General features: G+C 64.8%; 51 protein-coding genes (2 of these 51 cut by a window edge). 22 read left to right on the top strand and 29 right to left on the bottom strand.

Annotation, left to right across the window (positions count from 1 at the left end; all coding sequences use genetic code 11):
• Window positions 1-392, top strand: the 3' portion of a protein-coding gene (locus tag IVB31_RS10010; protein ID WP_247321361.1) for a TetR/AcrR family transcriptional regulator. It extends 145 nt beyond the left edge of the window; 392 of the gene's 537 nt are visible here — the last part of the coding sequence; the start codon falls outside the window, past its left edge; it ends in the stop codon at window positions 390-392.
• A 70-nt stretch (window positions 393-462) separates the two neighbouring features.
• Window positions 463-1,341 carry an EamA family transporter gene (locus IVB31_RS10015; RefSeq protein ID WP_247321363.1) on the top strand — a complete coding sequence of 293 codons (879 nt, stop codon included), beginning with the start codon at window positions 463-465 and terminating at the stop codon, window positions 1,339-1,341.
• Window positions 1,342-1,424: 83 nt separating this feature from the next.
• Here IVB31_RS10015 and IVB31_RS10020 read toward each other — a convergent pair whose 3' ends face one another.
• A complete protein-coding gene (locus tag IVB31_RS10020) occupies window positions 1,425-2,762 on the bottom strand; it encodes a S41 family peptidase (protein WP_247321364.1) in 1,338 nt (445 codons plus the stop codon).
• A gap of 324 nt (window positions 2,763-3,086) precedes the next feature.
• Here IVB31_RS10020 and IVB31_RS10025 point away from each other — a divergent pair, with 324 nt between their 5' ends.
• The 8 genes from IVB31_RS10025 to IVB31_RS10060 all read left to right on the top strand — a co-directional run bounded on the left by IVB31_RS10025 (window position 3,087) and on the right by IVB31_RS10060 (window position 9,794).
• The gene (locus IVB31_RS10025) at window positions 3,087-4,220 is read left to right on the top strand and encodes an alpha-hydroxy acid oxidase (RefSeq protein WP_247321366.1); all 1,134 of its coding nucleotides are present in this window, start codon (window positions 3,087-3,089) and stop codon (window positions 4,218-4,220) included.
• 27 nt (window positions 4,221-4,247) lie between these two features.
• Window positions 4,248-4,874 (top strand): HAD family phosphatase, encoded by a 627-nt coding sequence (locus IVB31_RS10030; protein ID WP_247321368.1) that lies wholly within the window; start codon window positions 4,248-4,250, stop codon window positions 4,872-4,874.
• 22 nt (window positions 4,875-4,896) lie between these two features.
• A complete protein-coding gene (locus IVB31_RS10035; RefSeq protein ID WP_247321370.1) occupies window positions 4,897-5,241 on the top strand; it encodes a hypothetical protein in 345 nt (114 codons plus the stop codon).
• Between the two features lie 225 nt (window positions 5,242-5,466).
• Window positions 5,467-6,678 carry a gephyrin-like molybdotransferase Glp gene (gene glp, locus IVB31_RS10040; protein ID WP_247321372.1) on the top strand — a complete coding sequence of 404 codons (1,212 nt, stop codon included), beginning with the start codon at window positions 5,467-5,469 and terminating at the stop codon, window positions 6,676-6,678.
• A gap of 176 nt (window positions 6,679-6,854) precedes the next feature.
• Complete coding sequence (gene lexA / locus IVB31_RS10045; protein WP_247321374.1) at window positions 6,855-7,556, top strand: transcriptional repressor LexA; 702 nt, start codon at window positions 6,855-6,857, stop codon at window positions 7,554-7,556.
• 244 nt (window positions 7,557-7,800) lie between these two features.
• Window positions 7,801-8,004: a hypothetical protein gene (locus IVB31_RS10050; protein WP_247321376.1), complete on the top strand. Its 204-nt coding sequence runs from the start codon at window positions 7,801-7,803 to the stop codon at window positions 8,002-8,004.
• 191 nt (window positions 8,005-8,195) lie between these two features.
• A complete protein-coding gene (locus tag IVB31_RS10055; protein WP_247321378.1) occupies window positions 8,196-8,627 on the top strand; it encodes a hypothetical protein in 432 nt (143 codons plus the stop codon).
• A gap of 225 nt (window positions 8,628-8,852) precedes the next feature.
• Complete coding sequence (locus tag IVB31_RS10060; protein WP_247321379.1) at window positions 8,853-9,794, top strand: GAF domain-containing protein; 942 nt, start codon at window positions 8,853-8,855, stop codon at window positions 9,792-9,794.
• A gap of 12 nt (window positions 9,795-9,806) precedes the next feature.
• Here IVB31_RS10060 and IVB31_RS10065 read toward each other — a convergent pair whose 3' ends face one another.
• The 4 genes from IVB31_RS10065 to IVB31_RS10080 form a co-directional block, all read right to left on the bottom strand.
• A complete protein-coding gene (locus IVB31_RS10065; RefSeq protein WP_247321381.1) occupies window positions 9,807-12,116 on the bottom strand; it encodes a ComEC/Rec2 family competence protein in 2,310 nt (769 codons plus the stop codon).
• Window positions 12,117-12,210: 94 nt separating this feature from the next.
• Window positions 12,211-12,444 (bottom strand): DUF2171 domain-containing protein, encoded by a 234-nt coding sequence (locus tag IVB31_RS10070; protein WP_092229500.1) that lies wholly within the window; start codon window positions 12,442-12,444, stop codon window positions 12,211-12,213.
• Between the two features lie 87 nt (window positions 12,445-12,531).
• Window positions 12,532-12,918, bottom strand: a complete 387-nt coding sequence (locus IVB31_RS10075; RefSeq protein ID WP_247321383.1) for a nuclear transport factor 2 family protein — start codon at window positions 12,916-12,918, stop codon at window positions 12,532-12,534.
• Between the two features lie 14 nt (window positions 12,919-12,932).
• On the bottom strand, window positions 12,933-14,609 hold the full coding sequence (locus IVB31_RS10080) for a glutamine--tRNA ligase/YqeY domain fusion protein (protein ID WP_247321385.1): 1,677 nt from the start codon (window positions 14,607-14,609) through the stop codon (window positions 12,933-12,935).
• A gap of 155 nt (window positions 14,610-14,764) precedes the next feature.
• Between IVB31_RS10080 and gltX the strand changes: the two genes are divergently transcribed.
• Both gltX and gltA read left to right on the top strand, forming a co-directional pair.
• Window positions 14,765-16,192, top strand: coding sequence for a glutamate--tRNA ligase (gltX, locus tag IVB31_RS10085; RefSeq protein WP_247321387.1), 1,428 nt, complete (start codon window positions 14,765-14,767; stop codon window positions 16,190-16,192).
• A gap of 177 nt (window positions 16,193-16,369) precedes the next feature.
• Window positions 16,370-17,674: a citrate synthase gene (gene gltA / locus IVB31_RS10090; RefSeq protein ID WP_247321389.1), complete on the top strand. Its 1,305-nt coding sequence runs from the start codon at window positions 16,370-16,372 to the stop codon at window positions 17,672-17,674.
• Between the two features lie 150 nt (window positions 17,675-17,824).
• Here gltA and IVB31_RS10095 read toward each other — a convergent pair whose 3' ends face one another.
• Complete coding sequence (locus IVB31_RS10095; protein WP_247321391.1) at window positions 17,825-18,505, bottom strand: glutathione S-transferase; 681 nt, start codon at window positions 18,503-18,505, stop codon at window positions 17,825-17,827.
• Window positions 18,506-18,697: 192 nt separating this feature from the next.
• Between IVB31_RS10095 and IVB31_RS10100 the strand changes: the two genes are divergently transcribed.
• Genes IVB31_RS10100 through IVB31_RS10125 form a run of 6 tightly spaced genes read left to right on the top strand, consistent with a single transcriptional unit; the run spans window position 18,698 to window position 24,877 of the window.
• The gene (locus IVB31_RS10100) at window positions 18,698-19,876 is read left to right on the top strand and encodes an ROK family transcriptional regulator (RefSeq protein ID WP_247322086.1); all 1,179 of its coding nucleotides are present in this window, start codon (window positions 18,698-18,700) and stop codon (window positions 19,874-19,876) included.
• A 60-nt stretch (window positions 19,877-19,936) separates the two neighbouring features.
• A complete protein-coding gene (locus IVB31_RS10105; RefSeq protein ID WP_247321393.1) occupies window positions 19,937-21,223 on the top strand; it encodes an ABC transporter substrate-binding protein in 1,287 nt (428 codons plus the stop codon).
• Window positions 21,220-22,143 carry a sugar ABC transporter permease gene (locus tag IVB31_RS10110; RefSeq protein WP_247321401.1) on the top strand — a complete coding sequence of 308 codons (924 nt, stop codon included), beginning with the start codon at window positions 21,220-21,222 and terminating at the stop codon, window positions 22,141-22,143. The genes IVB31_RS10105 and IVB31_RS10110 overlap by 4 nt, the downstream gene beginning before the upstream one ends.
• Window positions 22,136-22,993: a carbohydrate ABC transporter permease gene (locus IVB31_RS10115; protein WP_247321411.1), complete on the top strand. Its 858-nt coding sequence runs from the start codon at window positions 22,136-22,138 to the stop codon at window positions 22,991-22,993. Before IVB31_RS10110 ends, IVB31_RS10115 begins: the two co-directional genes overlap by 8 nt.
• Window positions 22,994-23,003: 10 nt before the next feature.
• Window positions 23,004-24,113, top strand: a complete 1,110-nt coding sequence (ugpC, locus tag IVB31_RS10120) for a sn-glycerol-3-phosphate ABC transporter ATP-binding protein UgpC (RefSeq protein WP_247321413.1) — start codon at window positions 23,004-23,006, stop codon at window positions 24,111-24,113.
• Window positions 24,110-24,877: an SDR family oxidoreductase gene (locus IVB31_RS10125; RefSeq protein WP_247321415.1), complete on the top strand. Its 768-nt coding sequence runs from the start codon at window positions 24,110-24,112 to the stop codon at window positions 24,875-24,877. The genes ugpC and IVB31_RS10125 overlap by 4 nt, the downstream gene beginning before the upstream one ends.
• 136 nt (window positions 24,878-25,013) lie before the next feature.
• Here the strand turns inward: IVB31_RS10125 and IVB31_RS10130 are convergent, their stop codons facing one another.
• The 21 genes from IVB31_RS10130 to IVB31_RS10230 all read right to left on the bottom strand — a co-directional run bounded on the left by IVB31_RS10130 (window position 25,014) and on the right by IVB31_RS10230 (window position 50,156).
• Window positions 25,014-25,403, bottom strand: coding sequence for a nuclear transport factor 2 family protein (locus IVB31_RS10130; protein ID WP_247321417.1), 390 nt, complete (start codon window positions 25,401-25,403; stop codon window positions 25,014-25,016).
• A 294-nt stretch (window positions 25,404-25,697) separates the two neighbouring features.
• Window positions 25,698-25,940: a hypothetical protein gene (locus IVB31_RS10135; protein WP_247321419.1), complete on the bottom strand. Its 243-nt coding sequence runs from the start codon at window positions 25,938-25,940 to the stop codon at window positions 25,698-25,700.
• 162 nt (window positions 25,941-26,102) lie between these two features.
• On the bottom strand, window positions 26,103-27,287 hold the full coding sequence (gene lpxB / locus IVB31_RS10140; RefSeq protein ID WP_247321421.1) for a lipid-A-disaccharide synthase: 1,185 nt from the start codon (window positions 27,285-27,287) through the stop codon (window positions 26,103-26,105).
• Window positions 27,284-28,153, bottom strand: coding sequence for a UDP-2,3-diacylglucosamine diphosphatase LpxI (gene lpxI / locus IVB31_RS10145; protein ID WP_247321423.1), 870 nt, complete (start codon window positions 28,151-28,153; stop codon window positions 27,284-27,286). The genes lpxB and lpxI overlap by 4 nt, the downstream gene beginning before the upstream one ends.
• An 8-nt stretch (window positions 28,154-28,161) precedes the next feature.
• Window positions 28,162-28,956, bottom strand: coding sequence for an acyl-ACP--UDP-N-acetylglucosamine O-acyltransferase (gene lpxA, locus IVB31_RS10150; protein WP_247321425.1), 795 nt, complete (start codon window positions 28,954-28,956; stop codon window positions 28,162-28,164).
• Between the two features lie 259 nt (window positions 28,957-29,215).
• A complete protein-coding gene (gene fabZ, locus IVB31_RS10155) occupies window positions 29,216-29,677 on the bottom strand; it encodes a 3-hydroxyacyl-ACP dehydratase FabZ (RefSeq protein ID WP_247321427.1) in 462 nt (153 codons plus the stop codon).
• The gene (gene lpxD, locus IVB31_RS10160) at window positions 29,674-30,741 is read right to left on the bottom strand and encodes a UDP-3-O-(3-hydroxymyristoyl)glucosamine N-acyltransferase (protein WP_247321429.1); all 1,068 of its coding nucleotides are present in this window, start codon (window positions 30,739-30,741) and stop codon (window positions 29,674-29,676) included. The genes fabZ and lpxD overlap by 4 nt, the downstream gene beginning before the upstream one ends.
• A gap of 137 nt (window positions 30,742-30,878) precedes the next feature.
• Window positions 30,879-33,419 (bottom strand): outer membrane protein assembly factor BamA, encoded by a 2,541-nt coding sequence (bamA, locus tag IVB31_RS10165; RefSeq protein ID WP_247321430.1) that lies wholly within the window; start codon window positions 33,417-33,419, stop codon window positions 30,879-30,881.
• A 189-nt stretch (window positions 33,420-33,608) separates the two neighbouring features.
• The gene (rseP, locus tag IVB31_RS10170; RefSeq protein ID WP_247321431.1) at window positions 33,609-34,760 is read right to left on the bottom strand and encodes an RIP metalloprotease RseP; all 1,152 of its coding nucleotides are present in this window, start codon (window positions 34,758-34,760) and stop codon (window positions 33,609-33,611) included.
• 44 nt (window positions 34,761-34,804) lie between these two features.
• Window positions 34,805-36,028: a 1-deoxy-D-xylulose-5-phosphate reductoisomerase gene (dxr, locus tag IVB31_RS10175; RefSeq protein ID WP_247321432.1), complete on the bottom strand. Its 1,224-nt coding sequence runs from the start codon at window positions 36,026-36,028 to the stop codon at window positions 34,805-34,807.
• 4 nt (window positions 36,029-36,032) lie between these two features.
• Window positions 36,033-36,875 carry a phosphatidate cytidylyltransferase gene (locus IVB31_RS10180; protein WP_247321433.1) on the bottom strand — a complete coding sequence of 281 codons (843 nt, stop codon included), beginning with the start codon at window positions 36,873-36,875 and terminating at the stop codon, window positions 36,033-36,035.
• Window positions 36,872-37,630 carry an isoprenyl transferase gene (locus IVB31_RS10185; protein WP_247321434.1) on the bottom strand — a complete coding sequence of 253 codons (759 nt, stop codon included), beginning with the start codon at window positions 37,628-37,630 and terminating at the stop codon, window positions 36,872-36,874. Before IVB31_RS10185 ends, IVB31_RS10180 begins: the two co-directional genes overlap by 4 nt.
• Before the next feature lie 9 nt (window positions 37,631-37,639).
• Window positions 37,640-38,203, bottom strand: a complete 564-nt coding sequence (gene frr / locus IVB31_RS10190) for a ribosome recycling factor (protein ID WP_247321435.1) — start codon at window positions 38,201-38,203, stop codon at window positions 37,640-37,642.
• A gap of 67 nt (window positions 38,204-38,270) precedes the next feature.
• Window positions 38,271-38,987, bottom strand: coding sequence for a UMP kinase (pyrH, locus tag IVB31_RS10195; RefSeq protein ID WP_247321436.1), 717 nt, complete (start codon window positions 38,985-38,987; stop codon window positions 38,271-38,273).
• Between the two features lie 60 nt (window positions 38,988-39,047).
• The gene (gene tsf, locus IVB31_RS10200; RefSeq protein WP_247321437.1) at window positions 39,048-39,971 is read right to left on the bottom strand and encodes a translation elongation factor Ts; all 924 of its coding nucleotides are present in this window, start codon (window positions 39,969-39,971) and stop codon (window positions 39,048-39,050) included.
• Window positions 39,972-40,102: 131 nt separating this feature from the next.
• Window positions 40,103-41,095: a 30S ribosomal protein S2 gene (locus IVB31_RS10205; protein WP_247321440.1), complete on the bottom strand. Its 993-nt coding sequence runs from the start codon at window positions 41,093-41,095 to the stop codon at window positions 40,103-40,105.
• A gap of 221 nt (window positions 41,096-41,316) precedes the next feature.
• Entirely contained in the window at window positions 41,317-43,827 is a 2,511-nt protein-coding gene (locus IVB31_RS10210; RefSeq protein ID WP_247321442.1) for a caspase family protein, read from the bottom strand.
• Window positions 43,828-44,047: 220 nt separating this feature from the next.
• On the bottom strand, window positions 44,048-44,788 hold the full coding sequence (locus tag IVB31_RS10215; protein ID WP_247321444.1) for a carbonic anhydrase: 741 nt from the start codon (window positions 44,786-44,788) through the stop codon (window positions 44,048-44,050).
• A 52-nt stretch (window positions 44,789-44,840) separates the two neighbouring features.
• Window positions 44,841-45,368, bottom strand: coding sequence for a DUF2846 domain-containing protein (locus IVB31_RS10220; RefSeq protein WP_247321446.1), 528 nt, complete (start codon window positions 45,366-45,368; stop codon window positions 44,841-44,843).
• Between the two features lie 91 nt (window positions 45,369-45,459).
• Complete coding sequence (dnaE, locus tag IVB31_RS10225; protein WP_247321449.1) at window positions 45,460-48,963, bottom strand: DNA polymerase III subunit alpha; 3,504 nt, start codon at window positions 48,961-48,963, stop codon at window positions 45,460-45,462.
• A 473-nt stretch (window positions 48,964-49,436) separates the two neighbouring features.
• Entirely contained in the window at window positions 49,437-50,156 is a 720-nt protein-coding gene (locus IVB31_RS10230; protein ID WP_247321451.1) for an outer membrane beta-barrel protein, read from the bottom strand.
• 252 nt (window positions 50,157-50,408) lie between these two features.
• On the opposite strand from IVB31_RS10230, the gene IVB31_RS10235 reads away from it, so the two are divergent.
• From IVB31_RS10235 to IVB31_RS10245, 3 genes are all read left to right on the top strand, one after another.
• Window positions 50,409-50,726 (top strand): DUF3551 domain-containing protein, encoded by a 318-nt coding sequence (locus tag IVB31_RS10235; RefSeq protein ID WP_247321453.1) that lies wholly within the window; start codon window positions 50,409-50,411, stop codon window positions 50,724-50,726.
• A 1-nt stretch (window position 50,727) separates the two neighbouring features.
• On the top strand, window positions 50,728-50,976 hold the full coding sequence (locus tag IVB31_RS10240) for a DUF3551 domain-containing protein (RefSeq protein WP_247321455.1): 249 nt from the start codon (window positions 50,728-50,730) through the stop codon (window positions 50,974-50,976).
• A gap of 144 nt (window positions 50,977-51,120) precedes the next feature.
• Window positions 51,121-52,440: an MFS transporter gene (locus tag IVB31_RS10245; RefSeq protein ID WP_247321457.1), complete on the top strand. Its 1,320-nt coding sequence runs from the start codon at window positions 51,121-51,123 to the stop codon at window positions 52,438-52,440.
• Between the two features lie 35 nt (window positions 52,441-52,475).
• On the opposite strand, the gene map is transcribed toward IVB31_RS10245, so the two are convergent.
• Window positions 52,476-53,234, bottom strand: coding sequence for a type I methionyl aminopeptidase (gene map, locus IVB31_RS10250; protein ID WP_247321459.1), 759 nt, complete (start codon window positions 53,232-53,234; stop codon window positions 52,476-52,478).
• A 106-nt stretch (window positions 53,235-53,340) separates the two neighbouring features.
• On the bottom strand, window positions 53,341-56,490 hold the full coding sequence (locus IVB31_RS10255; protein WP_247321461.1) for a GAF domain-containing protein: 3,150 nt from the start codon (window positions 56,488-56,490) through the stop codon (window positions 53,341-53,343).
• Window positions 56,491-56,871: 381 nt separating this feature from the next.
• Here IVB31_RS10255 and IVB31_RS10260 point away from each other — a divergent pair, with 381 nt between their 5' ends.
• Window positions 56,872-57,671, top strand: the 5' portion of a protein-coding gene (locus IVB31_RS10260; protein WP_247321463.1) for a hypothetical protein. The gene runs 517 nt beyond the window's last position; the window shows 800 of its 1,317 coding nt (coding positions 1-800); its start codon is at window positions 56,872-56,874; the stop codon falls past the right edge of the window.

Here is a 57,671-nt window from a genome sequence, read left to right on the forward strand (position 1 = left end):
ATGCCCTGACACGGATGGATGTCGAACTCGACCCCCGCAGGGAGCCGGTCGAGGCCTTGCGGGCCTACCTTGCCGGCTACGTTGACCGAACGAGCGGTGCCAACGGTCGGCGCGGATGCCTGCTGGTGGCCACAGCCATGGAACTGGCTGGCCGTGACGCTGAAGTTGATCGTCGCGTCGGCAGCTTTTTCAAAGCCATGGAGACCAGGGTGGCTGATGCACTGTCCCGCGCGAAGGCGGCGGGCAGGTTGGCCGATGGCGTTGAGCCTCCAAGTGTCGCCAAAATTCTTGTCTGTTTCGTCGAGGGGCTGCGCGTGGTTGGAAAAACGGCACCGGCGCGGGTCACGTCGCAAGCCACCGTTGACGCCCTCCTCGACCGCTTCATCAGGTAGGGAGGCCATCGCCGCCTGCGCTGCTGGCGCGCTCATATTTAGACCAAATGGTCTTGAAAGAAAGAATGCCATGTCCGCCATCCAGATCGTGTGTGCTGTGGCCGTCCCCTTGCTCTGGGGTTACCAGTTCGTGGCCATCAAGGTGGGCGTGACGGAATTTCCGCCTCTGTTCTTCCTCGCACTGCGCTTCCTGGCCATCGCGCTGCTGCTCGTTCCGTTCGTCAAACGGCCCACGCGTCAACAGTTCGGCCCGATCGCGGCCATTTCGGTTTTCCTCGGCGGGCTGAACTTCGGGCTGTTCTATGTTGGCCTTGGGCTCGGCTCGGGAAGCATGTCCGCCGTCGCATATCAACTCGCAACGCCCTTCACCGTCCTGTTGGCGTGGCCGCTGCTCGCGGAGAAGCCATCTCTCACCACGTCCGCCGGAGTGGCGCTTGCATTCGTCGGCGTGGTCGTGTTGGCAGCGGGGCCCGGCCTGTCGGCAAACACGCTTCCACTGCTGCTCGTCGTCGGGGCGGCCTTCGCATTTGCGGTGTCAAACGTCTTGACGAAACGCTACGGCCCTTTCGATCCCCTGATGTTGATGGGGTGGTCCTCGCTGCTCACGGTGCCGCAGGTCATGTTGATGTCGCTGCTCCTCGAACATGGACAAATCGCGAGCCTTGTCACGGCGGATGGACGTGGTTGGCTGGCGCTCGCCTACACGATTTTCATCGGAGGAATTGTCGGGTTTGGCCTTTGGTTCTGGCTGATCGGGCGCTGCTCCATGGGTCGCGTCGCGCCCTTCGGTCTGCTGCTTCCGGTGTTCGCCTTGATGTCGAGCGTGTTGTTCCTTGGCGAACACATGACGCCAAAGTTGATGATCGGCGGCCTGCTCGCGATCTCCGGCGTCGCCATGACACAGTTAAGACCGAGCGCGAGGCTCGCTACGAGGCGACCTTTGCCATGAATCCGGGTTGAGACGGCGTCCCCAAACGAACGCGCCCGGGAGCGGTGGTCCGCTCCCGGGCGATGTCTGGAGGTCGCAAAGGCTTAGTTCGGCACCGCGGCCTTCGGCGCGGGCTTGGCGGCGACCGCGTTTGCGGTCTGGCCGTGCAGGAAGTCGTAGGCCGTATGCAGGGCCTTGTCGTCCTTCTCTTCCGGCGGGACATAGGACTGCGAGCCGGTCTGCTCGGTGCCATCAGCGGCCTGCAAATGGCCGCGCATCTGGGACTCCGCCATGGTGTCCATCCGGCCCTTCAGCTCGGGCGGCACGTCCTGGAGGATCTCGATGTCGGGCGCGATGCCCTGGGCCTGGATCGAGCGGCCCGACGGCGTGTAGTAGCGCGCCGTGGTCAGCGCCAGCGCGCCATTGCCGGTGCCGAGCGGAATGATGGTCTGCACCGAGCCCTTGCCGAACGAGCGCGTGCCGATCAGCGTCGCGCGCTTGTGGTCATGCAGCGCGCCGGCCACGATCTCCGAGGCCGAGGCCGAGCCGCCATTGACGAGAACCACCAGCGGCTTGCCCTTGGTGAGGTCGCCACCATGCGCGGTGAAACGCTGGGTCTCTTCCGGATTGCGGCCGCGGGTCGAGACGACCTCGCCGCGCTGCAGGAAGGCGCTCGACACCGATACGGCCTGGTCGAGCAGCCCGCCTGGATTGTTGCGCAGGTCCATCACATAGCCCACCAGCTTCTCCGGCGGCACGTCCCTGGAGATCGATGCGATCGCCTTTTTCAGGCCATCGGTGGTCTGCTCGTTGAACGAGGTGACGCGGATATAGCCGATATCGCCGTTCTCGACGTGGAAGCGCACCGGGCGCACATGGATGATCTCGCGCTTGATGGCGACGTCGAGCGGGGCGTCGGCTCCCTTGCGCACGATCGTGAGCTTGGTCTGGGTGTCGACCGGCCCCTTCATCTTGTTGACGGCCTGCTCGAGTGTCATGCCCTGCACCGCGTCGCCGTCGATCTTGCTGATGAGGTCGCCCGACATGATGCCGGCCTTGGATGCCGGCGTGTCGTCGATCGGCGAGACGACCTTGACGAGGCCCTCCTCCATGGTGACCTCGATGCCGAGCCCGCCGAACTCGCCGGAGGTGGTCTCCTGCATCTCGGTCCAGGCCTTGTCGTTCATGTAGCGCGAGTGCGGATCGAGCGAGGTCACCATGCCCGTGATCGCGCCTTCGATCAGCTTGGCATTGTCGGGCTTCTCGACATAGCTCGCCTTCACCCGCTCGAACACCGTGCCGAACAAATTGAGCTGGGAATAGGCGTCATCCGCGCTCGCTGCCGCCCGTGCTGCCCATACGCCGCCGTGCGGACTGGCTACCAGAAGGGTCAGACACGCTCCCGAGAGCGCGCCCAAGGGGAACAGCAGGGTTTTCCGCATGGATAGGCTGGCCTTTTTGCTTCGCGGTTCGTCGCGGTTCTGGGGTCTCTTTGGGGCTTGGAAACCGCCATGCAAATGGCGATCCAGTCCGCTTCTCACAATACCATTCTGGTTTCTTCAAGGCCGGGATACCACGCCGGCGGGTACACCCCGCAAGAATCCCTTCGTCCGGCCCTAAACTTTTGGCAACGTTGCAGCCCGTTCATGCGCAGCCGGGTGCGGCCGGCTGGCCCGCGCCTCGCAGCCATGCGATTTTAGGATGGTTTAGAAGGGCCGGACGGGTTAGGCGATGAGACAAGGCTTCAAATTCTCGGGAGGAAAACAATGAACGAAGCACCCCGCATCGGGCCGGAAAGAAACGTCGAACTCGGCGCCAGCGACGAGCCGTTCCAGAATCTGCACGAATTCATCCGGAAAGCGCGTTCCAACCTCAACCAGAATGCCTGGGATTATATCGTCGGCGCAGCCGAGACCGAGACCACGATGCGTCGCAACCGCATGGCCCTGGACGAAATCGCCTTCCGCCCGCGCGTGCTGCGCGATGTCCGCAAGGTCGTCGGCTCGGTCGAGCAATTCGGCCGCAAGCTGCGCCTGCCGGTGGTGCTCGCCCCCGTCGGCGCGCTCGAGATCTTCGATCCGGACGGCGCGGCGAGCGTGGCTCGCGCCTGCGGCACTTTCGGTGCGGCGCACATGCTGAGTTCGGTGTCCGAGCCCGGCCTCGAGAAGACCGCCGAGGCGGCACCCGACGCGCTGCGACTCTACCAGCTCTATGTGCGCGGCGACGACGCCTTCGTCGCCGACGTCGTCAGCCGGGCCGAGAAGAATGCCTATGCCGCCTTCTGCCTGACGGTCGACACCGCCCATTACAGCCGCCGCGAACGTGACATCGCCAAGCGCTATGTTCGCGAGAGCCGTCTGCGCGCCACCGGCGGCGATTACCAGAAGGGTCTGGAGTGGCGGACGGTGAAGATGATCAAGGACAAGTTCAAGATCCCGCTGATCATCAAGGGCATCGCCACCGCAGAGGACGGGCAGATCGCGATCGATCACGGCGTCGATTGGATCTACGTCTCAAACCATGGCGGCCGTCAGCTCGATCACGGCCGCGGTGCCATGCACGTACTGCCTGAAATCGTCGACGCGGTGAAGGGCCGCGCAAAAATCATGGTCGATGGCGGCGTCTGTCGCGGGACCGACATCGTCAAGGCAATCGCGGCGGGCGCCGACCTCGTCGGCATCGGCCGGCTGCAATGCTGGGCGCTGGCGGCCGCCGGCGAAGCCGGCGTGGCGCGCATGCTGGAGCTGCTCGAGGACGAAGTTGTGCGCTGCCTCGGCCTCTTGGGTGCGACCTCGTTCGCCGAGGTCGACAAATCGTGCCTGCATGCGGCGACCGCAACCAACGCGCCGAGCGTATTCAGCGCGTTTCCGCTGTTCGACCACGAGCCTTACCATTACTGACTTGTCGATACTGAGTGAAAGGATGCAATGACATCGCTCTCTCCCGGAGCCGCGGATGCGCTTCTGTTCGATCTCGGGCGCGTCGTGCTCGATATCGATTTCTCCAGGGCGATCGCCTGCTGGGCGGGACATGCCGGCTGCAAGCCCAACGCCATCGTCGCGCGCTATGTGCGGGACAGCGAAGCCTATCGGCTGCATGAGATGGGGAAAATCAGCGACGCGGACTATTTCGCCTCGTTGCGAGCTTCGCTCGGAATCGGCATTTCGGACGCGCAGTTCCTGGAGGGCTGGAACGCGATCTTCGCCGGCGAAATGCCTGACATCGCCGCGCTGCTGCCGCGTGCGGCGAAGCAGATGCCGCTGTACGCCTTCTCCAACACCAACCGGCCGCATGTGGACTATTTCTCGAAGGAATATGCCGGCCTCCTCGGCCATTTCCGCGAGCTGTATCTGTCGTCCAGCATCGGCCTGCGCAAACCCGATGCGGAAGCCTTCGACCATGTCGTGTCGGCGATCGGCGTGCCGGCGAGCCGAATCGTGTTCTTCGACGACCTCGCCGAGAACGTCGAGGGAGCACGGGCGCGCGGCTTGACCGCCGTGCACGTGACCTCGCCGCTCGACGTGGGGAACGCCCTCAAAGCCCTGGGAATTTGATTACGGGTCGGTGAGTCATGGATTGCCAAACCGCCATCTTCGGAACTTTTCCGACGAAAATTTTGGAACTGAAACCCTTTGTGCATTTTTGCACAGAGTTCCGGGAACGAATGCCGTCCTCCGGACTCATGACTCCGGCTGGAAATTCTACATCGGAAGTATCCTCGTGTTAGGCAAAACCTATCTTACTAAGCAGGCCTCTCTGCTGATGAAATTCGCCAGAACCACTTCGGATTCTGAGCTTTCCGCCAAGCTGATCAGCAAGGCCGCCGACCTGAAATCACAGGCCGATCCGATGCCGGACAGAGGCCCCAAAGCTCCCGACGTCACACTGGGCATCGGTCTGGACGGACAGACGGAGAGCTGACCGATGCCGGCCATGGCGCTCGGGATTCCCGTCCTTGCCTTGGCCACTCTCCTGCCGATCTGTCTCGTTCTTCGAACCCTGCCTCGCCGGGCGTGATCTTGCCTTTCAATCCAAGGTGATGCGGCGCGCTGAACGCGTCCGCCGTGGTATTTTGCCTCTGCGCCCGGGCTCGGCTAGAACACTCGCGGAACATTCGCCAGAACGTGCCGAGCAGGAGTTTTCGCCGTGGCCTTGATGCCGGTATCTGACGCGCTTGCCGCGGTGCTGGCGGGTGCGGAGCCGCTGCCTGAAGAGATGGTTTCCCTCGACCAAGCCTTCCATCGCGTGCTCGCGCGCGACGGCGCGGCGCGGCGTACGCAGCCGCCGCAGGCGATGTCGGCGATGGACGGCTACGCGGTGCGCGCGACCGATGCCGCGACGACCGATTCGAGGCTCACCGTCATCGGCGAGGTCGCAGCCGGTCGGCCGTTCGCGGGGACGGTCGGCGCCGGCGAGGCCGTGCGGATCTTCACGGGCGGCGTCGTTCCCGATGGCGCCGATGCCGTCGTGATCCAGGAGGACACGGTCGCGGACGGCAAGCGCATCACGATCAAGGAGGCCGCGATCGCGGGACGGCACATTCGGCCCGCCGGTGTCGATTTCCGCGAGGGCGACGTGCTGCTGCGCAAGGGAAGCCGTCTCACCGAGCGCGACCTCGCGCTCGCCGCCGGGATGAACTACCCGCACCTCGCCGTTATCAGGCGTCCGAAGGTCGCGATCCTCGCCACCGGCGACGAACTGGTGATGCCGGGCACGACGCCCGGTCACGGCCAGATCGTCTATTCCAACGGCTACGCCCTGCATGCGCTCGCCCGCAGCGAGGGTGCCGACACCATCGACCTCGGTATTGCCGCCGATACGCTGGAGGCCACCACCGCCGGTATCCGCCGCGCCCGCGAGAGCGGCGCCGACATCCTGATCACGACCGGCGGCGCATCGGTCGGCGACCACGATCTGGTCCAGCGGGCGCTCAGCGACGAAGGCACCGCGATGGCGTTCTGGAAGATCGCGATGCGGCCGGGCAAGCCGATGATGCATGGACGGCTCGGCGCAATGCGCGTGATCGGCCTGCCGGGCAATCCCGTGTCGTCCTATGTGTGCGCCTTCCTGTTCATGGTGCCGCTGATTCGCGCGTTGTCGGGTCGATCGGCGATCCATCACCTCCGGGAGCGCGCGGTGCTGGGCCGCGACGTCGGCGCCAACGACCAGCGCGAGGACTATCTGCGCGCGCGCCTGGAGCAGCGCGACGACGGCACGCTGCTCGCCCTTCCCGTCAGCCATCAGGACTCTTCGCTGCTTGCGAATCTTGCTGCGGCGCAAGTACTTCTCGTGCGCGCGCCGTTCGCGCCGAAGGCCGAAGCAGGCAGCGCCTGCGAGGTGTTGCGGCTCCCCGTGTGAGCGCTTCCATAACGCGCGTTCCGCGAACTTCGCTCTGTTCACGGTAAATTAAGCAGTTGCGGAACACATATCGAACATATAGTGTCCGTTCATGATTTGTTTCGAGCATGTAGCGGCTTATTGCTGAATTCAGCGTCTCGGAATCGAACGACATCAACCGGGGGACTTTGGTCGAGATGTTAACGCGCAAACAATACGAGCTTCTGCGATTCATCAGTGAACGTCTGAAGGAAAGCGGCGTGCCGCCCTCCTTCGACGAGATGAAGGATGCGCTCGACCTGCGCTCGAAGTCGGGCATTCATCGCCTGATCACGGCGCTCGAGGAGCGGGGCTTCATCCGGCGCCTGCCCAACCGCGCCCGTGCGATCGAGGTGATCAAGCTGCCCGAACTCCAGGTCGCCGCCGGCAGCCGCCGCGGCTTCACGCCGAGCGTCATCGAGGGCAATCTCGGCAAGGTGCGCGCGAGCTCCAGCCTGCCCGCGGACGACGGCGAGCGTCCCGTCGCGGTGCCGGTCATGGGCCGCATCGCGGCCGGCACGCCGATCGAGGCGTTGCAGACCCGCAGCCACACTATCAGCGTACCGCCTGACATGCTCGGCTCGGGCGAGCACTACGCGCTCGAAGTGCGCGGCGATTCCATGGTCGAGGCCGGCATCCTCGACGGCGACATGGCGCTGATCCAGCGCAACGAGAGCGCCGATACCGGCGACATCGTGGTGGCGCTGATCGACGACGAGGAAGCCACCCTCAAGCGCTTCCGCCGCCGCGGCGCCTCGATCGCGCTCGAGCCCGCCAACGCGGCCTATGAGGTGCGCATCCTGCCGCCGAACCGAGTAAAGATTCAGGGCAAGCTGATCGGGCTGTACCGGAAGTACTGATAGCGGACATACCTGATACCGGAAGCGCTTGATACCGGAAGCGCTTGGTACCGGAAGCGCTTGGCGCCTCGCGCGCCTTCGATCGGCACCGCCGATCAGAGATCGGAGCGGATGATTGTCCGCTTCGGCTGGATAGTCTTTCTGGTTCTGCGCAGATTATCCGGCCCCTGCTCCGGCGCTACATCCTCGCGACGTCCACGAAGCAACACCGCTTCGTTGGCCTCAACAGTTCGAGGAGACAACCATGCGCCAGATCGTTTTGACCACAGTTGCGGCGGCGCTGATCGCAGTATCAGCGTCGCAAGCCCTTGCCGCACCATCGCGTCATCATGTCCGCAAGGAAGCGGCGGCCAGCGAGCAACAATTCCGCAACGCCCGCAATGCAATCGCGCAGCCATCGCAACCGAGCTGGCCGTATGTTGGCTGGTCAGCGCCCGCGGGCCGCTGATGCGCGCGACCGAAATGTCCGGGCGCAAGCTTTGTTCCAAGCGGATTCAGGAAAGATAATGTGATCGAGGCCTGCGGAAACCAGCCGCAGATTTGCCCACAACCAAGCAGAGCTTCGCGTGCTTCAACTCTGATAGAGGCCTGCGCCTCGATAAGAGACGCGGGTCGCTATCCCAACATGAGGAGCACCCGATGTGTGACTACAGCCTGCATGCCGTCGCGTCGCGCCCCGCCGAAGTCGGCGAGACGGTCGTCACGACAACCTTCCGCGGCACCTCGACGCGCGGTTTTGCGTCCGCAGCCGATCCGACAGTGGCTGTCTGCCTGCTGCCGGGAACGGAGCTCGCCTTCGCCGACAACGTCCGCTACGACAATCGCTGGATCTGGACGCGCACGATCAATTCCCGCGTCGGCAAGTTCGGCAAGATCGATCCGCACATTCCCGACCGCCATCATGATGCGATCGAATTCCCCGACGGCAAATACGTGCTGGTGACCCAGCTCGTCGAAGGCCAGCAGGCAACCGTGCTGCAACTGCCGGTGACCCAGCCGGTCACAGAGCGCGAGAAGGCGCAGATCATCACCGACCGGCAGCCGACCATCACGCACCTGCCGATCGGGTGACGCCGCCGCACTCCGGCCACGAGGTCGGAGGCCAGAATTGAAGTGCCATCGCCGGCCGTGGCCGGCGAGACGGTGTGGTTTGCGTCCAGCGAAATCCGATCGGATCGGCCCAGCGATTGCGCCTCCGCGCCGCACGAAGTTTGAGCCGTCCTGCCTGAATTTTGAACGTCCGCTTCGCAGCCAAATGACCGATGCTGTCATGGCTTGAGACGGCGGACACGCTCGATGAAAACCTTCCTTCGCGTCGTTGAACTCTGGGTGCCCGACCAGACGCGCATGCGGCTGGAATTCGGTGGGGGCCTCTACGGCGAAGGGCTGTCCGCGTTCAAGGCCGTCAGCGAAGACCTGCACTTCGGATACGACGAGGGACTTCCCGGCAAGGCCTGGGCCTCGGGCCACCCCGTGATCCTCACCAAATTCGCCAACTCCTATCTCAAGCGGACCGATCAGGCGCTCGCGGCCGGCCTTACCTGCGGCGTCGCGGTGCCGGTGTTTGCAGGCGAATTCCTGCAAGCCGTGATGGTGCTGTTCTGCGGCGACGACGAAGCGCATGTCGGCGCGATCGAGCTCTGGCACAACGACCCTGATATCTCCCACGAGATGGGGCTCGTCGATGGCTATTACGGCGCCGCCGACATGTTCGAGTTCAACTCCCGCCACACCAAATTTCCGCGCGGCTTTGGCCTGCCTGGCCGCACCTGGAAGGCGGGCCTGCCGCTGATCATCAAGGACCTGCACGACGCCAAGAGCTTCCTGCGCTGGGAGGACGCCGCCAAGGTCGGGATCAATCTCGGAGTCGGCGTGCCCTACCGGACCGGCACGGACCAGACCTGGGTTCTCACATTCCTCTCCGCGCAGGCCACGCCGATTGCGCGACGCTTCGAGATCTGGATCCCGAACGAGAGCCGCTCGGCGCTGGTGTTTCGCGACGGCGATTGCAGCGCGCAGACCGACCTTGCCGCGCTGTATGCGGAAAAATCCATCGCCAGGCGCGAAGGCAGCATCGGCGGGGCCTGGGCCACCGGCATGCCCGCGCTCAACGACGAGTTCGCGCGTGACGGCTCGGTCGCCGGCCTTGAGGCCCGCGCATCCGGACTGAGCCGGATGGTGGCGCTCCCGGTCATGGGCAATTCAGGGCTCGACGCCGTGCTGGCCTGGTATCTCTAGGGCGTTGTCCGCTCAATCCTCGGCCTGCAAGTCGGTCTCGGCCGGCGTTGCGTCCCGGTTGCGGGGCGCGGCCGCCTTCGGTGCAAGGCTCTTCGGCGCAAGACCATTCGGCTCAAGACTGCCGTCGAAATCGCCTTCGCCGGCGCTGGCCGGCAACCAGGGGCGGCTCGTGCCTCTTGCCCGCACCGCCTGTACCGCAAAACCGTCCCCGCGCTTCGTCAGCGCCAGCGCGCTCTGGCTGGCGAGCCGCGGCCGATCGACCACCATCGCGGCGCAATCGGGCGGCGCTGGACGTGCCGTCACCACCAGCGCAGCGCGGCTGCAATCGTCCGCCAGCGCGTCGATGCGCAGGGCCAGCGCGACCAGCCGCCCGTCGGCGAGTGGCGTCACGCAGCCGGATTCGTCGCAGGACACGCCGGCGGACAGCGAGGGACTGCCGGCATCGCGCGGATCTGCGTCGGCCGCGAGCCATTCCTTGAGCAGAAAGCTGTCCTTGCTCGTCCTGATCAGGTGCAGATATCCGTCCCTGCCTCGCACCGCGACGCTCTGGCCGTCCCCGGCAATCAGGACGTCGGGCTGCGGCACCGCCAGCCCCCAGAGGATCGCGCCCAGCAGCACCAGGGCGCCGGACCAGCGCAGCGGCGTGCGCAACAGGCCCAGCACGATGATCCCCAGGCTTGCCGCGATCAGCGGCGCGATGCCGAAAGCCGGGACACGGCCGACCGCACCCGGCAATGCCGCGACCCAGCGTGTAACCGTGATCATCCAGTCGATGCCGATCCCCATCAGCCACCAGAACATGCTGTCGAGCCCGAACGGCGCCGCGAGCAGGCCAAGCAGCCCCGCCGGCATGACCAGCGCCGAGACCACCGGCATAGCCGCAAGATTGGCGAGCACGCCGAACGGCGTGACGCGGTGGAAATGGAAGGCGGCATAGGGCGTGGTCGCAAGCCCCGCGATCAGCGAGGCCATGAACAGCATCGCGATCTCGCGCCCACCCCACATCGCGATGCGTGCGGTCGTGGAATGATCGGGCGACGCGAACAGGTTCGGCATGCCGATCTGCACCAGTGCGACGAGCCCGAGCGTTGCCGCAAACGACATCTGGAAGCTCGGATGCACCAGCGCCTCCGGCGCGACCGCCAGCACGATCAGCGCGGCCACCGCCAGCGTGCGGAAGGTGATGGCACGGCGATCGACCATCACCGCGATCAGCACCACTGCGGTCATGAAGAACGATCTTTGGGTGGCGACTTCCGCGCCCGACAGCAGCAGGTAGAACGCAGCCGCGATCAGCGCCGCGGCCGCCGACCATTTCTTGATGGCGAAGCCGGCCGCCAGTCCCGGGATCAGAGCCAGCAACGCGCGCACCGCAAAGAACACCACACCGGCAACGACCGCCATGTGGTAGCCGGAGATCGAGAGCACATGTCCGAGGCCTGAGATGAACATCGCGTCGTTGACCGGCGTGGTGATCGCATCGCGCCGCCCCGTGAGCAGCGCGGTCGCGATCGCGCGGTTGTCGCCGTCGAGCGTCGCGCGGATGCGGGCGTCGATCGCATCGCGCAGGCCTTGCATGAAGGCCGCGTAACGCAGCCGCAAGCCGCCGGTCTCAGGCGGCGGCGCCGCAATGATTGCGCCCATTGCGAAACCGGAGGCGCCGATGCCCTGGAAGAACATGTCACGCGAAAAGTCGTAGCTACCGGGCCGCACCGGCGCGAGCGGCGGCATCAGCCGTGCCTTCAACTGAACGAAGCTGCCGACCTCGGGCGCGGTGCCCTTGCGCACCGAGAGGCGCACGCGCTCGAGCTTGACATCGCTGCGCTGCGCCTCCATCGCGGAGACACGAAGCACGAAACGGTCAGTACGCTCGCGGATGTCGCGGGCCTCGACGAAGCCCGACAACGACACCGAATAGAGCGGCTTGGCCAGCACCGGATGGGCGATGCGCGCCGTCTTCCAGGTCGCGACGGCAAGGCCGGCCGCGACCGCCGCGATCAGAAGCGCCGGGGCGAACAGCCGGCTCCGCCGCAGGAGGATGGCGCCAAGCGTGAGCGCGACGGAAGTCGCGGCAACGACCCAGAGCACGGGTTCATGATCGGCGGAGAAATAAAGCGCGATGCCGCAGCCAAACGCTACCGGCACCCACGGCAACAGCCGGCCGGCGCCGGCTTCGGCGCGTACCCACGCACGCACGGTCTCGACCCGCGAAGTCCAGAGGTCGAAGCCTGCAGGCGCAAGACCGCCCGCGGACGCAGTACGGCCCGCGGGCCAGGTCCCCGCGATCCCCTGCGACCGTACCGACCGGCCCGGCTCCGCCATTCCCTGCACCTGACGATACGCAACGAAAGCCGAAGCTACCGGAACGTGCAGGCGGGCGAATAGCGGTACGGATCGGGAACGAAGGGACCCAGCCCTACTTTTCCTCTTCCATCGTCACGGCGACATCCGCCTTGGCCGATAGCCGGACCTTGTTGCCCTCGACATCGGCGACGAGGCCCTTGTCGATGAAGTGATGATGGCCCTTGTGGCTGCCCTCGCCGCTGTCCTTCTTGGTCAGCTTGATGCGATTGCCTTCGACCTTGTCGACGGTGCCAATATGGACGCCGTCGGCGCCGATGACTTCCATATGCTCTGCGATGTTCTGCATGGTGGGTTCCTTGTTTGGATCCACCCCAACGCGCGGAGCGTGCGTTCGTTCTCTCGCGGGAATGACGAAGCCGTGTGCGGCCGCTCGTCAGATCAGCGGCGCCTGCGACGAAGCGTGGTGATTGACGATCTTCCAGTCACCGTCCTCGCGGATGATGACCCAGCTCATCTTGACGACGAGGTCGGGACGCTCGCCGGCGAGGTCGAACGCAATAGTTGCGGCCATATTGATCAGATCAGGGCCGGCCTGGGCCGCCTGCACCTCGGAAAACACCGCGCTCGGCTTGCGCCAGCGCGGCAGGCCGTTGAAATAGTCGGCAACACCGTCCCTGCCCCGATAGAGTTTTGGGTTGGAGCCAAAGAAGAACGCCCTCTCTGCATAGAGCGACGACAGCGTGGCCGCGTCGAGCGTCGCGAAGCCGGCGCACCATTTCCCGATGACGGCGGAAACGATGGTGTCGGCTTCGTTGCTCATGTGCCCAATCCTTGTCAGCCCTTGGCGACTTCTTTCGCGAACGTATCGCGCAGACCGATGGTCCGCGAAAACACCGGCTTTCCCGGCGTCGAGTCCTTGTCGCGGATGAAATAGCCCTGGCGCTCGAACTGCATCGGCTCCGTCGAATTGCTCTCCGCAACCGATGCCTCGATCCGTGCGTCAGCGAGAATTTCCAGCGACTGCGGATTGAGGTCGGCCGCGAAGTTCGATGCGTCCGGGCTCGGGTTGGCGAACAGCTGATTGTAGATGCGGATTTCCGCGGGCACGGACGTCGCCGCCGGCAGCCAGTGCATAGTCGCCTTGACCTTGCGGCCGTCCGGCGCGTTGCCGCCCTTGGTCGCGGGATCGTAGGTGCAGCGCAGCTCCACCACCTCGCCCGCGTCATTCTTGATCACGCCGGTGCATTTGACGAAATAGGCATAGCGCAACCGCACCTCGTTGCCCGGCGACAGGCGGAAGAATTTTTTCGGCGGGTTCTCCATGAAATCGTCATGCTCGATGTAGATCTCGCGGCCAAACGTAATCTTGCGCGTGCCGGCGCTGGGATCGTCGGGGTGGTTGATCGCCTCGAGCTCCTCGACCTGCCCTTCCGGATAGTTCTCGATCACCACTTTCAGGGGCCGCAGCACGCCCATGCGCCGCTGTGAGCTGCGGTTCAGCTCCTCGCGGATGCAGAACTCGAGCATGCCGACGTCGACGACGCTGTTGGCCTTGGCGACGCCGATCCGCTTGACGAATTCGCGAAGGGCCGCCGGCGGCACGCCGCGGCGGCGCATCCCCGCCATGGTCGGCATGCGCGGATCATCCCAGCCCGCGACATGGCCCTCGCGGACGAGCTGGGTCAGCACGCGCTTGGACAGCAGCGTGTAGGTCAGGTTCAGCCGCGCGAATTCGTACTGATGCGGCTTCGACGGCACCGGCAGCTTTTCGATGAACCAATCGTAGAGCGGACGATGGTCCTCGAATTCCAGCGTGCAGATCGAGTGCGTGATGCCCTCGATTGCGTCCGACTGGCCGTGGGCATAGTCGTAGCTCGGATAGATGCTCCACTTGGTCCCGGTGCGCGGATGGTGCGCATGCAGGATGCGGTACAGCACGGGATCGCGCAGATTGATGTTGCCCGAGGACATGTCGATCTTGGCCCGCAGCACGCGCGCGCCGTTCGGGAATTCGCCCGCCTTCATGCGGCGGAACAAATCGAGGTTTTCATCCACGCTGCGGTCGCGGAACGGCGAGTTCTTGCCGGGCTCGGTCAGCGTGCCGCGCGCGAGGCGGATCTCCTCCTGGGTCTGGTCGTCGACATAGGCGAGCCCGTCGCGGATCAGCTTCTCCGCCCATTCGTACAGGCGGTCGAAATAATCCGAGGCGAAGAACAGGTTCTTGCCCCAGTCGTACCCGAGCCAGCGCACGTCGGCCTGGATGGAATCGATGTATTCCTGCTCTTCCTTGACCGGATTGGTGTCGTCGAAGCGCAGATGGCAGCGGCCCGGAAACTCCTGGGCGATGCCGAAATTGAGTGCGATCGACTTGGCGTGGCCGATATGCAAATAGCCGTTCGGCTCCGGCGGGAACCGGGTCACGATCTCCCTGTATTTGGCCTGGTCGAGGTCGGCCTGGATGATGTCACGAATGAAATCGCGCCCAACCTCGTTCGCCACCGGTTCTGTCATTACGAAAATCCTGTAGGGAAATCAGCGGTCCTTCTGCCAAATTCGCGTGGCTGAGCCAAGGGCTTAAGCATGGGCTTGGCGGTCCGCTGCCGGGCTTTAGTTATGCTCCGGTCCTGTTATATACCACCGCTTCCAATGCATAGGCCCTGCCAAGAATGACCGATTCCGTCGTCACCCGCTTTGCTCCTTCCCCGACCGGCTTCCTCCATATCGGGGGCGCCCGCACGGCGCTGTTCAACTGGCTCTATGCGAAGAAGCACGGCGGCAAGATGCTGCTCCGGATCGAGGATACCGACCGGGAGCGCTCCACGGAGGCTGCGATCGGCGCCATCCTCGACGGTTTGAAATGGCTGGAGCTCGACCATGATGGCGACGTCATCTACCAGTTCAGCCGCGCCGCCCGCCACCGCGAGGTCGCCGAGCAGCTGCTTGCCGACGGCAAGGCCTACCGTTGCTACGCCACCGCCGAAGAACTCACCGCCATGCGCGAGAAGGCGCGCGCCGAGGGCCGCACCCGCCTCTATGACGGGCTGTGGCGCGACCGCGATCCGGCAACCGCCCCGAGCGATGTCAAGCCGACGATCCGGCTGCGCGCGCCGCAGACTGGCGAGACCGTGATCGAGGACCAGGTCCAGGGCCGCGTGGTCTGGCAGAACGAGAACCTCGACGATCTCGTGCTGCTGCGCGGCGATGGCAACCCGACCTACATGCTCGCGGTGGTGGTCGACGACCATGACATGGGCGTCACCCATGTCATCCGCGGCGACGACCATCTGATCAACGCGGCCCGCCAGAAGCAGATCTACGACGCCATGGGCTGGGCCCTGCCGAGCATGTCCCACATTCCCCTGATCCACGGCCCGGACGGCTCAAAACTGTCCAAGCGCCACGGTGCACTCGGCGTCGATGCCTACCGCGCCATGGGATACCTCCCGGCCGCGCTCCGCAACTACCTGGTCCGGCTCGGCTGGAGCCATGGCGACCAGGAGATTTTTTCGACCGAGGAGATGATCGCGGCGTTCGACCTCGCCAGCGTCGGCCGCGGCGCGGCGCGCTTCGATTTCGCCAAGCTGGAAAACCTCAACGGCCACTACATCCGCCACGCCGACGATCAATCACTCGTGAAGGCGTTCGAGGACGTGCTCGACCACATCGTGCCCAGCCGCGACGAGATCAAGGCCAAGTTGAACGGCGCCACGCGTGCACAGCTTCTCAAGGCCATGCCGGCCCTGAAGGAGCGCGCCAAGACGCTGATCGAGCTGATCGACAGCGCCTATTTCATCTTTGCCGACCGGCCGCTGGAGCTCGATCCGAAGGCAGCGGCGCAGCTGACGGACGAGAACCGCAAGCTGATCGGCCAGCTTCATTCCGCGCTGGAGAATGTGGAGACGTGGAGCGGCGCCAGCACGGAAGCCGCGCTCCGTGCTTTTGCCGAGGAAAACAGTCTCAAGCTCGGCGCGGTCGCCCAGCCCTTGCGGGCCGCACTGACCGGCCGCACCACGTCGCCTGGTATATTCGAGGTTTTGGACGTGCTGGGACGCCAGGAAAGTCTGGGCCGGCTTGAGGATCAGGCCAAGGACTAGGCAAGACTGGGCAAGGACTAGCTACGACGTAAGTCGACCATGCGCGGCGCCATCTTGCAGCGCACACAGCAATAATATACCCATCTGACCCGTACCTTCTGGAACATCCGGCCTGCCCCATTATCTCATCGGGGCCTTCCGGGTCCGGCCCGTTTCACCACACATCGGGGACCTCTGATGGACGCAAAATCAAGCAATAAGACCGCCACGCTGACGGTCGGAAACAAGAATTACGATCTCCCGATCCACAGCGGCAGCGTCGGACCTGACGTCATCGATATCGGCAAGCTCTACGGCCAGTCCGGCCTGTTCACCTACGATCCCGGCTTCACCTCCACCGCGAGCTGCCAGTCCAAGATCACCTATATCGACGGCGACGCGGGCGTGCTGGAATACCGCGGCTACCCGATCGAGCAGCTCGCCGAGAACGGCGACTTCCTCGAGACCTGCTACCTGCTGCTCTACGGAGAGCTGCCGACCGCCGCGCAGAAGAAGGACTTCGACGACCGCGTGATCCATCACACGATGGTGCACGAGCAGATGGCCCGCTTCTTCCAGGGCTTCCGCCGCGACGCTCATCCGATGGCGGTGATGGTGGCGTCCGTCGGCGCGCTCGCCGCGTTCTACCACGATAGCACCGACATCAACGATCCCAAGCAGCGCATGATCGCTTCCATGCGCATGATCGCCAAGATCCCGACGCTTGCGGCGATGGCCTACAAGTACACGGTCGGCCAGCCCTTCGTGTATCCGAAGAACTCGCTCTCCTTCGCCGAGAACTTCCTCAACATGTGCTTCGCCGTGCCGTGCGAGGAGTACAAGATCAACCCGGTGCTGGCTGAAGCGCTGGACAAGATCTTCATCCTGCACGCCGACCACGAGCAGAACGCCTCGACCTCGACGGTGCGCATCGCCGGCTCATCCGGCGCCAACCCGTTCGCCTGCATCGCCGCCGGCATTGCCTGCCTCTGGGGCCCGGCGCATGGTGGCGCCAACGAAGCCGCACTGGCAATGCTCGCCGAAATCGGCAGCGTGGACAAGATCCCCGAGTTCATCGCCAAGGTGAAGGACAAGAACTCCGAAGTCCGCCTGATGGGCTTCGGCCATCGCGTCTACAAGAACTACGATCCGCGCGCCAAGATCATGCAGAAGATGTGTCACGCCGTGCTCAAGGAGACCGGCCATGGCGACGATCCGATGCTGAAGGTGGCGCTCGAGCTCGAGCGGATCGCGCTCAGCGACCAGTACTTCATCGACCGCAAGCTCTACCCGAACGTCGATTTCTATTCGGGCATCACGCTGAAGGCGATGGGCTTCCCGGTCTCGATGTTCACCGTGCTGTTCGCGGTCGCCCGCACCGTCGGCTGGATCAGCCAGTGGAGCGAGATGATCGAGGACCCGCAGCAGAAGATCGGCCGTCCGCGCCAGCTCTACACCGGCGTCACCAGCCGCGACTACGTGGCGATCAAGGACCGGAAGTAAGGTCCAGCCATTACTGCATTTCGAAACGGCGCCATCTCGCGATGGCGCCGTTTTTGTTTGCGGGACTTTGAGGGTGGGCAAGGCGAAGCGTGCACACCGCCTCTCCGCGACTGAGGAAAAAAAAAGTGAGCACACTTCGCTTTTCGGGCCCTACGATTGCGCGCTCGGCGCGCTGGTCGCAGAGCGGACCAGCGGCAACGAATTTCCAACCGGCATCATCTCATAGGGCTGCTTCCAACCCGGCAGCGCCGCAATCAGCCCGCGCCAGGCATCGATCGCCGGAAACGCCGCACGAAGATCGAACCCGGTCTCCTCGACCGGATAAAACAGATATCCAGCGAGCGAGAAGTCGATGATCGTCGGGCGGTCGCCTAGCATGAAGCGACGATCAGCGAGATGCTTCTCGACGATCGACAATGCGCCGTGCGTTCTCGCTCGCATATAAGCCAGCACATCCGGGTGTGGCGGCACCAGCGTCATGGAATGCAGAACCCGATGCGCGGCAAAGCTGCCAGTCAAACGGTGATTGTCGAACAACAGCCAGCGCGACATCTCAAACCGTTCTTCCGCATTCGACGGACCGAACACGCCATGGGTCTCGGCAAGCCATTCCAGGATCGCGCCTGACTGACTAAGGCGCCGGCCGTCCACTTCGAGCACCGGTATCTCACCCATCTCGTTGGTCGTGGCGCGCCAGGATGGATCGCGGGTCTCACCGCCTGCGAAGTCGACGCCAACCGGCTCCCAGTCGATCCCGGCGCAATTGAGAAACAGGGCGACCTTGAACGAATTGCCGGATGCGCTCACGCAGTGCAGCCGATATCGCGTCATTGGGCAGACCTCGTACGGGCTGGATCATCATCGCGATCATCTTCCCCGACTGCTGACAGCCTTATGGCAGCAGTCCTGGACAAGGGCGATTTGCTGCCGCGCACAACAACAAGTCCGGGCATCCCGCCTCGAACGCTCGACAGTCGAAATGCTCCGCGCGCATTCTTACACTAAGTAAGAATGACGACAGGGATGGAAATGCCGGAGCAGCCGAGAAGTCGGCGGCAGACGCGTGCTGCCATTTTGACTCATCTGCTGCAGTCGGGCGGTTCGTTTCGCCCGCCGCTGGCCAAGGCCGTGCGCCTGTCGGAAGCAAGCCTGTCGCGCATCCTGTTCGATCTGAAGGCCGACGGCCTGATCGAGGAAGTGCGGCGCCCTGCCCCCTATGTCGGCGGCCCGACGGGCCTCGTGTCGCTCGACGAGTCGGTGGCGCTCGCGGCCCTCGAGCTGAACAGCGGGTGGCTTAGCGTCGGCGTCGGCAGCCTGTCGGGCGAACTGCATGACACCGAGCGTGTGCCGCTGCCGAAGAAGCCGACCGTCGAGACCGTCGGCCGCGCGTTTCGCGAAGCAGTGACCTTGCTGCGCAACTGGACGCGGCGGCGCCGCGTCACGCTGGCGCAGATCGGCATCACGATTCCAGGCCTCGGCCGGTTGAGCGAGTTTGGCAATCCGATCATTCCCTGCCATGTCGGGCGTATCAGCGACATGCTCGGCGAGATGTTTGCGGGCGTGCCGGTCGAGTTCACCAACTCGGTGGTGGCGCATGCCATCTTTCACCGTTGCCGCACGGAAAACTATCCGTTCAGCGGCGCGCATCTCTTCGTTTTCGTCGGCCAGGGCGTCGCGGGCGCCTGGATGGACGATCCGATCGAGGACGGAGCGCTCCAGCCGGTCGAGCTCGGACACATGGTGTTCGGCACCGACGGACCACGGTGCCGCTGTGGCCATCATGGCTGCGTCGAAGCCTTTACCTCGCTGCCGGCGCTCGCCGAACTGCTCGGCGTGCCCGAGCCGGAGCTGCTCGAGCCTGGTAGCGATTGGGAGACCGCGATCCCGATCTCCTCGCGCGTGCGGCAGGAGCTGCGGCAACGGCTGTATCGCCTCGGCCTCGCGATCGGCAACACGCTGAACGTCAAGCCCTGTCACGGCGTGGCCATCTCCGGCTGGCCGTCCCTCCTTGCGGAGGACGATCGTAAGGCGCTGGGTGACGGTGTCGACGCTAGCCTGCTCGGCGGCCGCAAGCATGCGCAAGTGTCGCTCGCTTTCGTGCCGCCATCGAACGGCAATGATCCGCGGGCCGCGCTGGCGTTCGCGGCGTTCTGCCTCGCTTCCCGCGGCGGCATGGCGGCCGCATCGACGGAGGCCGCCTGAAACGCCCTGAGCCGGCGCGGCTTCAACGCGCCAACACGTTCACACCGGGAGGAACTTGCCATGCCGATCACGACAACAAGGCGCCGTCTGCTCGCCGGATCTGTGGCCACGCTCGCGCTGCCGGCCTTTGCCCGCGCGCAAGGCGCGCCCAAGCCGCGCCTGACCGCGATCTCGCAATGGTCCGCAGGCAGCGATGGCGCCGCGATCACGGCGCTCGGCAAGAAATTCGAGGAGAAGGGCGGCACCTGGCAGCACTCGCCCGTCCCCGGCTTCACCACCGAGATGATGAACAAGCTGCGTGCCCAGATCATCGCCGGCGATCCGCCGGCCTGTTCGCAGCTCAAGGGCCCCGAGATCGCGGCCTGGTCGAAGATTGCTCCGACCGTCGATCTCGACGCGCTTGTCGCTGCCGCCGGTTACGAAAAGGTCGTCGCTCCGGACCTTGCAAAATTGCACAAGCCGGGCGGCAAGTGGATCGCGCTGCCGTTGCAGATCTACAGCACCAACATGCTGTTTCTCTCCAAACGCGCGATGGACAAGGCCAAGGCCGACAAGATCCCCGTCACCTGGGCCGAGTTCAACGATCTCGCCGACAAGATGAAGGCGGGCGGCGTCGCCTATCCCGTCGCCAACGGTGGGACCCGCCCGGACGACGGGCAGAAGTTTGAAGCCGCCTTGGCAGGCATCAGTCCCGCCGTATACCGCGCGGCTATCATGAATCTCGACGAGAAGGCCCTGAAGGCCCCCGAGATCAAGGCTGCATTCGTGCAGGTCCGCAAGATTGCCAACTGGATGGACCCCAACGTCGGCGCCCAGCACTTTTCGACCAATCTGAAGCGTTTCGTCGACGGCGACATGGGCATGATGATCATGGGCGGTTGGGCGCAGGGCGTGTTGCGCAACGCCGGGTTCAAGTTCGAGGACTTCATGATCGCCCCGGGTCCCAGCGACAACGGCAAGCCGGTCTTCCTGTTGAATGCCGACGCCTTCATCTTCTGGCAGCGCAAAGAGCCCGATCTGCAGGCCGGTCAGGCGCTGATGGCCCAGCTCGTGATGGATCCGGCGATCCAGACGATGTATTCGCAGATCACGGGATCGATCCCCGTGCGCACCGATGTCGATCTGTCCGGCGAAGGCTGGTCGGACGGTCAACGGCGCACCGCAGCCGCGCTGAAAGACGCCATCGCCAGCAACCAGGCCGTCCTCAGTCTTGCGCACAACATGGCGCAGGAGAACGGTATGACGGCAGCGATGATCGACGTGATCACGGAGTACGTGAAGAACAAGACGATCACGCCGGAGCAAGCCGCCACACGGCTCGCCGAGGCGGTCGAGAGCTCACGTTGACCATCGCCGTCTCGACACGACCGGGTCGGCCGGCGGCTTCTGACTGGGTACGCCGGCTGCCCGAAGTTCTGACGATCTGGGTGCCGCTGCTGTTGTCCGCCGCGCACCTCATTGCGTTTACGCTGTGGACGATCTGGATATCGTTCACACCCTCCACTCTTGTCCCGGTTTCGGGCTGGGTGGGTTTGCGCAACTATTCCGCGGTCGCGGCATCGCGGAACTGGCAGATCGCTTTGGACAATCTGGTGCTGTTTGGCAGTGCCTTCGTGTTGCTCAGTCTGGCGACCGGCCTCATCCTTGCCATCCTGCTCGATCAGCGCATTCGCGGCGAGAACGTGCTGCGCTCCATCTTCCTCTATCCCCTGGCGGTGTCGTTCGTGGTCACCGGCACGGTCTGGAGCTGGCTGCTCAATCCCGGCCTTGGCATCCAGAAGCTGGTCCACGACCTCGGCTGGACCTCCTTCCGGTTCGACTGGCTGATCGACCGCGACATGGCCATCTGGACCATCGTGATCGCGGCGATCTGGCAATCCTCGGGTTTTGCCATGGCGCTCTTCCTCGCCGGCCTCCGCTCCGTCGATGCCGACCTGATCAAGGCCGCGCAGATCGACGGTGCCGGAGCTGTCAGGATGTACCGGCGCGTCATCCTGCCGACGCTTTGGCCGATCACCATCACCGTCATCGTCATCCAGCTGCAGTTCGCGATCTCGACCTTCGACCTCGTCCGCGCGCTCACCAATGGCGGGCCTGGCATCGCGACCCAGCTGCCGGCACTCGTCGTCTATGATCTGATGTTCCAGCGCAGCCTGCTCGGACGGGGCGCGGCGGCGGCAGTCCTCATGTTGCTGCTTCTTCTCGGAGTTTTGCTGCCCTACGCAGCGTGGCGTTATGTCCAGCGACGGCGGACGATCCATGCGTGAGCGAAGCGTCGCACCAAGCCGGATTCTGATCTATCTCATCCTGTCGCTGGTTGCTGCAGCATGGCTCGCGCCATTGGCTGTGGTCGTGCTGAACTCGCTCCGTACCAACGAGGAGATCGCGCAGGGTTCGATGATCGGCTGGCCGCAACATTTGGCCTGGAGCAACTACGCCGCCGCCTGGAGCGGTTTCTGCGTCGCCGAGACCTGCGCCGGCATCCGGCCGTACATGCTGAACTCCGCGCTCGTGACCGTTCCCGCGACCGTTTTCTCCACCCTGCTCGGCGCGATCGCCGGTTACGCCGTTTCGCTCTGGCGCTTTCGCGGCGACAGCTGGATTTACGGGATCGTCACGCTCGGCATCTTCCTTCCGCAGCAGATGCGTTTGCTGCCCTGGACCATCGTGCTGCGCGATACGGGCCTGATGAACACGCTCACCGGCCTGGTCCTGATCCACACGATCCAGGGGCTCTCCTTCACCCTCCTGTTCTGCCGAAACTACTACGTTGCCATTCCGCAGGAATTGATCAGAGCCGCGCGCATCGATGGCGCCGGGTTCTTTCGCATTTTCTGGCGCATCATCCTGCCGCTGTCGCCGCCGATCCTGGTCGTCACCGTGATCTGGCAGTTCACCCATATCTGGAACGAGTTTCTCTACGGCGTGACGTTCACGACCGGTCAGCAGCAGCCGGTCACCGCGGCGCTGATCGCGCTGTCCGCGGCGGTCGCCGACATCCCGCAGCATGGCGTGCAGAGCGCCGCGGTTATGATCGCCGCTCTGCCCACGCTGCTGATCTATCTGATCGGCGGCAAGTACTTCGTACGCGGCCTGACCGCGGGAGCCGTGAAATGATGGAGGGGTCATGGCCGCGTTGAGCATTCGGGCCCTGTCGAAACGCTACGCCAATCTGGAGGTGTTGAAGGGGATCAACCTCGACATCGAGAGCGGCGAGTTCACCGTGCTGGTCGGGCCCTCCGGCTGCGGCAAGTCCACGCTGCTCAACATCGTCGCCGGGCTCGACCGCCCGAGCGCAGGCACCGTGGAGATCGGCGGGCGCGTCGTCAACGACGTCCCGCCCAAGGATCGCGACATCGCCATGGTGTTCCAGTCCTACGCGCTCTACCCGTCGATGACGGTGCGCCAGAACATCACCTTCGGCATGGAATGCCGCCACGTGCCGAAGGCGGAGCAGGAGAAGGCGCTGGCGAACGTGGCCCGCCTGCTCCAGATCGAGCCCCTGCTCGGCCGCAAGCCGTCACAGCTCTCAGGTGGCCAGCGCCAGCGCGTGGCGATGGGCCGGGCGCTGGTGCGCGATCCCCTGCTGTTCCTGTTCGACGAGCCGCTCTCCAATCTCGACGCCAAGCTGCGCGTCGAGATGCGGATGGAGATCAAGCGGCTGCATCAGCGCATCGGCGCCACCATCGTCTATGTCACCCACGACCAGATCGAGGCGATGACGATGGCGACGCGGATCGCGGTGATGCACCGGGGCGTGGTGCAGCAGTTTGCCGATCCCGATACGGTGTATCGCTATCCCGCTAATCTGTTCGTTGCCCGCTTCATGGGCTCGCCGCCAATGAACACCATGCCGGCGCGGCTCGAGGGCGATGCCGATGGACTGGTGGTCGTGATCGGCACCGGGCGGCCGGATGAGATTCGTCTCCGCCTTCAGGGATACGACGCGGCGGCGCCGTTCGTCGGCCGCGAGGTGGTGTTCGGAATCAGGCCTGAATGCATCGCCGAGGGCAGCCGCGTGTTTTCCAGCGAGGCGCCCATCGTCGTCAACGCGCCGGTGGAGATGGTCGAACCCACCGGGGCCGAGACCATCGTTCTGCTGCGGCTGGGCGGCGAAGCGGCACTTGCGCGCATCTCGCCGGACATCCGCCCCACGCCCGGGACGCAAGCCCCCTTCGCACTCGATACGCGGCGCATCTGCCTGTTCGACCCCGAGACGGAGCGACTGATCGCATGACAAAGACGACCTATACCGGACTTGAGGACCGCGTGGTGTTGATCACCGGTGGCGCCAGCGGCATCGGTGCCGCCTTCGTGCGGGCGTTCGCGGCCCAAGGCGCCCGCGTCGCCTTCCTGGATCTCGACGAGGCAGCCGGCCGGACGCTCGTCGCGGAGGTAAAGGCCGCGTCCGGGACCGCACCATTGTTCGTGCCGTGCGATCTCCTCGACATCGACGCCTTGCGCGGCGCCATGGCGCAGGTCCGGGGATCGCTTGGCGATGCCGCAATCCTCGTCAACAACGCCGCCAACGATCAGCGTCAGGTGCTGGCCGAGGTGACGCCCGCCGAGTTCGATTGGATGATCGGCGTCAATCTCAAGCACGTCTTCTTTGCAGCTCAAGCCGTGGTGCCGCAGATGCAGGCACGCGGCGGCGGTTCGATCATCAACATGTCATCGATCGCCTGGATGCGCGGCGCGCCGGCGCTGCCGGTCTATGCCGCGGCAAAGGCCGCGATCGTCGGCTTCACCAACTCACTGGCCCGGTCGGTCGGTCCCGACCGCATCCGCGTCAACGCGATTGCGCCCGGCATGGTGATCACCGAGCGTCAGCGCCGGCTCTGGTATCCGGACGAGCAGAGCATCGCCGAGCTGCGCACGCGCCAGGCCATTCCCGACGCGGTGACACCCGAGGACATCGCCAACATGGCGCTGTTCCTCGCCTCCGACGAGAGCCAGCGCATCACGCGTCAGTGTTTCCAGGTCGACGCTGGTCTCGGCTAGAGCGGCACTCACAAACCCGAACTGCATCGTAGAGGTGCGCTCCGTATCCGATAGCAGTCGCGTTGGCGTACCTCACCCTGGGTCCGAGTTGGGCCACAAGCCGACGCACGGAAGACAGGCTCGCTTCGGCATCCTGCTAAGCGCGACCCTCGCCGTCATTTTCGACAAAGCCGCCCTTCGGAGCCTTGTGAGGCATATCCCATCCAAAGTAGACTTCCACCCGAACGATCTTGTCTCCGCGAGCGGTGGTCACCTCACAATTACGAAACCTGTGGCCCCCTGCAGCAGTTGCCTCATAGAGGATGACTGCTCGGTTTCCATCCTCGATCGCGATCACTTCATCGAACGAACTGGTTTTTTCGCTGTTGGGCCAGCAGCGGCGCAGATAAGTCGCACGATCCAACTCATTATCGATTGGACTTGAGAAGTGATAATCGTCCGCAAGAAGCGCTTCGATTGCGGTCCGATCCTTATGGACGTATGCCTTTAACCTGGCACGTGCCAGATCGAGCGTGCTTTTCGTCATGGCATTTTTCCTTAGAGTTCGACCGAACGAAAGGCCGACCGCAACTCCTCAACAAGCTCGGGGGCCTCAAGCTGGACCAAGCTGGCCTCGTGCCAGGATAGAAACGACATCAGATAAACTTGAGCCTCAACAACTTTCGGTAAAAATTGTTCCGGGCTCACGCTGCGCGCGCTTGCCAGACTCTGTTGAATTCCGCTCAGGGTCAAAAGCTGTCTCGCGCAACATGCCACGACAGGTCCGCTACGGGCCCACAAGCGGAACTTCGCGCGACCGCCTTGCTCAAGCCGATGAGACCTAGAAAAGTCCGATCACAAAAATCCAAAAACAATAAGCTATTTCATTTCTGATCATCCAACCGCGATATTTTTGCCCTTCTTCATTGAACAACGCTTTGTCCAGTTGCCCGGCGAACTTTCGGAAGAACATCACCCCCTTGCGTTCGACGCCGGGAGCTGAGTTTCGTAGGGCGTGCACTCCTAGATAGAGCTCAAGTCCGGCGAAGACCGCCGCACCAAAGATCCAGATATAGACTGCCATCGGATCGGCTCCCTTGCGGTCTCGGATTTACAATGGCCATCAAGCTGCGCAAAGTCTTGGCTTTGATACGCCTCGTCCGCTGTGGATCAAAAGCCGCCGATCACGCCCAAGGTGGGAGACTTCCGCTTTGCGCTGGTAAGCCGACGTCCATGAGTACATGTCCTAGCTTGTTTGCCGGCCCTTGCGCATCGTTGCGAGCACGATGTCGGCGGCAAGAACGCTCGGCGACTTGTTGCCGGTCGACATGATCTGATCGAGCTGGGCGAACGCTTCGACCTGCCGCTTGCGCAGCGGTGAGTCCGTCAGCAGCTCCGATAGCGCAGGCGCCAGCCTCTCCGGCGTGCACTCCTCCTGCAGAAACTCCGGAATGACATCCTTGCCGATCACCAGATTGGCGAGGATCACCGAGGAGACGTTGACGGCGCGGCGCAGGATGAAGGCTTCGATCGCGCTGACGCGATAGGCCGTCACCATCGGAATGCCCGACAGCGCGAGCTCCAGCGTCACCGTGCCGGACTTTGCCAGCGCGGCATGCGCGATCCGGAAGGCCGCCCGCTTCTCGCTCTCGCCGACCACGATTTGAGGCTTGACCGGCCAGCTCGCGATCCCTTCGCGGATGGTGGCTTCGAGATGCGGCATGGTCGGCAGCATCAGTTCGAACGCGCGGGTTTCCGCCCGCAATCGGCCGAGCGTCGCGCCGAACACGCCGAGATGGTGCCTGATCTCGCTGCGGCGGCTGCCGGGCAGCACCAGCAAAACCGGCGGCTCGCCATCGCGGCGTTTCTGCTCCTCCGCGTTCGGCCGCAGCGAGGGCAATTGCTCGACCAGGGGATGGCCGACATAGCTGCATGGCGGCCCGCCGAGCTTGCGATATTCCTCCGGCTCGAACGGCAACAGGCCGAGCACGTGATCGACATAGCCGAGCATGGTCCGCGCCCGTCCCGGTCGCCAGGCCCAGAGCTGCGGCGAGACATAGTCGACGACCGGGATCGCAGGATTGCGCGCCCGCACCCGGCGGGCGACACGGTGGGTGAAGTCGGGACTGTCGATGATGACGAGCGCGTCGGGCGCGGCCTCCGCTACGGCGTCCACGATCTCGCGGATCAGCCGCAGGATCTTTGGCAATTGCTGCATCACCGCGGCGAACCCGACGATCGAGAGTTCCTCGATCGGAAACAGCGAGTCCAGCCCCTCACGCGCCATGGTGCGGCCGCCGACGCCGACGAACTGCACGCCGTCGCCGAGCCGCTGGCGCAGCACCTTCATCAAGGCGCTGCCGAGCCGGTCGCCGGATTCCTCCGTCGCGATCAGGAATATCTTGCGCTTGGGATCGCGGCCTTGCATCACGCCGGCAGGCCGATGACGAAGAGATATTTGGCGTCGGCGAGCGCGATCATCGCCTGCGGCTCGGCGGCGATGGTGTTGCCGGCGATGACGGCGATCCCGGCGAGCCCTGCGGCGGCAACGCCCTCGAGGGTGCGCGGACCGATCGTCGGCAGGTCGAAGCGTAAATCCTGCCCGCTCTTCGGGACCTTCACCAGCACGCCCCGCCCGGTGGCAGCGCGGATCCGGCCCTCTTCGCGCAGGCGCGCCACGCGCGCGAGCAGCGCGTCGGTGCCCTCGATATCCTCGACGGCCACCACATGGCCGTCGATCACGACCGCAGCCTGGCCGATGTCGAACGGACCGAGCGCGGTCAGCACCGCGCGGCCACGCTCGATGTCCGTCTTGCCGGTATCGCTCGGCCAGGCGCGGCTGATGCAGCCCTCGGGCATCAAGAGGTCGGGCGCGACATCCTTGATGCCGACCATGCGAAAGCCGCCCTCCTCAAGAATGCGCCCGACGCCGGACAACAAATGATCGTCGCCACCACGGAAGGCGCGGATGACATTGCCGAGCAGCCGGAGCGTTGTGAAGTCGACCCGGACCTCCGAGAGCGAAGGCCGGACCAGCGTGCCGATGAAGATCAGGTCGCGGCAACCTTCCTCGCGAAACAGCCGCATGGCGCGGCCAAGCTGGCCGACCGAAATCCAGCGGTGACGGAATTTCTCCACCCGCGCCGGATCGCAGGCCCCCCGAAGGGGAAACAGCACCGGCGTAATGCCGCGCGCGGCGAGCGAGTCGGCGACCGCGAACGGCATCGCGCCGCCGCCCGCGACCACGCCGATCGGTGATGGGATCTCCGAAGCCGCCGATGTCGCGCCCGCGGCCATCTCCGAACTCACTTCGCGAGGGCGGGAAGACAGAGCGGGCGATGCTTGCCCTTGCCGATGAAGTCGAGGATCTCGGCGATCGCGGGATCCTCGTCGGCGAGCGGCTGCACCGCCGCGATCCGCTCGGCGAACATGCCGGGACCGTGGAAGAGTTTTTGGTAGAACGCACGCACGGTGGCGAGGCGCTGCTTGGTGAACTTGCGCCGCTTCATGCCGATCAGATTGAGGCCTTCCAGCGCCGCATATTGGCCGTTGACCAGCCCGAACGGAATGACGTCGTCGCGCACGCCGCAAACGCCGCCGACCATCACCTGCGGGCCGATGCGGGTGAACTGGTGCACCGCGGACAGACCGCCGATATAGACGGCATCGCCGATCTCGCAGTGGCCGCCGAGCGTCGCCGAGGTCGCGAAGATCACGTTGTTGCCGACCATGCAGTCATGGCCGACATGGCTGTTGTTCATGAAGTAGCCGCCGCTGCCGACGCGTGTCAGGCCGCCACCCTTGATGGTACCGACATTCATCGTCGCGCCTTCGCGGATGGTGCAGCCGGAGCCGATCTCGAGCCTCGTCGGCTCGCCCTTGTAGCTGAGATCCTGGGGCGCGCCGCCCAGCACTGCGAACGGCGAGATCACGCAGCCTTCACCGACGGAGGTATGGCCGATGACGGTGACCTGTCCGATCAGCTTGCAATTCGCGCCGATCACGACATGCGGGCCGATGATGCAATAGGGTCCGATCTCGGTGCCCTCGCCGATCGCGGCGCCGTCCGCGACCCGTGCGGTGGGATCAATCTTGCTCATCAAGCAATCTAACTCATCAAGAAGGTCTGGTTATATGTTGAAGTCATTCGGTTTTCCGGTGGTTAGCGCGACTATGCCCGATCTGTCCAGTGACGTATCATATCGACCTGTTTCAAGTGCCGGATGAGGCGATCGCCTGGATGCATCAACGTCTTCATCCAGCGCTTCAGGATGCGCGAATGAATTGGGCCCGACGCGGCTCGCATCAGGCTTGGCCGAACCTGCGGGGCGAACGAGCCCGAACGGTGCAGTCCTTCGCTTAATCCGTCAGCATCGCCCCGACGTCGGCTTCGGCCACGACCTGGCCGTTGACCTTTGCGTCGCCGTGAAACCACCACATGGCCTTGCGGCGGCCGATCGAGCGCATGTGATATTCGATGGTATCGCCGGGCTGCACGGGCTTGCGGAATTTGCACTTGTCGATGGTGAGGAAATACACCGCACGCGGCTTCTCGGTGCCTTCGACCGACTTGATGCCGATCACACCTGCAGTCTGCGCCATTGCCTCGATCATCATGACGCCGGGATAGACCGGTCGATCGGGAAAGTGGCCCTGGAACTGCGGCTCGTTGAAGGTGACGTTCTTGATACCGATACCGCTGTAATCGGTGCGGATGTTGATCACGCGATCGATCAGCAGCATCGGAAAGCGGTGCGGCAGCGTTTGCAGGATCATGTTGATGTCCACAAGCTCGAACCTGACCGGTGCTTCGTCCGTCACTCCCGTTCCTCCTGCTTCGGATCGGCCTTGCTGTCGCGCGCCAAGCGCTCCACCGCCAAAATTTCCTTGAACCACTGCCTGGTCGGCTTGGCAAAAAACCCACCCCAGCGTCCGCCCGGGGGAACGTCGTCCTTGACGCCACTCATGGCAGTCACCTGAGCTCCGTCCCCGATCTTGACGTGGTTGTTGATGCCCACCTTCGCTCCGAGCGCCACGTTGTCGCCGAGGGTCAGGCTGCCCGCGAGGCCGATCTGGGCCGCCAGCAGGCAGTGCCGGCCGATGGTGACATTGTGGCCGATCTGGACCTGATTGTCGATTTTGGTCCCTTCTCCGATCACGGTGTCGCGCAAGGACCCGCGATCAATGGTGGTGCCGGCACCGACCTCCACATTGTTCTGGATCAGCACGCGGCCGGTCTGGGGCACCTTCAGATGGCCCTCGGGGCCGAAGAAGATGAAGCCGTAGCCGTCCTGGCCGATCGAGCAGCCGGGGTGGATCAGCACGTCGTTGCCGATCAGCGCGCACTGGATGGCCGTGCGGGCGCCGACATTGCAATCCCGGCCGATCTTGACGCCGGGGCCGATCACCGCGCCGGCGCCGATCACCGTGCCGCTGCCGATCTCCACGTCCGGGCCGATCACGGCCAGGGGATCGACGATCACGCCGTCCTCGAGCCGGGCCGTGGGGTCGATGACCGCCGACGGCGCGATGCCGTCATTGCCGACCCAGGATTGCGGCCGGAGCGCGTCGCCGTGCCACTCCCGCGCGATCCTGACGAAGGCGCGGAACGGCTGCGTCGCCCGCAGCACGGCCACATGCGCGGGCACCCGCGCCTCGAAACGCGGGCTCACCAGGCAGGCCCCGGCCCTGGTTGCCTTGAGCTCGTCGGCATATTTGAGATTGTCGAAGAACGTCAGATGCATCGGGCCCGCTTCGTCGAGCGAAGCAAGGCCCGTGATGATCTGGCCGCCCCTGGCGGGGTCGCCCAGCTCCGCCTTGGTCAGCGTGGCAATGTCGGCCAGCGCTGAGGCAGGTGGCTTTGTGAAGAAGGTCGGCTGCGCCATTCCACCCCGTCGCGGTCCGGCTTCGGCATGAAGCGGTCAGGCCGCATCATGCCTCATCTCATGAATTGAGCACGGGCTTTTTGGAATCCGGCCCTCGGAGAACTCCCGAGGAGCCGGATCATGCCCTGCTGATCGAATTAGAACGAGGTGCCGCCGCCGAACCGGAACTCTTGCGTGCGGTCATTCTTGCCCTTGGTGAGCGGCACGGCGTAGTCGAAGCGCAGCGGCCCGAACGGCGAGGCCCAGATCAGACCGACACCGACCGACGAGCGGACGACATTTCCGTTGTCATACACCAAGCCGGTACACGTTCCAGGCGTGGCGCTCGGGCGGATCGTCGATGGCGTACAGTTCGAGTTCTGGGGCGTGGTCAACTCGTTGGTCACAGTCCACGTCGTCGGGCCCTGATAATCATAGAGACCGCCGGCGTCGGCATAGACCGCGCCCTTCAAGCCCACTTCCTTCGGCAGGAACCAGAACGGCATCTGCAATTCGAGCGAAGCGCCCCAATATTTGGTGCCGCCAAGCGCGTCCTGCGTGCCGTAGGGATTCAAGTCACGCGGACCGATGCCGTTCGGAGCAAAGCCGCGGACCAGATTCGGACCCATCTGGAAGTGATCGAGCATGCGCAGATCGCTTCCCATCTTGTTCAGCATGCCGGACTGCAAATGGACGAGACCGACGATGTCCGAGACCAGCGGAGTGTAGTACTTCGCGTCGATGACGGACTTCAGGTAGGAGACGTCGCCGCCGACGCCGGCGAAGTCCTGCCGGAAGTCGACGAGAAGACCGTCGGTGGGGTTCTTGTTGTTGTCCAGCGTGTTGTAGGACAGCGTGTAGCCGAGCGCCGAGGTCAGCGTCTTGCCGTTCGCGAGTTCCTTGCGCACCGGCAGCGAGGCTTCGCCATCGCTGTAGCAGCCGAGACCGTTGGTCGAGCTCAGGTCGATCGCCGGCGTCTGCGACGCGGCAAAGGCCGGGCTCGGGTTGAAGGCCGACGAACCGAGGACGTTGTTACAGTTCGCCAGATAGTACGGCAGCGTGATTTCCTGCCGGTAGATCGAGTAGCGCACCTGCAGCGACAGATCTTCACGCAAGGAGAAACCGAGGCGCGGCGAGAAGCCGAGCGTCTTGGTGCCATACGAGATGTAGCTGTTGGACTTCTGCTCGCGTTGATAGAGGTCGAGGCCCAGCGCGACACGGTAGTCGAGCAGGTAGGGCTCGACGAAGGACAGCGAGTAGCCGCGGGCGTACTGGCCATAGGTCACCGACGCCTTGGCGAACAGGCCGCGACCGAGCAGGTTGCGCTCCGAGACCGAGACTTCGGCCAGCGCTCCGTCGGTCGTGGAGTAACCGCCCGAGACCGAGAAGTCGCCGGTCGACTTCTCTTCCATGTCGACGAGCAGGATCACGCGGTCGCTCGACGAGCCGGGCTCTGTCGTGATCTTCACGCTCTTGAAATAGTCGAGGTTCTTCAAGCGCCGCTCGGCACGGTCGACCAGCGCGCGGTTGTAGGCATCGCCCTCGGAGACGTCGAACTCGCGACGGATCACGTAGTCGCGCGTGCGGGTGTTGCCGCGCAGGTTGATGCGCTCGATATAGGTACGCGGGCCCTCATCGATGTTGAACACGACCGACACGGTGTGGGCTTCGAAGTTGCGGTCGCCGCCGGGACGGACCACGGCGAAGGCATAACCGCGGCGCGAGGCCTCGATCTGCATCTCCTCGACCGACTTCTCGACCGATTCGACGTTGTAGAGCGAGCCGACATTGACGCGCGAATAGCTGCGCATCGAGGAGGGATCGAAGTTCGGAATGCTGGAGCGGAAGTCGATCGCACCGACGCGGTATTGCGAGCCTTCCTCGATCTTGAAGGTGACGTTGAAGCCCTTCTTCTCCGGATCGTATTCGGTGAGCGCGGCCACGACCTGGACGTCGGCAAAACCGTTCTTGAGATAGAAGCGGCGGATCAGGTCGCGGTCGGCTTCGACGCGATCGGGATCGTAGATGTCGCTGCTGGCGAGAAAGCTCAGCAGGTTCGATTCGTGCGTCTTGATGACGTCGCGCAGGCGGTAGGACGAATACGCGTTGTTGCCGACGAACTCGATCGACTTGACGCCGGTCTTGGAGCCCTCCTCGACCGTGAAAATGAGGTCGACGCGGTTGTTCGGCTGCTCGATCACCTCAGGCGTGACGCGCACGTCGTAGCGGCCGGAACGCCGATAGATTTCGGCGATTCGCAGCGTGTCGGACTGCACCATGGCGCGGGAGAAGGTCCCGCGCGCCTTGGACTGGACCTCGCCCGTCAGCTGCTCGTCCTTGATCTTCTTGTTGCCCTCGAAGGCAATGCGGCCGATCACCGGGTTTTCCACCACGGAGACGACGATCTGGCCACCGGAGCCGCGGTTGATCCTGACGTCCTGGAACAGGCCGGTCTCGATCAACGCCTTGAGGCCGTCGTCGATGGCGCCTTGATCCAGGCGACCGCCCGGACCCGGCTTGAAATAGGAGCGGATCGTCTCCACCTCGACGCGTCGATTTCCTTCCACGGAAATCGACTGCACGGTCTGTGCGTGCGCCGACGAAGACACAAAAGCAGTCCCAACCGGGGCAACCACCGGCGCGCCGAACATGATCAGGGTTGCGAGCAAGCCCCCCCGGAGTCGCAGTCCAAACTTCATTGCGCAACGCGCCCTTATCATTTCCGTACCAGACCCAACCCCAACGCCGGTCTGGAGATTCCCCAAGTTGAGGCCGCTTGTAGCCAATTTCACCGACGCCGCAAACGGCCGAGCGCGCCGTAATTTCATTTTCATTCCAAGACGTTGCCCAAGAGCAACGCCAAGAGCAACGCCACAAAAAAGCCCCTATCAGGAAGCCGCCATCCGCAGGATATCGTTGTAGGTCGCAAACACCATCAACATCAGCACCAGACCAAGCCCGATTCGGAATCCCATCTCCTGAGTCCGCTCGGACAGGGGCCGGCCGCGGACGACCTCCGCCGCATAGAACATAAGATGACCGCCATCCAGCAGCGGGATCGGGAACAGGTTCAACAGGCCGATCGACACCGACAGTACCGCGCAAAGATTGATGACGAACTGGAACCCGGCGCTGGCCGCCTGCCCCGACATCTTCGCAATGCCGAGCACGCCGCTGACCTCGTTGGGATTGCCGTTGCCGACGAACAGCGAGCCCAGGAACTTGAAGGTGCTGGTGATGATGAACCAGACCTGCTCGACCCCGATCTTCAGCGCTTCGCCGACGCCGACCGGCGAAGTCGAGGCCTCACCGGCCTGGGATTTGTGCTCGACGCCGAGCACGCCGAGGCGGTGGCTGTTGCCGAACGGGTCCTTGCGCTCCAGCAGTGCCGGCGTCGCGGTCAGCGACACGATGGTGCCGTCCCGCTTGACCTGGAAGGCAAGCGCCGAACCGGCATTCATCGCAACGATTCGCTGCATGTCCGCAAAGCTCTCGATCGGCTTGCCGTCGATCTGGAAGACGACGTCGCCGATCTTGAAGCCGGCCGTAGCAGCAGCGCCGTCGGCGACGACGCCGTCGACGCGCGCGATCGTGCTCGGCTTGCCGTAATACAGCGCCATGCCGGCGAAGATCAGCGCGCCCAGGATGAAATTAGCGATCGGTCCGGCGGCGACGATGGCGGCGCGCGGGCCGACCTTCTTGTGATGGAAGCTGCCGGCGCGCTCCTCGGCCGTCATGGCCGCGAGCGTCTCGGACGACGGCGTCGATGCCTCACTCTCGTCGCCGAAGAACTTGACATAGCCGCCCAGCGGGATCGCCGAGATCTTCCAGCGGGTGCCATGGCGGTCGTTGAAACCGACCAGCTCAGGTCCGAAGCCGAGCGAAAAAGTTAACACGCGGACGCCCGCCCAGCGCGCGACCAGGAAATGGCCGAGCTCATGGAAGAACACCACGATCGTCAGGACGAACAGGAAGGGGACCGCGTAACCGAGGAGCCCATGGCTCAACGTATTGAAACTATGGACGAAAAAGTCGATCATCGAATTCCCTCATCCAGCGCCGCAAGGCCCTGGCCCCGAACCATCTAGGATGCCTTTAAGGCAATTTGAGGCAATAGGGCGGCAGCTCTATTTCGCGCAACATGGTCAACAGAGATTGCATCGTCGGCCGACGTCAGCGGGGCCTGGTTCCCGCTCCGGATCCAGTCGTCCAGGGTCGCCTCTACCAGCCGGGCAATCGCGCCGAACCGGATCTTGCCGGCGATAAAGGCGGCGACCGCGACCTCGTTGGCGGCGTTGTAGACGGTGGTCGCCCCCTTCCCGGTCCGGAGCGAATCGAAGGCCAGGCGCAGCCCGGGGAAGCGCTCGAAATCCGGTGCCTCGAAGGTCAACTGGCCGATCTTGGCCAGATCGAGCTTGGCCGCCGGACCCTTGATGCGGTCGGGCCAGCCGAGGCAATGCGCGATCGGCGTGCGCATGTCGGGCGTGCCGAGCTGGGCCATGACCGAGCGATCGGAAAACTCGACCATGCCGTGGATGATCGACTGCGGATGAACGAGGACGTCGATCTCGTCGGGCGTGAGGGCGAACAGATACGAGGCCTCGATCACCTCGAGCCCCTTGTTCATCATCGAGGCGGAATCGATCGTGATCTTCTGGCCCATGCTCCAGTTCGGATGCTTCAGGGCTTGCTCGAGGGTCGCCTGCTCGATGTCGGCAGGCTTCCAGGTCCGGAACGGGCCGCCGGAGGCCGTGATGATGACGCGGACGAGCTCGTCGCGATTGCCCGAGCCGAGCGCCTGGAACAGCGCGTTGTGCTCGGAATCGGCCGGCAGGATGCAGGCGCCCGCCTTCGCCGCGCGCTGCATGAAGAAATCGCCGGCGCAGACGAGGCATTCCTTGTTGGCGAGCGCGACATGCGCGCCGCGATCGACCGCGGCCAGCGCCGGCTTCAGTCCGGCGGCGCCGCTCACGGCGGCCATCACCCAATCGGCCGGACGCGCGCCGGCCTCGATCACCGCGCTTTCGCCGGCGCCGCATTCGGTGCTGGTGCCGGCCAGCGCAGCCTTGAGGTCGGTAAGCTTCGAGGTGTCGGCGATCGCGACGAAGCGCGCGGAAAACTCCTTCGCGAGCTTTGCCAGCGCTGCGACATTGCTGTTCGCCGTCAGCGCCTCGACGCGGTAGCGCTCGGGCGAGGCGCGCAGCAGATCCATCGTGCTGTCGCCGATCGAGCCGGTGGCGCCGAGAACCGTGACGCTGCGGACGGTCGACGCCGCAGCCTTGTTGTTACGCAATGGGACCGCGCTCATATCCTCACCAAACCATAAGACCGCTTCCGGCGCTATGCACACCGTGACGGAGAAAGCCGATAATCCATGCCACCAGGATGGCGGCGACAAAACCGTCCAGACGGTCCAACAGCCCGCCATGGCCGGGAATTAAGTGACTGGAATCCTTGACACCGAAGCGCCGCTTCACCGCGGATTCGAACAGATCGCCGCATGCCGATACCACCGACAGGATGCCGCTGACGAGCAGCAAAGGGACCATCTTTCCGAACCCGCTGGCGGCAAAGCCCGCCGCGACGGCAAGGCTGGCGGCAAAGCCGCCGACCGCTCCGGACCAGGTCTTCTTCGGGCTCACGCGCGGCCATAGCTTCGGTCCGCCGATGCCGCGGCCGGCGAAATAGCCGCCGATATCGGTCGCCCACACCACCAGCAGCACGAACGTCAGTGCCGCGAAGCCGTTCACGAGATCCTGCCGCAGCAGGATCGAGGCCAGCAGCGCCGCCGATGCATAGGCGAATCCGGCGGCCGCCCAGACGAACTTGCCCCGCGCGATCACCGTGACGATCGCACCGCCAATGAGGCCGGTGATGATTGCTGTCTTTAGCGCGCCAAAGGCGACGCAGGCTCCCATGCTGGCGATGACGATGGTCCCTGCCCCCGTCAGCGCGACCGATCCCGCGCCCACCACCATCAGCCATTCCGCGAAAAGACCGACCGATACCAGGGTGACGAGGAGCGCCCACAGCCAGCCGCCGGCGTAAGCCAGCGCAATGGCGAGCGGCGCCAGCACCAGCGCCGCGAGGATCCGCGTCAAGAGATTGCTCGGGGCAGGCTTCGAGCCCGCCGATGCGGCGTCGGGTTTGCTCACGAGGCGGTTTTCGCGACCAAGCCGCCGAAACGGCGCTCGCGCCTGGCAAATTCGGCGATCGCGCCTTCCAGGGCCGCCTTGTCGAAATCGGGCCAGTGAATCGGCACGAAGACGAGCTCGCTATAGGCGGCCTGCCACATCAGGAAATTGGACAGGCGCTGCTCGCCGCTGGTGCGGATGATGAGATCGGGGTCCGGAATGTCGGGCGCATCGAGATGGCCCCCGATCGCCTCGGCGTCGATCGTGCCAGGGTCGCGCTTGCCGTCCGCGACCTCGCGCGCGAGCTTCTGCGCCGCCTTCGCGATCTCCTGCCGCGAGCCGTAGTTGAAGGCGACGACGAGCGTGAGGCGCGTGTTGTCGCGCGTCAATTCCTCGGCCTCGTTGAGGAGTGCGCAGATGTCGCCTTCCAACCCGTCCCGCTCGCCGATGATGCGCACCTTGACGCCGTCGCGATGCAGGCTCGCCAGGTCGTTGCGGATGAAGCGGCGCAACAGGCCGAAGAGATCGCCGATCTCGCTCGCCGGGCGCGACCAGTTCTCGGAGCTGAAGGAGAAGATGGTGAGGTAGCGGATGCCGAGCTCGTGCGAGGCGCGAACCACGCGGCGCAGGGCTTCGACCCCGCGGCGATGGCCTTCGGCCCGCGGCAGGCCGCGCGCGGCCGCCCAACGCCCGTTGCCATCCATGATGATGGCAACATGCGCAGGCGCGTCGGACCGATCGGGTCCTTCCGTTGCGGGCGCGGGGGCATTGGACATGTGGCTGCCTTAGACGGTGAGGATTTCTTTTTCCTTGGCGGCCAGCAACTGGTCGATCTCGGAGATGGTACCGTCGGTCGCCTTCTGCACCTCGTCGGAGTGGCGCTTCTGGTCGTCTTCGGACATCTCGTGGTTCTTCTCGAGCTTCTTGAGGACGTCGAGACCATCGCGGCGGACATGGCGCGCGGCAACCTTGGCGGCTTCCGCATATTTGTGCGCGACCTTGACGAGCTCCTTGCGACGCTCCTCGTTGAGCTCGGGAATGCGCAGGCGCAGCACCTGGCCTTCCGTCGCGGGCGACAGGCCGAGATTGGAATCGACGATCGCCTTCTCCACCGCCTTGACCATCGACTTGTCCCAGACCTGCACCGAGATCAGGCGCGGCTCCGGCACGCTGACGGTAGCGAGCTGGTTCAGCGGCATGTGGGTGCCGTAGGCGTCGACCTGCACCGGGTCGAGCATCGAGGCGGAGGCGCGGCCGGTGCGCAGGCCGCCAAGCTCGTGCTTGAGCGACTGGATGGCGCCCTGCATGCGGCGCTTCACTTCGTTGAGGTCGAAATTACCCGTGGTCATCACGTTTCTCCTTCAAAATCCCGGCGACCTCCCCGCGCCCTACCCGAGAGGGCGCGACGACGGGCCGTCAGCCGGCGACGATGGTTCCGTGGCCGCCGCCACGCAGTACAGCGCCGATCAAACCCGGCTCTGCGATCGAGAACACGATGATAGGCAGCGACGTCTCACGGGCAAGCGCGAAGGCGGTCGCGTCCATCACCTTGTAGCCGCCCTCGATTGCCTGCGAATGCGTCAGACGGTCGAACCGCGTCGCCGTCGGATCCTTCTTCGGGTCGGCCGAGTAGACGCCGTCGACATTGGTCGCCTTCAGCACCGCCTCGGCGCCGATCTCGGCGGCACGCAGCACCGCGGTCGTGTCGGTGGTGAAGAACGGATTGCCGGTTCCGCCGCCGAGCAGCACGATCCGGCCTTCGGCGAGGTATTTGTGCGCCGCGGTGCGGGTGAATAGCTCGGAAATCTCGGGCATGACGAAGGCCGACAGCGTGCGCGCCGGCGTTCCCTTGCGCTCGATCGTCGCCTCCAGCGCGAGGCAGTTCATCATGGTGGCGAGCATGCCCATGGTGTCGCCGGTCGTCCGCGAGACGCCGCGGGAAGACACCTCGACGCCGCGCACGATGTTGCCGCCGCCGATCACGACCGCAACCTCGGTGCCGAGATGGCGGGCGGCGATCAGATCGTCCGCAACCCGGTCGAGGGTCGGCTGGTCGATGCCGAAACCCTGCTCTCCCGCGAGATATTCGCCGGACAGCTTGATCACGACGCGACGATAGACCGGATCAGTCATGAGCACTTTCCTTGTCCGGGCGCCGCTTCCGGCGGCACGCCGGAAGGAACATTCCGGCGCTTACTTCTTGCCGCTGGCCGCGGCGACCTCGGCCGCGAAGTCGCTTTCCTGCTTCTCGATTCCCTCACCGAGAGCATAGCGCACGAAGCCCGCGATCTTGATCGCGCCGCCGACCTTGCCCTCGGCTTCCTTCACCGCCTGCGCCACCGACTTGCCGGTGTCGTGGATGAAGGCCTGCTCGAGCAGGCAGACTTCCTTGTAGTAGGTCTTGAGGCCCGACTCGACGATCTTCTCGATCACGTTCTCGGGCTTGCCCTGCTGGCGATATTTGTCGGCGAGCACGTCCTTCTCGCGCTTGACGACCGCCGGATCGAGGCCGGACGGTTCGAGCGCCAGCGGGTTGGCGGCCGCAATATGCATCGCGATCTGGCGACCGAGCGTTGCGAGCTCGTCGGCCTTGCCCGGCGATTCCAGCGCCACGATCACGCCCATCTTGCCGGCGCCCTCGACGACGGCGCCGTGGACGTAGTTCGACACCACGCCCTGGGTCACTTCGAGCGAAGCCGCGCGGCGCAGCGTCATGTTCTCGCCGATGGTCGCGATCGCGTCATTGATCGCAGCCTCGATCGTGACGTCACCGACCTTGGCGGCCTTGATCTTCTCGACATCGGCGCCGACGTCGAATGCGACCTGGGCGATCATCTTGACGAGACCCTGGAACTGGCCGTTGCGCGCGACGAAATCGGTCTCGGAGTTGACCTCGACCACGACGCCCTTGGTGCCCTTGGTGAGCGCGCCGATCAGGCCCTCGGCCGCGACGCGGCCCGACTTCTTGGCGGCTTTCGACAGGCCCTTCTTGCGCAGCCAATCCTGCGCCGCTTCCATGTTGCCGTCGTTTTCAGTCAGCGCGGCCTTGCAGTCCATCATGCCTGCGCCGGTCGATTCGCGCAGCTCCTTGACCATCGCAGCGGTGATCGTTGCCATCGTTGAAGATCCTTTTTGCCTGCCGGTTCACCGCGGCGCGGCCCAATCGCCTCGCCGCGGTCCATCTCAGGAATTCGCGTCAACTGAAATGGTGGCCGGAGTTAATCCGGCCAACCCATCGCTCTTTTTGACTATTCCGCTTCCGCGGTCAGCGCCTTGGCCTTGGCCACCCAGGCATCGGCCCGGCTCGGCAGACCGACTTCTTCGCCGATCTTGTGCGCGGTGTCGTGATCGAGCTCGGCGAGCTGCCAGAAATGGAAGATGCCGAGGTCGTTGAACTTCTTCTCGATCGCACCCGACACGCCCGGGAGCTTCTTGAGGTCGTCGGAAGTGCCGCGCGGACCGGCGAGGCCCTGGAAGCCGCTCGTCGCGGCCGGCAGCTCTTCTGCGACCGGCCGAACCGAAGCGCCGACGTCGACGCCGGAATCGCCCTGGGCGCGCGAAATGCCGTCGATCGCCGCGCGCGCAATCAGATCGCAATAGAGCGCGATGGCGCGGCCGGCGTCGTCATTGCCCGGCACCACATAGGTGATGCCCTTCGGGTCCGAATTGGTGTCGACGATCGCGGCGACCGGGATGTTGAGCCGCTGGGCTTCCTGGATCGCGATGTCTTCCTTGTTGGTGTCGATCACGAAGATCAGGTCGGGCAGACCGCCCATGTCCTTGATGCCGCCGAGCGAGCGATCGAGCTTGTCGCGCTCACGCTGAAGCGTCAGGCGCTCCTTCTTGGTGTAGGAGGAGGCATCGCCGCCGGCGAGCACGTCGTCGAGGTGACGCAGGCGCTTGATCGAGCCCGAGATCGTCTTCCAGTTGGTTAGCGTGCCGCCGAGCCAGCGCGAATTGACGAAGTACTGCGCGCAACGCTTGGCAGCGTCGGCAACGCCGTCCTGCGCCTGGCGCTTGGTGCCGACGAACAGGATACGGCCGCCCTTGGCGACGGTGTCGCTGACCGCCTGCAAGGCGTTATGCAGCAACGGCACGGTCTGCGCGAGGTCGACGATGTGGATGTTGTTGCGAGCGCCGAAAATGAACGGGGCCATTTTCGGATTCCAGCGGTGAGACTGGTGACCAAAGTGCACGCCGGCTTCGAGGAGCTGACGCATAGTGAAATCGGGTAGTGCCATCGTTATAATTCTCCGGTTGGTTCCTCCGGAAGCGTGTGAGCAAAACGGAGCGTTGTCGCCCCGGCTGCCACCGGACGGCCTTGTGAGCCATGCTTCCGTGTGAGATGGCGCGGTGTATAGCGCGATTTCGGCCAGAAGCAAGGAAATAAGGGCCTTTCGGGGCGGCTTTCGCCCGCGAGAGGCCCCCTTCCGTCAAGGCCACGCTGCGCCCTAGCGCCTGACTAGCATCTAGGCTGGTTCGGCGGGCACTTCTTTGCCGCCGGCGGCGGGGCCGCGGGCCGCGGCGGAGGTGCTGCTGGGCGCGGGGGCGGTGGCGCGACGGCCATCCGGGGCGGCGGCGGTGGCGCCGGCCGGGCTACCGGCGGTGGCGGCGCGGGTCGGGCCATTGGCGGTGGCGCCGGCCGAGCGACCGCCACGGGCGGAGCCACCCGGGCAGGCGGCGGCGATGCGACACGCGGTGGAGGTGCCGGACGCGCCACGGCCGCCGGCGGCGGAGGTGTCGGTCTCGCCACGGCCTGAGGCCGCGGCGGCGGTGCCGACGGTCGGGCAGCCTGCGCGGGAGCAGCCGACGGCCGATTCTGCGGCCTGATAGGCTCCCGGGCGGCGGAGGGCGGCGGCGTCAACGGTCGTCCAGCTACGCCGGCAGGCGTCCCGGCGGCAGGCGGCGAACCAGCCGGCTCGCGGGTCGCGGACTTGCCATGATCCCCTTTGCCATGATCCCCCGGCCCACTCCCGGGCGCGGTCTGGGCGACCGGCGGCTTCGGCGGTTGGCCGGGCGCAGTGGGCGGGTTTGCCGTCGTGGGCGTAGCGGTTGCCGGCGCGGCAGCCGTTGGCGCACCAGGATGAGTCGGCAGCGTCGTGCCGGGGGCGGCAGTCGTCGGCGCCCCCGGATGCGTCGGCGGCGGCCCGCCGGGTGCAGTCGCTGTCGGCGGCGCGGGTCTGCCGCCCGGCAGTGGCCCTGCCCCTGCTGGCGGCACGGGCGGCCCGCCATGTGAACCAGGAACCGGGAGCGTGTTGGCCTGGGGCAGCTTGGTCGGTGGCGCAGCGATCGGCCCTGCCGTCGGCGCGACATTGGCCGGCGTCGTCGGAGGTATCCCTGGCCTTGCCATCGGCCGGATGGTCGCGCTTGGCGGTAGCGGCGCCTTGCCTTGCTGGATCAGGGCGGCGCGCTGCGTGGCGGCCTGCGGCAGGGCTGGCCCTGCGGGATTGGCGCGGCCGGCAATCGCCGGCGCCAGGTTGCCCGGTCCTCCGTCTCCTCCTCCTGCTCCGGCAGCCGGTGCCGGCGGCCGGTTGATCACCGTGTTGATGACCGTCGTATTATGGATGTTCGCGTAGATGATGTTGTTCGGCGGCGGCGCGACATAGATCGGCGGCCTGACGAACACCGGGATCGGCACGAACATCGGCTGCGGCAGTACAAACAGGCCGACCACGGGGAGCGGCGGCTCCAATACGACGAAGTCAGGAGGCGGCGGCGGCAGGTAATAGACCGGTGGCGGCGGTGGCGGCGCGAAGCCAAAATCGGGATCGCTGAAATACAGCACGGGACGATCGACATAGACCACCTCCTCCGGTGGCGGTGGCGGCACGTCGTAGTCGATCATCGCGAAGCTCGGCGGCGGCTCGGCCGGCGCGGTGAGGATCGCCAGCCGCCGGCGCGCGTCGGCCGCGTGCGGCCCGCGCGGATAGCGGCGCAGATACGACCAATAGGCTTCCGGCGAGTCGGTGCGATAAGTCCGCCGCCAGGTGATCGCCTCGCGGCGCGCAGCGACGATTGCCATCACGCGCTTGGAGAGCGGATCACCGGGATAGGCGGTGAGAAACTCTTCGTAGGCCGGCAGCGTGTCGCGCGTGAGCGCGGCGGCATAGGCATCCTGGACGCCGAGATCGCGAATCGGCTTGTTGCGGATCGCGGCAACCTGGTCGGGCGCGGCCTCCGGCGGCGGCGCATCGGGCCCGCGCTCGAAGAACGAGAATGGCGCCGAGATCTTCTGCTCGTTCCAGGGCACCTGCGCACCCTTGCTGGCCTCGTTGACGCGCAGGCGAACGCGATCGAACACTTCGGGCAGCGGCAGGCCGCCGGTGCGGATCATCTCCGCCAGCGACTGGGCGTAGATGCCATATGGCCCCGGCTCCTCCGGCGCCACCGTGCCGGGCGCGGCATTGAAGGCGATCAGCATGTTCGGATCGGGCTCGACCAGCGCGAGCCCGCTTGCGATCTGCTGGCCACCCTCGACGAAGGGCTGCGTCCGCGCGGCATCGAGCACGACGATGTTGGCCTTGAGCGGAATGGAAGCGAGCTGGCGCGCATAGTCGCTGATGCGCAGGCCTTCGGTCGGAATGTCGGTATCGCGGACGATATTTGAATCGACCGGGATGAAATAGTTCTCACCCGCAAGCTGCACGCCGTAGCCGGCGAGATAGATCATCGCGACGGTGCCGGGGCCGGAGGCCTGCGCCTTCTGGATGAAGTCGCGAAAACTCTTGCGCAGCGTGTCGCCGTCGAGATCGCGGGCGCCGACGACGTCGAAGCCCGCCGCCTGCAGCGTCTGTGCGATCAGGCCGGCATCGTTCGCGGTCGTCGCCAGCGGCGACTTGGCATAGGCGCCATTGCCGACCACGAGCGCGATGCGCTTTTCCTGCTGCTGCGCACGCGCCGAACCCGGCGCGCCCGCGGCGAGGACCGCGATCGGCAGGAGAAGGCAGATAAAGACTCTGAGCGTCCCACGCATGGCTTGCTTGCCCGCTTTTGTTTGTTGAGGTGCCGGCACCCATCAGACGCGCGGCCGGCTGAACGGCACTTGAACGAAAGGCCCGGATGACGAAAGGCTTGGATAACGAAAGGCTTTGGACAACGAAAGGCTTGGATTGAGGCGGCGGCGTGGCACCCGGTACTGGCGTCAGCCGTGCGCGCTTCGCGACTGCGAAGCCCCGCCAGGCTCAGCCGGGTTTTCAGGCCTGTCCGATCAGGTCGACCGTTCCGGTCGCGAGCCGGTAGATGCCGCCCACGACCTTCAGCTTGCCCTGCTCCACGGCCGCATTGAGGATTGGCGCCGCCGATTTCAGCTTCGCGACGTTGTCGATCACGTTCTGCCGAATCGCGTTGTCGAGCACCTCACCGCCCTTCTGCATCGCAGCCTTGGCGGCGGGCGCGATCGCATCGACCAGCGAGGGAATGTGTCCGGGGGGCTGCTTGTCGTCCTTGATCGCCTTCAGCGTCGCGTCGACAGCGCCGCAAGCGTCATGGCCGAGCACCAGGATCAGCGGCGCGTTGAGCACGGCCACTGCATATTCCATGCTGGCGATGGTTTCGGTGCCGGCGAAATTTCCGGCGACGCGGCAGACGAACAGATCGCCGCGGCCGGTGTCGAAGGCATATTCCGGCGCGATGCGCGAATCGGCACAGCTCAGCACGGCGGCGAACGGGTTCTGCCCGCCGGCCAGCGCCTCGCGCTCGTGCTTGAAATCGTGACGCCGCGACACGCCATCGACATAGCGCGCATTGCCCTCCACCAGGCGCTTCAACGATGCGTCGGGCGACAGCACGTTCTGCGGCTTGGGCGGCGCTTTCGTTTCCTTGGCCAGGACCCCCCCGCTCAAGATCATTCCCAGCGCGGCTCCACCCAAGCTCAGAAGCGATCTCCGCGACGTACCGTTCCGGATATCTCCGTCACGCGCACATCTTTCGCACATGCTTGCCTCCCGAGCTTGAGCAGTCGCGGCAATCGTGCCACGCGTCCTCATCTTACTCGATGCCTTGCAGCTCCGCGAGCTTCGTTCGTGCGGTCGCCTCGTCCAGCGCGACAAGCTCGGCCGGACCTGGATTCGCCTCTCCCGCCGTCGCAACGGAAACGACTGCGAGCCCAGCCAGGCCGCCGAGCACAGCTCCGCCCGTGGTGGCATCGTGCCGGGCACTGCTCTTGATGAGGTAAAAATGCGTTCGGCCCGCTTCCATTACGACCTCCCGTTTGGTGTCGCCGGGAAACATCAATTCGGTCACCAGTACTTCGTGGCGGCCGGCCGGCCGATCAGCATAGGCATATTTCCCGGCCAGAACCTTCCCGAGCGGCGCACCATCGAGCTGCACCTCGCAGGCGCAGAACGCCATGCTGAGGCCATTTCGCTTGTCCTGCAGCAGTACGATGCGCGCTTGCCCGGGGCGCGGAGGTCCGACCTTTTTGGACACGGACGCAAAATCGGTTCCGACCTGATCGCTGACGCACCCCGTCAGCATCGCGCCAACGACAAACAACAACGCGCCCCATCGCAGCATCACACGCCCCAGTCCATTCCCCGGGTGTATGCTAGCCAGAATCAGCGCAAGGTTGCAACAGTCTTGGTCATGATGTTCGCCAGACCGGTGGCTACAGCTGCTGCACGTCCACGACACCCGCCACCGCCTTGATGGCGCCGGCGATCTGCGGCGAGACCTTGAAGCGACCGGGCAGCTTCATCTCGACCTCGGTCTCGAGGTCGAGCATCATCACCAGCGAGACTTCGCCGTCGCCGTTGGAGCGCGGCGCGATTCCCGGGCTGCCGACCTTTGGCGTCGCGCCGTTCGACGTCGCCATGTCGGGTCCGGCCAGACGCTTGGCGATCGAGTCCAGCGGCTTGGTATCCCGCACGAAGATGCGCAACCCCTTCTGCGTCTTGGCCGCGGCGTCATCGAGCGGCTCGGCATGCAGCACGCGGGCGCGGACGTCCTCGCCCTGCAGCTCGGCACCAAGCTGGAGCAGCACGGCAGCGCCCGGCTCCAGCACGTCGCGATATTGCGCGAGGCCTTCGGAGAACAGCACCGCCTCAAAGTGGCCCGTGGGATCAGATAGCCCCATGATGCCCATTTTGTTGCCGGTCTTGGTGCGCCGCTCCATGCGCGACACCACGGTGGCCGCGACCTTGCCGGCGGTCGCCCCGGTCTTCACCGCGCGCGAGAATTCCGCCCAGCTCTGAACGCGCAGCCGCTTCAGCACGGTGGCGTAATCGTCGAGCGGATGGCCGGACAGGAAGAAGCCGATAGCGTCATATTCGCGGCGCAGCCGCTCGGCCGGCAGCCACGGCTCGATCTGCGGCAGCATGATGGTCGGCGCATCGGCCGAGCTGCCGAACATGTCGTTCTGGCCAATAGTCTCGGCCTGATGCGTGCGCTGACAGGCGGCCAGGATCGAATCCGCGCCGGCGAAGACCCGGGCCCGGTTCGGCTCCAGCGTGTCGAAGGCGCCGGCAGCGGCGAGACTTTCGATGATGCGCTTGTTGATCGCGCGCGGATTGACCCGCGCTGCGAAGTCGGCGAGCGAGGTGAACAGGCCGCGTTTGGCGCGCTCCTCGATGATCTGGTCGATCGCCTGGATGCCGACGCCCTTGAGGGCTGCGAGCGCGTAATAGATCGTCTTGTCGCCGACCTCGAAGGTCGCGCTGGAGCGGTTGATGTTCGGCGGCTCGACCTTGATGCCGAGGCGCTGCGCCTCGGAGCGGAATTCGGAGAGCTTGTCCGTGTTGTTGAGATCGAGCGTCATCGACGCCGCGATGAACTCCACCGGGTAATGCGCCTTCATGTAGGCGGTGTGATAAGACACCAGCGCATAGGCCGCCGCGTGGCTCTTGTTGAAGCCGTAGTCGGCGAATTTCGCCAGCAGCTCGAAGATGGTGTCGGCCTGCCCCTTCGGCACGCCGTTCTTCACCGCGCCCGCGACGAAGATCTCGCGCTGCTTCTCCATCTCGGCGCGGATCTTCTTGCCCATGGCGCGGCGCAGCAGGTCGGCGTCGCCGAGCGAATAGCCCGACATCACCTGCGCGATCTGCATCACCTGTTCCTGGTAGATGATGACGCCGAAGGTCTCTTTGAGAATCGGCTCCAGCACGGGATGCAGATATTCCGGCTCCTCGTCGCCGTGCTTGCGCGCGCAATAGGTCGGGATGTTCGCCATCGGGCCCGGTCGATAAAGCGCGACCAGCGCGATGATGTCCTCGAAACGGTCGGGGCGCATGTCGACCAGCGCGCGCCGCATGCCCTGGCTTTCAACCTGGAACACGCCGACCACCTCGCCGCGCGCCAGCATCTGGTAGCTTTCGGCATCGTCGATTGGCAGCGTGGCGAGATCGACATGAACGTCGCGCGGCTTGAGCAGCTTGATGGCGACATCGAGCACGGTCAGCGTCTTGAGGCCGAGGAAGTCGAACTTCACGAGGCCCGCGGGTTCGACCCATTTCATGTTGAACTGGGTCACCGGCATGTCGGATTTGGGATCGCGGTAGAGCGGCACGAGCTCGCTCAAGGGACGATCGCCGATCACGATGCCGGCGGCATGTGTCGAGGCGTGGCGGGTCAGGCCCTCGAGACGCTGGGCGATGTCGAAGGCCCGCGCCACCACCGGGTCTTCATCGCGGAACGCCTGAAGCTTCGGCTCGCTCTCGATCGCGGCGGCCAGCGTCACCGGCGCGGCCGGATTCTGCGGCACCAGTTTTGTGAGTTTGTCGACCTGGCCGTACGGCATCTGCAGCACGCGGCCGACGTCGCGGAGCACGCCGCGCGCCTGCAGCGTACCGAAGGTGATGATCTGCGCCACCTGGTCGCGGCCGTAGCGCTGCTGCACGTACTGGATCACCTCGCCGCGGCGGTCCTGGCAGAAATCGATGTCGAAGTCCGGCATCGAGACGCGTTCCGGATTGAGGAAGCGCTCGAACAGCAGGCCGAACTTGATCGGGTCGAGATCGGTGATGGTCAGCGCCCAGGCGACCAGCGAGCCTGCGCCGGAGCCGCGGCCCGGCCCGACCGGAATGCCCTGACCTTTGGCCCATTTGATGAAGTCGGCCACGATCAGGAAGTAGCCCGCGTATTTCATGCGCATGATGACGTCGAGCTCGAACGCCAGGCGCTTGCTGTAGTCCTCTTCAATCGTGCCCAGCGACAGGCCATGCACTTGCAGCCGGTTGGCGAGCCCCTCTTCCGCCTGCCGCTTCAATTCGGCCGCCTCGACCGCGGCGGCGTCGGAGCTTGCGGCAGCACCGACCGTGAAGAACGGCAGGATCGGCTTGCGCGTCATCGGGCGGAACGAGCAGCGCTCGGCGATCTCCACCGTCGAGGCGAGAGCCTCCGGAATGTCGGCGAACAACAGCGCCATCTCGGCGCGGGTCTTGAAGCGGTGATCGGGCGTCAGCTGCTCGCGCTCGGTCTCCGCGATCAGCCGCCCGCCGGCGATGCAGAGCAGCGCGTCATGCGCTTCGTAATCGTCGGTCGCTGCGAAATACGGCTCGTTGGTCGCGACCAGCGGCAGGCCCTTGGCGTAGGCGATGTCGATCAGGCCGCTTTCGACCCTCCGCTCCTTCTCGGTGTTGTGGCGCTGCAATTCGATGTAGAGGCGGTCGCCGAACAGACTGGCCAGACGCTCGCAGCGCGCGGCCGCGAGCTCGGCATAACCGCCGGCAAGCGCCAGCGAGATCGGCCCGTCCGGACCGCCCGTCAGCGCGATCAGGCCTTCGGTCTCTCCCTCGAGCCAGTCGAATTTGATGTGGGGAGCATGGGTGTCGGGCGTCTCCAGGAACGCGCGCGAGTTCAGCCGCATCAGGCTGCGATAGCCGCGCTCCTGGGCAGCCAGCAGCACCACGCGCGAGGGCAGAAGCGCGTTGCGCGCGTTGGGATCCTGGTCGCCGAAATCGATCGCCAGCTCGCAGCCGACGATTGGCTGGATGCCGGAGCCCGCCATCTTGTCGGAGAACTCCAGCGCACCGAACATGTTGTCGGTGTCGGTCAGCGCCAAGGCCGGCTGATGATCTTTCTTCGCAAGCTCGGCGAGCTTGGCGATCTTGATCGAGCCCTTGAGCAGCGAATAGGCCGAGTGAACGTGAAGGTGGACAAATCCGGCGCTCGGCATGGTCGCGTGACGGCCTCTTGCAGATGAGATGGAGCGGTCGCCGGCACCAAGGGATCATGAGAGCATCCCTGCACTCGCCCGGCCGACTCGCCTCGCAATGGTGAGGTCTCGCCGCCCCAGAGTCCACGCCGGAACGGCCGATCGGCCGCGTCGTCCCGCTTTTCCCCAACCAAGCCTGCCCAGCCCTAGGCTTAGAGTTGCGGTATGACTTGGGCCCAGATCGCGATCATCCCGACGAACAGCGCGATTGAGGCCAGCGCGGCGGCTTCTTCGACGAAAATCCTGAACATGGCTTGCTCCATGGTGAGAACGTATGAGGAACATTGTTCTCATTTCGTTCTCGGGAGTCAAGCCACCTCGATCCTCTCCAAACGGAATGGTTAACCCGCTGAATTCGGACAGAAAAAAGCCCCGGCCGATGGCCGGGGCTTTCGCCAACCGCTCAGGTCGAGCGATCAATGGCAGTTCTTGGCTCAGTACCGGCCGAGCATCGGGCCGCCGAACTTGTAGTTCAGGCGGACGAGGCCCATGTCGACGTCCTGCTTGATGCTGTCGGTCTTCAGGCCCGCGAAGGTGACGTCCTTGTCGGACAGGAAGATGTGGTTGTATTCCACGCCCACCGACCAGTTCGGCGCGAAGCCGAACTCGAGGCCGGCGCCGACCGTGCCGCCCCAGCGGGTGTCGCTGTTCGACGCGAGGAGACCGCCAGTCGCCGTGCTGAAGACCTCGTTCTTGACGCCGACGACGGCCGCACCGCCCTTGGCGTACACGAGCACGTTGTTCCAGGCGTAACCAACCTGACCGGTGATCAGACCAAACGAGTCGATCTTGGTGCGGTTGCGCTGAGCGAGCAGCGCGCTGACGTTGTCACCCGTGAAGTCGGCCCAGTTGCCCTGGCCTTCCACGCCGAACACCCACTGGCCCGACTGCATGCGATAGCCGATCTGGCCGCCAACCGTGCCGCCGGTCGCGTCGTGCGAACCCTCGCGGCCAACGGCAGCGAGATCCCAGGTCGCATGCGACGAAGCGCCGCCGCCGTTGATGCCGATATAGAAGCCGCTCCAGTCATAGATCGCGGCAACCATCGCCGGCGCCTTGGTGTAAGGCCGCGCAGCGAGGTCAGCAGCCACCGCCGGCGCAGCCGCGCCGAGCGCGATGAGGCTCACGGCAGCAAGCAACAAATTCTTTTTCATTTGAGTCCCGTTCCAGTTTCGTCGTTAGGCCCCCGGGCCGTGGCGTCGTCATAACAGCGATCGACGGAATTGCTGTAACCTTGACGCAACAGTCCGCTTCAAAGGCCCGCCTTTCATTAATGAACGTTTAGCTGCGCGCGCTGGAAACCCTTTGAAACAAGTGTTTTCACGAGTTCCAATGTCGAGTACACGACTTACAGCGCGTGCGCGCGTAACAACGTCGCGCGCACATTCGCGTGATGGAGAATTGAAATGTGCAGACGAATTGCTCTCCCCATTGTCGCCATATTCTCGCTCGCGCTCGCCACATTTGCGCTTGCGCCCGGCGCAAGCACGCCGGCGCGTGCGTTCGGCACGCACCATGCCTTCTGCCTCACCGGCGATGAATGGCCGGGGCTGAGCAATTGGACGTTCGACACCTACGCGCAGTGTCAGGCGAGCTCGTCGGGCCGCGCGCTCACCTGTATCGCGAACCCGTATTTCGCAGGCCAGAGCGATGATCCCTATGCGTATCAGAACAGGCCGCGCGCGCAGACGCCCGGTTATCCGCCGGGCTATGTCCTGCGCTGAGATGCGCAGCGCCCGTCTCGCGCTCGCCACGATCGGCTTGCTGCTCGCGGGCGCGCCTGCGCACGCGCAGACCTACGATCCGAGCTATCCGGTCTGCATGCAGATCTACGGCCAAGTCGGCTATTTCGACTGCCGCTACGCCTCGCTCGAGCAATGCAGATATTTGGCCGTCGGCCGGTCGGCGTCGTGCGTGGCGAACCCGTATTTTGCGCGGAAGGAGCCCCCTCACCGCGGAAGGCGCCTCAATTAAATCGGGACGCTGATATGCGGCCCGCCAGCGTCGAGCTTCCGGTGTTGACGGCGACCGATCCGGGTTTAAGTACGACAGACAAATCTTGCAGGGGTGGCGACGTTCGCTGGGCTGGTTCCCGTTGACGCCACCATTGCAGGACACATGACGACATCGCAGCAAGCGCCCTCGCCCCGCGCGACCGCAGCCTCCGCGTCCCCCCATCTCGCCATCGTCCTGTTCTCGCTCGCGATGGGCGGGTTTGCGATCGGGACCACCGAATTCGCATCGATGAGCCTGTTGCCGTTTTTCGCCGCCGACCTCGGGGTTGACGAGCCGACCGCGGGACACGCGATCAGCGCCTATGCGCTCGGCGTCGTGCTGGGCGCACCGCTGATCACCGTGCTTGGCGCGCGGTTGGCGCGGCGCGCGCAGCTATTGGCGCTGATGACCGTGTTTGCGCTCGGCAACGCCCTCACCGCGCTGGCGCCAGGCTTTGGCTGGATGATCGCGGCCCGTTTTCTCGCGGGATTGCCGCATGGCGCCTATTTCGGCATCGCCGCGCTGGTTGCAGCCTCGCTGGTTCCTCAACATCGCCGCTCGCAGGCGATCGGCCAGGTGATGCTCGGCTTGACCGGCGCCACCATCATCGGCGTGCCCCTGGCCAATCTGATCGGGCAGGCCGCCGGCTGGCGCGCGAGCTTCGGCCTCGTATCGCTGCTGGCACTGCTCACGGTGCTGCTGTGCGCCCTGTTCGCGCCGCGCGACCAGGCAGGCCAGTCCGATCCGCTGCGCGAACTCGGCGCGCTGCGAAGCGGCCGCGTCTGGATCACGCTGGCGATCGGCGCCGTCGGCTTCGGCGGCATGTTCGCCGTCTACACCTATCTGGCGACGACGCTGATCGAGGTCACCAAGGTCAGCCCCGCGGTCATTCCGTTCTTCCTGGCCGTGTTCGGCATCGGCGCCACGCTCGGCAATCTGTTCGTGCCGCGCTTCGCGGACCGCGCACTGATGCCCACGGCAGGCGTCATCCTGTTGTTCTCAGCGGTCGCGCTGCTGGTCTTTCCGCTTGCCGCAGGCAATCCCTGGGCGCTGGCGGCGGACATCTTCGCGATCGGCGCCAGCGTCTCGCTCGGCGCCATTCTCCAGACGCGGCTGATGGACGTCGCGGGAGACGCGCAGGCGCTCGCCGCCGCATTGAACCATTCGGCGTTCAACACCGCCAATGCGCTCGGCCCGTTCCTCGGCGGGCTCGCCATTCGCGAGGGGCTGGGGTGGACCTCCACGGGTCCCGTCGGCGCCGCGCTGGCGGTTCTCGGTTTCCTGATCTGGATCGTCGCCTATCGCGACACCGGATTCGCGCCGGCCGCGGTCAGCTCAGGAAGCAAGGCGGCTCCGCCGGAAAATCCGCCGGCGAGACCGGCGCCGCCGCTCGCGCCCGATGGTCGAAGCCGTTCGGATGCCGCCAGAGATCCGGTGGCGTGAGGCGGTTCTCGCCGGACGAAGCAGGGGGCCCTGACTCAGAGTCCTGAACCGGCCAGTGTCACGATCACAGGTCCGCCTCGGGTTGCGATCACGGTGTGTTCGTATTGAACGGTCGGCGCTTCGGGGCTGCTGTAGAGCGTCCACGGATCATCGCCATCCTGTGCCCACTCTGCGCCCAGGGACAGGAAAGGCTCGACCGTGAACACGAGGCCCTCACTCATGACGCGGCGTTCGGAGCGATCGGGCCATGTTGCGATCTCCGTCGGCTCCTCGTGGAGCGACAGGCCGACACCGTGACTGGCAAGGTTCCTGACCAGGCTGTAGCCGTTCTTCCGCGCAAAGGTCCCGATCGCCTGACCGATGCCGGCAATCGGTTTGCCGGCTCCGACCTGCCGCAGGCCCGTCCACATCGCCCGCCTCCCGTCCCTGCAAAGACGTTCGACCGCACGGGTCACGGGTGGAACGGCGAACGAGGCTCCCGTATCCGCAAAGAAGCCGTTCTTCTCCGCTGACACGTCGATGTTGACGAGGTCGCCGCGCGCGATCCGTCGCTCACCCGGGATGCCATGGGCGATCTCCTCGTTGACGCTGATGCAGGTCGCCCCGGGAAAGTCGTAGGCCAGCTCGGGAGCCGAACGCGCGCCGGCAGCATCCAGGAGTGTTCGCCCGATCTGGTCGAGCTCGGAGGTGGTCATGCCCGGCTCGAGCGCCTTCCCCATGGCCTCCAGGGTAATGGCGACGATGCGCCCAATCTCTTTCAGGCGGGTGAGGTCGTTGTCGTCAGAGATTGTCATGCCAGGGCTCGTTCCGAAAGCCGGGGCATAGCGCTTGTAAAGGCGGCTTGCAAACCGGAGCTTGAACGCTCGCGGGCGCGAACTGAAGCCCGCCGAAACGGCGTGTTCAGATTTCGTCGAGCAAGGTGCGGACTTTGGCAGCCAGGTCTTCGAAAGCGAAGGGCTTGGGAAGCAGATGCTTGCCGGCATCGAGCATGCCATTGTGAACGATTGCGTCACGCGTATAGCCGGTGGTGAACAGCACTTTCAGCTCGGGGTATCGTTTCGACAGCTCGGCCGCAAGCTGGGCGCCGGTCATGTCGGGCATGACGACATCCGTAAACAGCAGATCCGGAACAGACCCAATTTCGATCATCCTGATCGCCTCTTTGGCGCTGGCTGCCTCGATGACGGTGTAGCCGAGTTCGCGCAGGCTTTCGCATGACATGCTGCGGACGCGCTCGTCGTCTTCTACGACGAGAATGGTCTCGTTCTGATGGCTTGCGCCGGCAGCTATCTCTCCCTGCGACGGATCCGGGCTCGCCTCCTCGCCGGCAAAGCGCGGAAGGTGGATCTTGACGGTCGTGCCAACATCGACCTCCGAGTTGATTTTGACATGACCGCCCGATTGCCGCACGAATCCGTAGACCTGACTGAGGCCAAGGCCGGTGCCCTTGCCAACGACCTTGGTCGTGAAAAACGGATCGAACACCTTGCCGAGCACATCGGGTGGAATTCCCGTGCCGTTGTCCGTCACGGCCACGAGAACGTACTGCCCGGGTGCCAGGGCGTACTCCCGAGCAGACTTTCGATCTATCAAGGCGTTACTGGTTTCTATCGTCAGCCTGCCGCCCTCCGGCATGGCATCGCGTGCATTGACGGCGAGATTGATAAGAGCGCTTTCCAGCTGGGCTGGGTCTGCCTTGACCCGCCAGAGACCAGCCGCCAGCACCGTCTCGAGCCGGATGAGTTCGCCAAGTGATCGCTCGAGCAACTCGCTCATCCCGCCGACCATCTTGTTGATGTCCACGACCTCAGGCGCAAGAGGTTGCTGGCGTGAGAAAGCGAGCAGCCTTTGCGTCAACGTGGCCGCACGATTTGCGCCGTCGATGGCGCCCTCGATGAAGCGGTCTATACTAACCTCTCCTCTGCCGAGCCGCCGCTTGGCAAGGTTCAAGCTGCCGAGAATCACGGCCAGCATATTGTTGAAGTCGTGGGCGATACCCCCGGTCAATTGCCCGACAGCTTCCATCTTCTGGGATTGCCGCAGTTGCTCTTCAGCCTTCATGCGCTCGGCAATTTCGTCGGCAACACGTTGCTCCAATCCGGCATTGAGCGCCTCGAGCCGGGTCAACAGCCGGGCGTTGTCGATAGCGGTGGCAGCATGGCCGGCGATACCAAGCAATGCGGCCTCATGCTCTGCCTGGAATTGACCCGTCTCGGCGTGACCGAAGAAAAGTCCGCCGAAGACTTCGCCGGTTTTCGAGATCACAGGCACCGCCAGGTAGGATCGGACCGGAAGATGGCCCTCGGGCATGCCATTCCGCGGCGCATTCTTGCCGTAGCGAGGATCCTGCAGAATGTCGTCGGACCGCACCACACCCGAACCCTGGAAGGTCGGGCTAAAGACGGCGGTGTTGCGGGGCATCGGGAAGTTTTCAAACGCGGATCGCGGCGCGCCTGACAGTGCATACAGCATGTAGCTGCCACCATCCGGCGCCAGAACATTGTAGAAAAACGCGCCGAATTGAGCGCCCGAGAGTCCGACGCCGGCATCCGTCACGATCTGGACGATCTTGTCGAGATCGCGTTCGCGAGAGACCGAAGCCCCGGTGTCATTCAGTATTCTGAGATGGCGCTCGGTTTTCTTCTGCGCGGTGATATCCAGAACCGTCCCGATGAACCGAACAGCCTGGCCGTTGGCAAAGATGGCTTGCCCCGTCGCGGCAATCCATCTTTCGACACCATCCTCGATACCGATGGTTCGGTATTCCATGTTGAAGTTCGTCGAAGAATGCGGCGCCAGGGCCGCGGACACGGCCTCGTGGGCGGGCTGCCTGTCCTGCGGATGCAGACCCTTGAGGAACGACCCCTCATAGCTGACCTCGGCGTCCGGCGATAAACCGAACAACTCCTTGCAGCGGCCGTCCCATCGCAGAACATCGTTGACCGGGTCGTAGTCCCAGGTGCCGATACCGGCCGCCTTGTTCGCAAGCGTCAAGCGTTCGGCAGCTTCCCGTGCCGCCTGTTCCGATCGAACGCGCTCGATGTGAGCCCACGATCGCTCGGTCACCTCGGTGAGCAAGGCCAGTTCGCGCAGCGTCCACTGATGCGGGCCCCGATGGTGAATCGCCATCAAGGCGGTGAGGCGCCCTTCTTTGACCAAGGGCATGCAAATCGTCGAACCTATCCCGATGTTCTGGAAGGTGGCGGCTTCTTCCGGCGCAATCTCGTTCAGATTGTCGTTGATGACGAGGGGCCTGCCGGCGCCCAGCTCTCGCACCGCTTTTTCACCGAAATCCGCCAGGCTGTAATGACCGAGGATATGCATCGCACCGGGCGCGGCCCAATCCCCGCGTATGGTAAAGCCGTCCTGGTCGGGATCCATATCGGCATAGGCGCAGCTCGAGACATCCAGATGCTCGCCGAGCATCCTGGTCGTCACCGCCATCACGCCGTCAGCATCGCGGGTTCTGGCCGTCTCCTTGTTGAGGGCGTCCAGGAAAAGCAGCCGGGCTTCGTTTTCCCGCACGGCCGCCTCCGCGCGGCGGCGCTCGACGGCGGTGCGCGTGCGCTCGGCTACATCGCGGATGAGCTCCAGCTCTTCGCGGCTCCATTCGCGCGACGTGGCATTGTTCAGATACAGCAGCGCCACCACGCCGTGGGGCTCGGAGATCGGCATGTTGACGAACGCGCGCGCAGAGATCGCCTCCAGCGCCTGGGCACGATCGCCGACGCGAGGGTCTTCTTCCGCATCGGCACAGATGACAGTCTCGCCCCGCTTCAGGTCTTCGATGTAGCTGCCATAGTCGCGGAAGCGCAGCACGCCTGCCAGGCTCAGGATGCCTGGTGCATTCCAGTCGCGGACGATCGTGATGGTCTCGGCCGCTGTGTCGACCGTGCCATAGCCTGCCCTGCTCACGTTCAGGCTGCGGCCAAGCAGCTCTGCTGCAGCATAGGCGAGATCGTCGGGATTGCTGATCTCTCGGATGTTGTCGCCGAGTGTGGCTAAGACGGAATTGCGATCGGCCGAGCGGACCCCGGTCGCTGTCGTCATTGGTCTTCCCCTGCCACGTCCCTATCTCCACCAGGAGCTGGTTGGAATGATCGTCCCGCTGCTGTTCGCTTCGATCTGAGGTGAGCCGCCTGGCGTTCGAGTGATGCAGGCCGGCGCAAGCCGTCTGCGCGTTAACCGCATGACGGCATTTAGGTTCCCACCCCGGGGTTCGACCGAAAGCCCAGGCATCCGCCGCAGGCTTTCGCCTGCCGCCCGATGCGGTCGACATGGCATGTCCGAGCCTGCACCGGCATGTCGACCAGGAGTGCCACTCCTGCATCGCGAAATAAACCGGCGCCGTCATTCCACCGCAAGTTGAGACAGCACCGATGATCGTATAGCGTCAGCTTCGGCTTCTCATCGCGCGTGGTCGATCGTTTCATGCTCGCTCGAATCTTGTTTGTCGTGGCCTCGCTGTTGCTCCCCGTCGCATTGCATGCCGCAGGAACGCCGGCCGAGAAAGTCGGGTTTGCGTCCAGGCTGACGATCTATCTTGCCAAGGGACCGCCCGACGCGTGCGGACCAGGCTGCGACCGCTGGATTGCCATCGAGGGCGAGATCGATCAGGCCGCTGCGCCGCGCGTTCGCCGCTTCCTCGCCGGCGTCCAGGACACGCAGCGTCCGATCTACCTTTATTCCCCTGGCGGAAACGTTGAGCAGTCCTACGTCATTGGGCGGTTGCTGCGCGGTCGCAAGGCGATTGCCCGGGTCGGCCGGACCATCGCGACGGCGTGCGCCGCCGGCACGCAGGTCGACGCCGCGTGCCTGAAGAGCAAGAACGCAGGCGGCGAGATCGAAGCCGAACTCACCACGTATCATGCGATGTGCAACTCGGCCTGCGGTTACCTGTTTCTCGGAGCGACATCGCGCGCGGTTGCCCCCGACGCCGCGCTGGCGGTCCATAACTCCAAACTGGTCCTCGCCTTTCACGGGCATCCGGCTCCAGCGGCGGTCGCGGAATACAGGCAGCGCCGGCTCGCAACCGCCGATCGCGACCGCGCTGCGTTCATCGCAGCGATGGGGATCAGCCGCGAGCTCGACGATCTCATCCGGACCGTGAAGTTCGAAAACCTGCACGTGCTGACGCGGGCCGAGCTCTATCGTTTCGGAATCGACACGCGACCGCTCGCCGAAACGGCGTGGAAACTGGAGCGGGAGGCGCGACCGTTCGTCCGCAAGTT

Origin of the sequence: Bradyrhizobium sp. 21, assembly GCF_023073335.1 — a bacterium.
Lineage (GTDB): Bacteria > Pseudomonadota > Alphaproteobacteria > Rhizobiales > Xanthobacteraceae > Bradyrhizobium.

Coding starts and splice junctions, on each gene's coding strand:
- IVB31_RS10055 (WP_247321378.1), top strand. CDS start 8,196: ATGTGTGACTACAGCCTGCATGCCGTCGCGTCGCGCCCCGCCGAAGTC.
- lpxA (WP_247321425.1), bottom strand. CDS start 28,956: ATGAGCAAGATTGATCCCACCGCACGGGTCGCGGACGGCGCCGCGATC.
- IVB31_RS10220 (WP_247321446.1), bottom strand. CDS start 45,368: ATGCTGCGATGGGGCGCGTTGTTGTTTGTCGTTGGCGCGATGCTGACG.
- IVB31_RS10070 (WP_092229500.1), bottom strand. CDS start 12,444: ATGCAGAACATCGCAGAGCATATGGAAGTCATCGGCGCCGACGGCGTC.
- IVB31_RS10245 (WP_247321457.1), top strand. CDS start 51,121: ATGACGACATCGCAGCAAGCGCCCTCGCCCCGCGCGACCGCAGCCTCC.
- IVB31_RS10210 (WP_247321442.1), bottom strand. CDS start 43,827: ATGCGTGGGACGCTCAGAGTCTTTATCTGCCTTCTCCTGCCGATCGCG.
- IVB31_RS10130 (WP_247321417.1), bottom strand. CDS start 25,403: ATGACGAAAAGCACGCTCGATCTGGCACGTGCCAGGTTAAAGGCATAC.
- frr (WP_247321435.1), bottom strand. CDS start 38,203: ATGACCACGGGTAATTTCGACCTCAACGAAGTGAAGCGCCGCATGCAG.
- lpxI (WP_247321423.1), bottom strand. CDS start 28,153: ATGGCCGCGGGCGCGACATCGGCGGCTTCGGAGATCCCATCACCGATC.
- tsf (WP_247321437.1), bottom strand. CDS start 39,971: ATGGCAACGATCACCGCTGCGATGGTCAAGGAGCTGCGCGAATCGACC.
- lexA (WP_247321374.1), top strand. CDS start 6,855: ATGTTAACGCGCAAACAATACGAGCTTCTGCGATTCATCAGTGAACGT.
- IVB31_RS10065 (WP_247321381.1), bottom strand. CDS start 12,116: ATGGCGGAGCCGGGCCGGTCGGTACGGTCGCAGGGGATCGCGGGGACC.
- IVB31_RS10135 (WP_247321419.1), bottom strand. CDS start 25,940: ATGGCAGTCTATATCTGGATCTTTGGTGCGGCGGTCTTCGCCGGACTT.
- IVB31_RS10050 (WP_247321376.1), top strand. CDS start 7,801: ATGCGCCAGATCGTTTTGACCACAGTTGCGGCGGCGCTGATCGCAGTA.
- IVB31_RS10060 (WP_247321379.1), top strand. CDS start 8,853: ATGAAAACCTTCCTTCGCGTCGTTGAACTCTGGGTGCCCGACCAGACG.
- IVB31_RS10105 (WP_247321393.1), top strand. CDS start 19,937: ATGCCGATCACGACAACAAGGCGCCGTCTGCTCGCCGGATCTGTGGCC.
- IVB31_RS10030 (WP_247321368.1), top strand. CDS start 4,248: ATGACATCGCTCTCTCCCGGAGCCGCGGATGCGCTTCTGTTCGATCTC.
- IVB31_RS10240 (WP_247321455.1), top strand. CDS start 50,728: ATGCGCAGCGCCCGTCTCGCGCTCGCCACGATCGGCTTGCTGCTCGCG.
- IVB31_RS10095 (WP_247321391.1), bottom strand. CDS start 18,505: ATGACGCGATATCGGCTGCACTGCGTGAGCGCATCCGGCAATTCGTTC.
- map (WP_247321459.1), bottom strand. CDS start 53,234: ATGACAATCTCTGACGACAACGACCTCACCCGCCTGAAAGAGATTGGG.
- IVB31_RS10015 (WP_247321363.1), top strand. CDS start 463: ATGTCCGCCATCCAGATCGTGTGTGCTGTGGCCGTCCCCTTGCTCTGG.
- gltX (WP_247321387.1), top strand. CDS start 14,765: ATGACCGATTCCGTCGTCACCCGCTTTGCTCCTTCCCCGACCGGCTTC.
- IVB31_RS10020 (WP_247321364.1), bottom strand. CDS start 2,762: ATGCGGAAAACCCTGCTGTTCCCCTTGGGCGCGCTCTCGGGAGCGTGT.
- dnaE (WP_247321449.1), bottom strand. CDS start 48,963: ATGCCGAGCGCCGGATTTGTCCACCTTCACGTTCACTCGGCCTATTCG.
- dxr (WP_247321432.1), bottom strand. CDS start 36,028: ATGAGCGCGGTCCCATTGCGTAACAACAAGGCTGCGGCGTCGACCGTC.
- IVB31_RS10115 (WP_247321411.1), top strand. CDS start 22,136: ATGCGTGAGCGAAGCGTCGCACCAAGCCGGATTCTGATCTATCTCATC.
- gltA (WP_247321389.1), top strand. CDS start 16,370: ATGGACGCAAAATCAAGCAATAAGACCGCCACGCTGACGGTCGGAAAC.
- IVB31_RS10215 (WP_247321444.1), bottom strand. CDS start 44,788: ATGTGCGAAAGATGTGCGCGTGACGGAGATATCCGGAACGGTACGTCG.
- rseP (WP_247321431.1), bottom strand. CDS start 34,760: ATGATCGACTTTTTCGTCCATAGTTTCAATACGTTGAGCCATGGGCTC.
- pyrH (WP_247321436.1), bottom strand. CDS start 38,987: ATGACTGATCCGGTCTATCGTCGCGTCGTGATCAAGCTGTCCGGCGAA.
- IVB31_RS10185 (WP_247321434.1), bottom strand. CDS start 37,630: ATGTCCAATGCCCCCGCGCCCGCAACGGAAGGACCCGATCGGTCCGAC.
- IVB31_RS10080 (WP_247321385.1), bottom strand. CDS start 14,609: ATGACAGAACCGGTGGCGAACGAGGTTGGGCGCGATTTCATTCGTGAC.
- ugpC (WP_247321413.1), top strand. CDS start 23,004: ATGGCCGCGTTGAGCATTCGGGCCCTGTCGAAACGCTACGCCAATCTG.
- IVB31_RS10205 (WP_247321440.1), bottom strand. CDS start 41,095: ATGGCACTACCCGATTTCACTATGCGTCAGCTCCTCGAAGCCGGCGTG.
- IVB31_RS10025 (WP_247321366.1), top strand. CDS start 3,087: ATGAACGAAGCACCCCGCATCGGGCCGGAAAGAAACGTCGAACTCGGC.
- IVB31_RS10235 (WP_247321453.1), top strand. CDS start 50,409: ATGTGCAGACGAATTGCTCTCCCCATTGTCGCCATATTCTCGCTCGCG.
- bamA (WP_247321430.1), bottom strand. CDS start 33,419: ATGAAGTTTGGACTGCGACTCCGGGGGGGCTTGCTCGCAACCCTGATC.
- IVB31_RS10100 (WP_247322086.1), top strand. CDS start 18,698: ATGGAAATGCCGGAGCAGCCGAGAAGTCGGCGGCAGACGCGTGCTGCC.
- IVB31_RS10230 (WP_247321451.1), bottom strand. CDS start 50,156: ATGAAAAAGAATTTGTTGCTTGCTGCCGTGAGCCTCATCGCGCTCGGC.
- IVB31_RS10125 (WP_247321415.1), top strand. CDS start 24,110: ATGACAAAGACGACCTATACCGGACTTGAGGACCGCGTGGTGTTGATC.
- IVB31_RS10075 (WP_247321383.1), bottom strand. CDS start 12,918: ATGAGCAACGAAGCCGACACCATCGTTTCCGCCGTCATCGGGAAATGG.
- IVB31_RS10255 (WP_247321461.1), bottom strand. CDS start 56,490: ATGACGACAGCGACCGGGGTCCGCTCGGCCGATCGCAATTCCGTCTTA.
- lpxD (WP_247321429.1), bottom strand. CDS start 30,741: ATGGCGCAGCCGACCTTCTTCACAAAGCCACCTGCCTCAGCGCTGGCC.